General features: G+C 58.2%; 49 protein-coding genes and 1 tRNA gene. 17 read left to right on the top strand and 33 right to left on the bottom strand.

Going from position 1 to position 47,761, the window contains the following annotated elements; translation table 11 throughout:
- Positions 1-173: 173 nt before the first annotated feature.
- From B3Y70_RS01060 to B3Y70_RS01040, 5 genes are all read right to left on the bottom strand, one after another.
- The gene (locus tag B3Y70_RS01060; RefSeq protein ID WP_153741720.1) at positions 174-1,397 is read right to left on the bottom strand and encodes a tyrosine-type recombinase/integrase; all 1,224 of its coding nucleotides are present in this window, start codon (positions 1,395-1,397) and stop codon (positions 174-176) included.
- 165 nt (positions 1,398-1,562) lie between these two features.
- Positions 1,563-1,638, bottom strand: a tRNA-Phe gene (locus tag B3Y70_RS01055).
- 119 nt (positions 1,639-1,757) lie between these two features.
- Complete coding sequence (locus B3Y70_RS01050) at positions 1,758-2,030, bottom strand: oxidative damage protection protein (protein WP_153741719.1); 273 nt, start codon at positions 2,028-2,030, stop codon at positions 1,758-1,760.
- Positions 2,031-2,094: 64 nt separating this feature from the next.
- Entirely contained in the window at positions 2,095-3,159 is a 1,065-nt protein-coding gene (gene mutY / locus B3Y70_RS01045) for an A/G-specific adenine glycosylase (RefSeq protein WP_199452504.1), read from the bottom strand.
- Entirely contained in the window at positions 3,159-5,384 is a 2,226-nt protein-coding gene (locus B3Y70_RS01040) for an AsmA family protein (protein ID WP_153741717.1), read from the bottom strand. The genes mutY and B3Y70_RS01040 overlap by 1 nt, the downstream gene beginning before the upstream one ends.
- A 196-nt stretch (positions 5,385-5,580) precedes the next feature.
- On the opposite strand from B3Y70_RS01040, the gene B3Y70_RS01035 reads away from it, so the two are divergent.
- The 5 genes from B3Y70_RS01035 (at position 5,581) to hisF (ending at position 8,921) form a co-directional block, all read left to right on the top strand.
- Positions 5,581-6,042 carry an SRPBCC family protein gene (locus B3Y70_RS01035; RefSeq protein WP_153741716.1) on the top strand — a complete coding sequence of 154 codons (462 nt, stop codon included), beginning with the start codon at positions 5,581-5,583 and terminating at the stop codon, positions 6,040-6,042.
- Positions 6,043-6,144: 102 nt separating this feature from the next.
- The gene (hisB, locus tag B3Y70_RS01030) at positions 6,145-6,738 is read left to right on the top strand and encodes an imidazoleglycerol-phosphate dehydratase HisB (RefSeq protein ID WP_011786615.1); all 594 of its coding nucleotides are present in this window, start codon (positions 6,145-6,147) and stop codon (positions 6,736-6,738) included.
- A gap of 27 nt (positions 6,739-6,765) precedes the next feature.
- Positions 6,766-7,407, top strand: coding sequence for an imidazole glycerol phosphate synthase subunit HisH (hisH, locus tag B3Y70_RS01025; RefSeq protein WP_153741715.1), 642 nt, complete (start codon positions 6,766-6,768; stop codon positions 7,405-7,407).
- Positions 7,401-8,138, top strand: a complete 738-nt coding sequence (gene hisA, locus B3Y70_RS01020) for a 1-(5-phosphoribosyl)-5-[(5-phosphoribosylamino)methylideneamino]imidazole-4-carboxamide isomerase (RefSeq protein ID WP_153741714.1) — start codon at positions 7,401-7,403, stop codon at positions 8,136-8,138. The genes hisH and hisA overlap by 7 nt, the downstream gene beginning before the upstream one ends.
- A gap of 9 nt (positions 8,139-8,147) precedes the next feature.
- Positions 8,148-8,921 carry an imidazole glycerol phosphate synthase subunit HisF gene (hisF, locus tag B3Y70_RS01015; RefSeq protein ID WP_153741713.1) on the top strand — a complete coding sequence of 258 codons (774 nt, stop codon included), beginning with the start codon at positions 8,148-8,150 and terminating at the stop codon, positions 8,919-8,921.
- Here hisF and B3Y70_RS01010 read toward each other — a convergent pair.
- From B3Y70_RS01010 to gpmM, 4 genes are all read right to left on the bottom strand, one after another.
- On the bottom strand, positions 8,918-9,736 hold the full coding sequence (locus B3Y70_RS01010) for a divergent polysaccharide deacetylase family protein (RefSeq protein ID WP_153741712.1): 819 nt from the start codon (positions 9,734-9,736) through the stop codon (positions 8,918-8,920). The two genes, hisF and B3Y70_RS01010, sit on opposite strands and share 4 nt — an antisense overlap.
- Positions 9,733-11,139, bottom strand: a complete 1,407-nt coding sequence (locus B3Y70_RS01005) for a S41 family peptidase (protein WP_153741711.1) — start codon at positions 11,137-11,139, stop codon at positions 9,733-9,735. Before B3Y70_RS01005 ends, B3Y70_RS01010 begins: the two co-directional genes overlap by 4 nt.
- Before the next feature lie 84 nt (positions 11,140-11,223).
- Positions 11,224-12,324, bottom strand: a complete 1,101-nt coding sequence (locus B3Y70_RS01000; protein WP_153741722.1) for a murein hydrolase activator EnvC family protein — start codon at positions 12,322-12,324, stop codon at positions 11,224-11,226.
- A gap of 56 nt (positions 12,325-12,380) precedes the next feature.
- A complete protein-coding gene (gene gpmM, locus B3Y70_RS00995; protein ID WP_022990801.1) occupies positions 12,381-13,928 on the bottom strand; it encodes a 2,3-bisphosphoglycerate-independent phosphoglycerate mutase in 1,548 nt (515 codons plus the stop codon).
- A gap of 200 nt (positions 13,929-14,128) precedes the next feature.
- Between gpmM and B3Y70_RS00990 the strand changes: the two genes are divergently transcribed.
- Positions 14,129-14,545, top strand: a complete 417-nt coding sequence (locus tag B3Y70_RS00990) for a rhodanese-like domain-containing protein (RefSeq protein ID WP_014422524.1) — start codon at positions 14,129-14,131, stop codon at positions 14,543-14,545.
- A 132-nt stretch (positions 14,546-14,677) separates the two neighbouring features.
- A complete protein-coding gene (gene secB, locus B3Y70_RS00985; protein ID WP_011786606.1) occupies positions 14,678-15,175 on the top strand; it encodes a protein-export chaperone SecB in 498 nt (165 codons plus the stop codon).
- A gap of 68 nt (positions 15,176-15,243) precedes the next feature.
- On the opposite strand, the gene trmL is transcribed toward secB, so the two are convergent.
- The 5 genes from trmL to traF form a co-directional block, all read right to left on the bottom strand.
- On the bottom strand, positions 15,244-15,708 hold the full coding sequence (gene trmL / locus B3Y70_RS00980) for a tRNA (uridine(34)/cytosine(34)/5-carboxymethylaminomethyluridine(34)-2'-O)-methyltransferase TrmL (protein ID WP_228223676.1): 465 nt from the start codon (positions 15,706-15,708) through the stop codon (positions 15,244-15,246).
- Positions 15,708-16,886 carry an acetyl-CoA C-acetyltransferase gene (locus tag B3Y70_RS00975; protein ID WP_014422522.1) on the bottom strand — a complete coding sequence of 393 codons (1,179 nt, stop codon included), beginning with the start codon at positions 16,884-16,886 and terminating at the stop codon, positions 15,708-15,710. The genes trmL and B3Y70_RS00975 overlap by 1 nt, the downstream gene beginning before the upstream one ends.
- 125 nt (positions 16,887-17,011) lie before the next feature.
- Positions 17,012-17,752 (bottom strand): pteridine reductase, encoded by a 741-nt coding sequence (locus tag B3Y70_RS00970; RefSeq protein WP_272999166.1) that lies wholly within the window; start codon positions 17,750-17,752, stop codon positions 17,012-17,014.
- A gap of 13 nt (positions 17,753-17,765) precedes the next feature.
- A complete protein-coding gene (locus tag B3Y70_RS00965) occupies positions 17,766-18,887 on the bottom strand; it encodes a multifunctional CCA tRNA nucleotidyl transferase/2'3'-cyclic phosphodiesterase/2'nucleotidase/phosphatase (protein WP_153741708.1) in 1,122 nt (373 codons plus the stop codon).
- 140 nt (positions 18,888-19,027) lie between these two features.
- Positions 19,028-20,281, bottom strand: a complete 1,254-nt coding sequence (traF, locus tag B3Y70_RS00960) for a conjugal transfer protein TraF (RefSeq protein ID WP_236040816.1) — start codon at positions 20,279-20,281, stop codon at positions 19,028-19,030.
- Positions 20,282-20,532: 251 nt separating this feature from the next.
- Between traF and B3Y70_RS00955 the strand changes: the two genes are divergently transcribed.
- Both B3Y70_RS00955 and B3Y70_RS00950 read left to right on the top strand, forming a co-directional pair.
- On the top strand, positions 20,533-21,069 hold the full coding sequence (locus tag B3Y70_RS00955) for an LPP20 family lipoprotein (RefSeq protein WP_222533923.1): 537 nt from the start codon (positions 20,533-20,535) through the stop codon (positions 21,067-21,069).
- 55 nt (positions 21,070-21,124) lie between these two features.
- On the top strand, positions 21,125-22,336 hold the full coding sequence (locus tag B3Y70_RS00950; RefSeq protein ID WP_272999169.1) for a flagellar assembly protein T N-terminal domain-containing protein: 1,212 nt from the start codon (positions 21,125-21,127) through the stop codon (positions 22,334-22,336).
- Between the two features lie 3 nt (positions 22,337-22,339).
- On the opposite strand, the gene B3Y70_RS00945 is transcribed toward B3Y70_RS00950, so the two are convergent.
- The 8 genes from B3Y70_RS00945 to yegQ form a co-directional block, all read right to left on the bottom strand.
- Positions 22,340-22,798, bottom strand: a complete 459-nt coding sequence (locus B3Y70_RS00945) for a SufE family protein (RefSeq protein ID WP_023008624.1) — start codon at positions 22,796-22,798, stop codon at positions 22,340-22,342.
- Positions 22,795-23,337, bottom strand: a complete 543-nt coding sequence (gene sufT / locus B3Y70_RS00940) for a putative Fe-S cluster assembly protein SufT (RefSeq protein WP_022990808.1) — start codon at positions 23,335-23,337, stop codon at positions 22,795-22,797. Before sufT ends, B3Y70_RS00945 begins: the two co-directional genes overlap by 4 nt.
- A gap of 25 nt (positions 23,338-23,362) precedes the next feature.
- Positions 23,363-23,719 carry a HesB/IscA family protein gene (locus tag B3Y70_RS00935; protein ID WP_011786597.1) on the bottom strand — a complete coding sequence of 119 codons (357 nt, stop codon included), beginning with the start codon at positions 23,717-23,719 and terminating at the stop codon, positions 23,363-23,365.
- Between the two features lie 12 nt (positions 23,720-23,731).
- On the bottom strand, positions 23,732-24,985 hold the full coding sequence (locus B3Y70_RS00930; protein ID WP_183576978.1) for an aminotransferase class V-fold PLP-dependent enzyme: 1,254 nt from the start codon (positions 24,983-24,985) through the stop codon (positions 23,732-23,734).
- Positions 24,986-24,990: 5 nt separating this feature from the next.
- A complete protein-coding gene (gene sufD / locus B3Y70_RS00925) occupies positions 24,991-26,277 on the bottom strand; it encodes a Fe-S cluster assembly protein SufD (protein ID WP_272999172.1) in 1,287 nt (428 codons plus the stop codon).
- A 15-nt stretch (positions 26,278-26,292) separates the two neighbouring features.
- On the bottom strand, positions 26,293-27,054 hold the full coding sequence (sufC, locus tag B3Y70_RS00920; RefSeq protein WP_153741703.1) for a Fe-S cluster assembly ATPase SufC: 762 nt from the start codon (positions 27,052-27,054) through the stop codon (positions 26,293-26,295).
- A 208-nt stretch (positions 27,055-27,262) separates the two neighbouring features.
- Entirely contained in the window at positions 27,263-28,711 is a 1,449-nt protein-coding gene (gene sufB / locus B3Y70_RS00915) for a Fe-S cluster assembly protein SufB (RefSeq protein ID WP_011786593.1), read from the bottom strand.
- Positions 28,712-29,014: 303 nt separating this feature from the next.
- A complete protein-coding gene (gene yegQ / locus B3Y70_RS00910; protein WP_199452503.1) occupies positions 29,015-30,337 on the bottom strand; it encodes a tRNA 5-hydroxyuridine modification protein YegQ in 1,323 nt (440 codons plus the stop codon).
- 188 nt (positions 30,338-30,525) lie between these two features.
- On the opposite strand from yegQ, the gene B3Y70_RS00905 reads away from it, so the two are divergent.
- Complete coding sequence (locus B3Y70_RS00905) at positions 30,526-30,882, top strand: helix-turn-helix domain-containing protein (protein WP_023008621.1); 357 nt, start codon at positions 30,526-30,528, stop codon at positions 30,880-30,882.
- Here B3Y70_RS00905 and fabB read toward each other — a convergent pair whose 3' ends face one another.
- Together fabB and fabA are read right to left on the bottom strand one after the other, a co-directional pair.
- Positions 30,883-32,094 (bottom strand): beta-ketoacyl-ACP synthase I, encoded by a 1,212-nt coding sequence (fabB, locus tag B3Y70_RS00900; protein ID WP_272999078.1) that lies wholly within the window; start codon positions 32,092-32,094, stop codon positions 30,883-30,885. It abuts the gene before it with no gap.
- A gap of 11 nt (positions 32,095-32,105) precedes the next feature.
- Positions 32,106-32,615: a bifunctional 3-hydroxydecanoyl-ACP dehydratase/trans-2-decenoyl-ACP isomerase gene (gene fabA, locus B3Y70_RS00895; RefSeq protein ID WP_011786589.1), complete on the bottom strand. Its 510-nt coding sequence runs from the start codon at positions 32,613-32,615 to the stop codon at positions 32,106-32,108.
- Positions 32,616-32,816: 201 nt separating this feature from the next.
- Here fabA and B3Y70_RS00890 point away from each other — a divergent pair, with 201 nt between their 5' ends.
- The gene (locus tag B3Y70_RS00890) at positions 32,817-33,332 is read left to right on the top strand and encodes an SRPBCC family protein (RefSeq protein WP_199452502.1); all 516 of its coding nucleotides are present in this window, start codon (positions 32,817-32,819) and stop codon (positions 33,330-33,332) included.
- 72 nt (positions 33,333-33,404) lie between these two features.
- On the opposite strand, the gene B3Y70_RS00885 is transcribed toward B3Y70_RS00890, so the two are convergent.
- On the bottom strand, positions 33,405-34,589 hold the full coding sequence (locus B3Y70_RS00885; protein WP_011786587.1) for an NnrS family protein: 1,185 nt from the start codon (positions 34,587-34,589) through the stop codon (positions 33,405-33,407).
- Positions 34,590-34,712: 123 nt separating this feature from the next.
- Here B3Y70_RS00885 and B3Y70_RS00880 point away from each other — a divergent pair, with 123 nt between their 5' ends.
- Positions 34,713-35,084 (top strand): SirB2 family protein, encoded by a 372-nt coding sequence (locus tag B3Y70_RS00880; RefSeq protein WP_199452501.1) that lies wholly within the window; start codon positions 34,713-34,715, stop codon positions 35,082-35,084.
- A 1-nt stretch (position 35,085) separates the two neighbouring features.
- Here B3Y70_RS00880 and B3Y70_RS00875 read toward each other — a convergent pair whose 3' ends face one another.
- The 3 genes from B3Y70_RS00875 to B3Y70_RS00865 all read right to left on the bottom strand — a co-directional run bounded on the left by B3Y70_RS00875 (position 35,086) and on the right by B3Y70_RS00865 (position 37,890).
- The gene (locus B3Y70_RS00875) at positions 35,086-35,907 is read right to left on the bottom strand and encodes an ion transporter (protein WP_014422504.1); all 822 of its coding nucleotides are present in this window, start codon (positions 35,905-35,907) and stop codon (positions 35,086-35,088) included.
- A gap of 77 nt (positions 35,908-35,984) precedes the next feature.
- Positions 35,985-36,443: an EVE domain-containing protein gene (locus B3Y70_RS00870; protein WP_011786584.1), complete on the bottom strand. Its 459-nt coding sequence runs from the start codon at positions 36,441-36,443 to the stop codon at positions 35,985-35,987.
- Positions 36,444-36,531: 88 nt separating this feature from the next.
- On the bottom strand, positions 36,532-37,890 hold the full coding sequence (locus B3Y70_RS00865) for an MFS transporter (protein ID WP_199452500.1): 1,359 nt from the start codon (positions 37,888-37,890) through the stop codon (positions 36,532-36,534).
- Positions 37,891-38,161: 271 nt separating this feature from the next.
- Here B3Y70_RS00865 and B3Y70_RS00860 point away from each other — a divergent pair, with 271 nt between their 5' ends.
- The 3 genes from B3Y70_RS00860 to B3Y70_RS00850 all read left to right on the top strand — a co-directional run bounded on the left by B3Y70_RS00860 (position 38,162) and on the right by B3Y70_RS00850 (position 40,904).
- Entirely contained in the window at positions 38,162-38,623 is a 462-nt protein-coding gene (locus B3Y70_RS00860; protein WP_199452499.1) for a universal stress protein, read from the top strand.
- Between the two features lie 46 nt (positions 38,624-38,669).
- Complete coding sequence (locus B3Y70_RS00855; RefSeq protein WP_153741695.1) at positions 38,670-40,175, top strand: MFS transporter; 1,506 nt, start codon at positions 38,670-38,672, stop codon at positions 40,173-40,175.
- A 102-nt stretch (positions 40,176-40,277) separates the two neighbouring features.
- Positions 40,278-40,904 (top strand): ankyrin repeat domain-containing protein, encoded by a 627-nt coding sequence (locus B3Y70_RS00850; RefSeq protein ID WP_278350469.1) that lies wholly within the window; start codon positions 40,278-40,280, stop codon positions 40,902-40,904.
- Positions 40,905-40,986: 82 nt separating this feature from the next.
- Here the strand turns inward: B3Y70_RS00850 and B3Y70_RS00845 are convergent, their stop codons facing one another.
- Positions 40,987-42,579, bottom strand: coding sequence for an antiporter (locus tag B3Y70_RS00845; RefSeq protein ID WP_023008612.1), 1,593 nt, complete (start codon positions 42,577-42,579; stop codon positions 40,987-40,989).
- 256 nt (positions 42,580-42,835) lie between these two features.
- Entirely contained in the window at positions 42,836-43,987 is a 1,152-nt protein-coding gene (locus B3Y70_RS00840) for an NnrS family protein (protein ID WP_286714861.1), read from the bottom strand.
- Positions 43,988-44,101: 114 nt separating this feature from the next.
- On the opposite strand from B3Y70_RS00840, the gene B3Y70_RS00835 reads away from it, so the two are divergent.
- On the top strand, positions 44,102-44,665 hold the full coding sequence (locus B3Y70_RS00835) for a YIP1 family protein (protein WP_222179403.1): 564 nt from the start codon (positions 44,102-44,104) through the stop codon (positions 44,663-44,665).
- Here the strand turns inward: B3Y70_RS00835 and trhA are convergent.
- Positions 44,662-45,321 (bottom strand): PAQR family membrane homeostasis protein TrhA, encoded by a 660-nt coding sequence (gene trhA, locus B3Y70_RS00830; protein WP_286714860.1) that lies wholly within the window; start codon positions 45,319-45,321, stop codon positions 44,662-44,664. The genes B3Y70_RS00835 and trhA overlap by 4 nt on opposite strands.
- Positions 45,322-45,529: 208 nt before the next feature.
- Here trhA and wrbA point away from each other — a divergent pair, with 208 nt between their 5' ends.
- On the top strand, positions 45,530-46,129 hold the full coding sequence (gene wrbA, locus B3Y70_RS00825) for an NAD(P)H:quinone oxidoreductase (RefSeq protein WP_014422496.1): 600 nt from the start codon (positions 45,530-45,532) through the stop codon (positions 46,127-46,129).
- A gap of 54 nt (positions 46,130-46,183) precedes the next feature.
- Here the strand turns inward: wrbA and B3Y70_RS00820 are convergent, their stop codons facing one another.
- Together B3Y70_RS00820 and B3Y70_RS00815 are read right to left on the bottom strand one after the other, a co-directional pair.
- Positions 46,184-46,897, bottom strand: a complete 714-nt coding sequence (locus B3Y70_RS00820; protein ID WP_278350468.1) for a Crp/Fnr family transcriptional regulator — start codon at positions 46,895-46,897, stop codon at positions 46,184-46,186.
- Positions 46,898-46,999: 102 nt separating this feature from the next.
- Positions 47,000-47,761, bottom strand: a 762-nt coding sequence (locus B3Y70_RS00815; protein WP_288589073.1) for a cytochrome D1 domain-containing protein, incomplete at its 5' end; no start/stop codon positions are given.

Here is a 47,761-nt window from a genome sequence, read left to right as displayed (position 1 = left end):
GTCATTTTAATTGGCCATTAACAAACCTGATTTCCACTCCCGTCGGAGTGTTGTCGCCCCACACTTCTATGGGGGTCAGGAGAGCGTAGCATATAACCTCTGATCTTGGACACGATTCTGCCAAGCACCGAATGCACCCTAGCAATAACGTCTACAGTGTCCAGAATGGCTCATCAATCCAGAAGCTTTGCCGCTGACTCCAGATGCTCTTCTGTCGAATGCACGTAAATCATCGTTGTGGCGATGCTCGCGTGTCCTAACCATCGTTGAATCGTTTTGAGGTCGATATTTTTCTCTGAGGCTCGCGTTGCAAAGGTGTGTCGTAGTGCATGATGACCTTTTTCGGATGTGACGCCCGCTTGTTTTCTCACGCGACCAAACATCACTGGAATTTGGTTGTAGGGGTCAACTCCGTTTCTCGATAGCAGCAGTCCAGTCTCTCTTTGGGCTTGAATGTGGTGCTGTCTGAGGTCTTCAAGCAGTGGCTTCAATGAGCCTGTTATAGGCACCACGCGAGGCTTATAGGTTTTCGTGGAGTTCCGGATGGTGCCCTCCATCGCAACCTGATTTACTCGAATTAGCCCCCGTTCCAGATCGACGTTTTCCCACGTCAGTCCCAAGGCTTCTGACGCCCTGAGTCCGGCGAAGAGAGAAAGCCCAATCATTGCCCGGAACTCAGCCGTTTTGGCTTTGTTCTCAGTTTTCTTACCCTTGTTGGGACCACGCGTGACTGTGTTGTACTGAATTGCGCCAATATTGAGGAGGGCGTCTGTTTCTTCGCGTGTAAACGGTACAACCTCCTTTTTTTGATGCTTTACGCGGCTGAGTCGTGTCGTTGGGTTATCGAGATTCGGGTCTGACTTTTGTGCGAAATCGAACGTGCAGGAAAGCAAGCTTACAATTCGTTGGATTGTTTGGGCACTTACCTCGGCGCGTCGCAGCTCGGTACGCATGGTCTCGATCATCGCTGTGGTCATGTCACCCAGGCGGCGTTCGCCAAACCGGGGAAGCAGGTGGTTGTTCATCCGGCTGACGTTGTGCCTGTGGTCTTGGTGATGGGTTTCACTCCAATCCAGGTACTCTTTGGCGACCTCTCTAAATAGGCGGGTGGATTGTGTAGAGCGACCCGTGCGACCACTCATGCGCTCGGTGATTGCCTTGGCTCGAATTTCTGAGACGACATCCCGAGCCTGGCTAAGAGTCACGCCATCGCGGTCAGACCCAATAACGCCTTTATGTCTGATGCCGGATTGGGTGAAGTCGTAGCGCCAGGTGCCGCATCCATCCTTGCGCTTGCGATAAATAATACCGTTCTCGCTGATCTCCTGACCCGGAGCCAATTCTTTCTTCGCTTTCTCGCTGAATGTGCTTGTGCGTTTCTTGACTGCTGTAGTCACTGATACCTCCAATTGTTTGAAGGTATTTAGAAGGGGGAATGGAGGGGAAGGGCGCCAACGTAATCCAGCGTAAACCAACGTATCAGAGCGTATTGGCGTCGCCAGAAACTAAAAAGCCGAATCAACTCTTACTCATGGTAAGTTCTTGATTCGGCTTGATATTAGTGGTGCCCGGAGGCGGAATCGAACCACCGACACGGGGATTTTCAATCCCCTGCTCTACCAACTGAGCTATCCGGGCGTGTTGAGCTGTGTGCTGCAACGGGGCGCTATTAAACCGGTTTAGGGGTTGGGAGTCAAGGCCGGCCGGCAAAAATTTTCGGAAGTTTTTGCCGGTTGTTCAGGCCTTGATCAATCGTCCTATTTTTCAGGCGGTACATAGCCTTCGGCCTGGTCGAACGGCTCGTTGTTGAAGAACCGGTCCATCTGCGCCTGCAGGTATTTCCGGTTGTTCACGTCCATCAGGCTCAGGTGTTTTTCGTTGATCAGCATGGTCTGCTGATTCTGCCATTCTTCCCAGGCCAGTTTGGATACATTCTCGTAGATATCCTGGCCTTTGGGGCCGGGCATCGGGGGCATGGCCAAGCCTTCCAGTTCTTTCTGGTACTTGCGGCAGAATACAGTGCGGCTCATGTCGGCTCCTGTGCTGAGGTCAGTATGCCGGCATGATAACAGACCATCCGGCACCTTGGCTTGGTTACAGCAGGGTGGCTTGCTCGGGTTCCGTCAGCAGGGTTCGGATCGGGGCAGGCAGTCCCAGGCTGAGGGCTTCATCCCGGTGCAGCCAGCGCAAGCGGTCGGAATCGCGAACCTGGGTGTTGCCGGCCACGGGCAGGCGCACCGGTTGGATGTGCAGATGATAATGGCTGAAGGTGTGGCGAAAACCGCTGATGGGTTCCGGGTTGTGGCAGTTCAGCCCCAGCTCCCTGGCACAGGCGTCCTGCAGTTCATCTGCGCCATAGGCCGGGTCCAGTTCGGGCAGGCTCCACAGGCCGCCCCAGATGCCGCTGGGTGGCCTGCGTTCCAGCAGAATACGGCCTTCGGCATCCTCCAGGATCAGCATCCAGGTGGTTTTTTCCGGTTTTTCCTTCTTGGGCTTTGAGCCGGGGTACAGGCGGATCTCGTCACGGGCGTAGGCCAGGCAGCCATCCTTCACGGGGCAGGCCTCACATCCGGGCTTGCTGCGGGTACACACCATGGCGCCCAGGTCCATGATCGCCTGAGTGTAGTCTTTGATTCGGGCTTCTGGCGTGTGGCTCTCCGCGTGCACCCAGAGCTGGTTCAGCACGGCAGTCTGTCCCGGCCATCCGGGCACGGCGTGGTAGCGCGCCAGCACACGTTTCACGTTGCCATCTAGTATGGTTGCGCGTTTTTCAAAGGCCTGGGCGACAATGGCGGCGGCGGTAGAGCGGCCAATCCCTGTGAGGCTTTCGAGTTGTTGCTGGTCGGACGGGAATTCGCCGCCGAACTCATCCACTACCTGTTTTGCGGCCTTGTGCAGGTTGCGTGCCCGAGCGTAATAGCCCAGGCCGGACCAATGGCCGAGCACATCATCGACCGGCGCCGAGGCGAGGGCGTGGACATCGGGAAATCGGGCCATGAAGGCTTCAAAGTAGGGAATCACCGTGGTTACCTGGGTCTGTTGGAGCATGATCTCTGAAACCCACACCCGGTAAGCGTTGCGGTTGTGATGCCACGGCAGGTCGTGCCTGCCGTGTTGGTCGTACCAGCGAAGCAGTTTGTCGGCAAAACGGTCCGGCATCAGTTGAACAGTCCCTTCAGGGCGTCCTTCACCTTCTCGCCGGCATCCTCGCCCAGCTTTTCTTTCAGTTTTTCCTGCACCTTCTCTTCTGCTTTTTCTTTGGCGCGGTCCACTTCTTCGCGGGCTTTTGCCTTGGCAGCGTTGGCCGCAATGTCTTTCAGGGTGTCCCGGAAGCGGGAGCCATCAAATGAACACAAGCCGGCCGGGTCTTCGGCGAAGTTGCCCCGGCATTCCACGGGAATGACCACGTTTTCCACATACTCGGTCACGCGGCAGGCTTCGTCGCGGTGAATTTCACCAACAATGCGCAGGCTGAGTTCGTAGTCCAGGTCGGTTTGCTCAAGATCAACGGTGCCGTTGCCCTCCAGGCGCATGCCCGCAAGCGCCGCGACCAGGTCGGTGTTGTTCAGGGTGTTACCGTCGATTTTCAGTGTGCCCCGCATGTCATTGAACGGGGTAGTAGTGCCCCAGTCGGTGGTCGTCAGGGATTCCTGGTTGGCAAGGGCGATACCCTGGCAGGCCATACGGGTCAGGTTCATCTGGCGGAACTCGCCTTCGGCCAGGTTAAAGCTGATCTCGCCGTTGGCGTTTTCACGCAGGGCAGAAATCCGGTTGCCAGTGGTATCGACGGCCACTTTCAGATTGGCACCGCCGGAGAGCATGTCTACCTCGGCCAGATCGGTTAACAACGGTAGCGTCTGTACGTTGGTAACGTCCGAGCGGATGCGCCATTTCGGGTTGTCGGTACGGGCGTCGATGGTGGCGTTGGCGCCAAAGCTGCCGTAATAGAGCTTGCCGCTGAATTCGTCCACTTGCAGCAGTCCATCTTTGGCGGTAGTGCTGGCGGCGATGTCGTTGATGGTGAGGTTGCTGACAATCAGCTCGCCCAGGCCGAAATCAATGTCCAGCAGCAGGGTGCGCAGGGTCTCCAGTGGCAGCAGGTCGGTTTCAGGCTGTGATGCCCCAGCTGTTTGAGTGTTGCTGTCGGTCTGTGTGTCCCCGTTGCCTACTCCTTGCGAATCGCCTTCGGCCGAGGGCGGCAGGTAACGATCAGCATTCAGCTTGTCACCCTCTAGGTCGAACACCAGCCCACCTGTGGCGAGGTTATAGCTGCCGCCACCGTTGAAGCGGGTATCATCCAGGGTAATGACAAGGTCAGACAGCGCGACAACGCCGGGCTCGCCACCGAGATTGGTCGATAGCGCGATCGCTTTCAGTACTTCAGGATCCGTGGTTTCAATGGCGGGTTGTCCCAGATTGTTGAGAAGCTCCTTCAGGGAAAACTCGGAAATCTCAATGCGACCTTCCAGAGCCGGTTTGTCGCCAAAGCCTTTTACATTCAGATTGGTGTTGAGGCTAAGATTGGCCAGGCTGGCGGAGAAGTCGCTCAGGGAAGCGGTTTCGTTTTCCAGATTGGCGGCCAGGGAACCGGCCAGCTCTGCGGTCACCGATTCGCCACCAAACGGCTCGCCCGACATATCAAATACCGCGTTTAGGCCAGATACCGCAAATTCGTTGAGCTCTTGGTTTGCCTGGATGCGGGCCTTGATGCTGCCGTCTACCGCAAACTGTGGCTGGCTGGTTTCAACGCGGAAGCGGATATCCAGCGGGAATTCGGAACCGAGGGTGATATCACTGGCGGTTACCGTGAAGTCTTCCAGCGTAACGGACTGGCCGGTGCTCAGATCGTTGTAGTGAACGCTGGCGTTACTGATTTCAACGTTCTCGACATTAAAGTTGAGGGCTTCACCGCTGGTGGATTGTGGCTCAGGCTCGGCCGTTTCCTGGGCGGGTTGTTGTTCGGCAGCATCGGTGTCAGCCTCTGCGGTGGCGCTCTTCTCCCGCATTATCCGGGTCCAGTTGCCTTCGCCCTGTTCGTTAACTTCCAGGCGTGCATCCAGGCCATTCAGCAGAAAGGTGTTTACCTGCGGAGACATGGCAATCAGAGACCAGAAATCAATCTGGGCAATCAGTTGCTCCAGCGCGACAAACCGTTCGCCGTCCAGGTTGGCCTCAACCTGATTCAGCTCCAGGCCCAGGGGGATGAAAGACCAGCCAATGTCGCCCTCCAGCATCAGGTCCAGATTGGTCTGCTTCTCAACAGCCGCTTCAATCTGGGGTTTGTAATCGTTGGGGTTGATCACCGCAACCGCAATGGCGACGGCGGCCACTGCCAGTAACAGCAGCGCAATAACGGCGTAGATCGCATAGCGGATAACTTTCATGGCTGGGTTCCTTTTCCTGTCGGCAGGCTGGTGGCCGGCGTTTTATTGCGTGAATAAAGCAAAGGATAACGCAGGGTTAGCAAATTAACAGTGCAGGAATATGACAATGCGGTAGTCTTGGTTCAAAATACACCCCCAATTTATCCGCCGGGGCAGCCAGCCCCGAGGCACAAATAAACATAAGAAGGAGTCGGCTGTGGCCATTACCGTATCGATTGAGCTGAACCGGGATCTGGAAATTCCGGCAAGCTATGATGAAGTCTTCGATCTGTTGGCAGACGTTCCCAAATCTGCCAGCCACTTTCCGAAAGTCGATAAACTGGTGGACCTGGGCGATAACGCCTACCGCTGGGAAATGGAAAAAGTAGGCGTCGACAAACACGCTATCCAGTCGGTTTACGCCTGCACCTACCACGCCGACAAAGACGCCGGCAAAATCACCTGGTCTCCCATCAAGGGCGAGGGCAACGGGGTTGTCAGCGGTTCCTGGACCCTGACTGCCAAAGGCGACAACGCCACCGCAGTGAAATTCCAGACCAGCGCAGAGCTGACCGTTCCCCTGCCGAGCCTGCTCAAGCTGGCCATCAGCCCGGTGATCAAACACGAGTTCAACAGCCTTGTGGACACCTACATGGCCAACCTGAAAAAAGCGTTCTGAGCTATCAGGGTCATTGATCCGGTTGCGGGACTCCGGTTGAGTTAACAGGTATAATCCGCAAACAAAGTTTACGGTAACAAGCCAGTTTTCAACGGAGTCTCCATGGCCGAACGCAAGGCTCGGGTAGAACGCAATACCCTCGAAACCCAGATTACCGTCGAGATCAACCTCGACGGCACCGGCAAAGCCAATTTCGACACCGGTGTGCCGTTCCTTGAACACATGATGGACCAGATTGCCCGCCACGGCCTGGTGGATCTGGACATTACCTGCAAGGGTGACCTGCACATCGACGATCACCACACCGTGGAAGACATCGGCATCACTTTGGGCCAGGCCTTCAAACAGGCCGTGGGCGACAAAAAAGGCATTCGCCGCTATGGCCACGCCTATGTGCCCCTGGATGAAGCCCTGTCACGCGTGGTCATCGACCTGTCCGGCCGCCCCGGTTTGCTCATGGACGTACCCTACACCCGCGCCAGCGTGGGCGGGTTTGACGTCGACCTGTTCGCAGAGTTCTTCCAGGGCTTTGTGAATCACTCCATGGTGACCCTGCACATCGACAACCTGAAGGGCAAGAACACCCATCACCAGATCGAAACCGTGTTCAAAGCCTTCGGCCGCGCACTGCGCATGGCGATTGAAATGGACGAGCGCATGGCGGGTATCACCCCGTCCACCAAAGGCGCCCTGTAACCGGTCACCGAAAGGAACAGACACACCATGAAGACCGTCGCCATCATCGACTACGGCATGGGCAACCTGCATTCCGCCCGCAAAGCCGTAGAGCACGTGGCCCCGGACTGCACCGTACTGGTTACAGACGATGCCGCCAAAATCCGTGAAGCTGACCGGGTGATTCTGCCCGGTGTAGGCGCCATCCGCGACTGCATGGCCGAAATGCACCGTTTGGGCGTGGTTGAGCTCGTTAAAGACGTCTCCCAGGACCGGCCGTTCCTCGGCATCTGCGTTGGCATGCAGGCTCTGATGGCCCGCAGCGAAGAAAACGGCGGTGTGGAAGGTATTGGCCTGTTCCCGTCCGAAGTCCGCTACTTCGGTGACAACCTCACCGAAAACGGCGAACGCCTGAAAGTGCCCCACATGGGCTGGAACCAGGTGTACCAAACCCAGGACCACCCGCTCTGGCACAACATCCCGGACGGCGACCGCTTCTACTTTGTACACAGCTACTACGCCGAAGCCGAAGGCAACGTCGACATGGCCGGCCGCACTCATTATGGTGTCGACCTGGCGGCAGCGGTAGCGAGAGACAACATCTTTGCAGTGCAGTTCCACCCGGAGAAAAGTGCCCGGGCGGGGCTGCAGTTGCTGGAAAACTTTACGAACTGGACCGGAAAATGCTGATTATCCCCGCTATCGATCTGAAAGACGGCAAATGCGTAAGACTGCGTCAGGGCCGCATGGAAGACTCTACCGTATTCGGTGACGACCCCGTCGACATGGCCACCAAGTGGGTCGACGCCGGCGCCCGCCGCCTGCACCTGGTTGACCTTAATGGCGCCTTCGCCGGCGAACCGGTAAACGGTGAAATCGTAAAGGCGATGGCAGTGAAATACCCGAATCTGCCCATACAGATCGGCGGCGGCATCCGCTCGGCGGAAACTATTGAAGCCTATCTGAAGGCCGGTGTGCAGTGGGTCATCATCGGCACCAAGGCGGTTAAAGAGCCTGAATTCGTCACCGAAATGTGCAAGGAATTCCCCGGCCACATCATCGTCGGCCTGGACGCCAAAGACGGCCGCGTCGCCACCGACGGCTGGGCCGAAGTCTCCGAAGTCATGGCAGTAGACCTTGCCAAGCGCTTCGCCAACGACGGCGTGTCCTCCATTGTGTACACCGACATCGCCCGTGACGGCATGATGCAGGGCGTGAACGTCGAAGCCACCGCCAAGCTGGCAGAGGAAGGTGGCATCCCGGTGATTGCGTCTGGCGGCGTTACCAACATGGACGACCTCAAGCGCCTGGCCACCGTTGCCGACACAGGTGTCATCGGTGCTATCACCGGCCGCGCCATCTACGAAGGCACTCTGGATGTGGCGGAAGCGCAAGCCTATTGCGACAGCCTGAAAAACTGAGGACTGACAATGGCATTGGCAAAACGCATCATCCCCTGTCTGGACGTCGACAAAGGCCGTGTGGTTAAAGGCGTGAATTTTGTCGATATCCGCGACGCCGGCGACCCGGTGGAAGTGGCCCGTCGCTACAATGAGCAGGGCGCGGACGAGATCACTTTCCTGGACATCACGGCCAGCAGCGAAAGCCGCGACACCACCTACGAAACGGTAGAGCGCATGGCGGCGGAAGTGTTCATCCCGCTGACCGTGGGCGGTGGCGTGCGCACCGTCGATGATATCCGCAAACTGCTCAATGCCGGAGCCGACAAGGTCTCCATCAATACGGCCGCAGTCTTTAATCCCGAGTTTGTGCGGGAGGCAGCGGAGCGTTTTGGCCGGCAATGCATTGTCGTCGCCATTGATGCCAAGCGCGTGAGCGCAGAGGGCGAGGAGCCGCGCTGGGAGATTTTTACCCACGGTGGTCGCAAGCCAACCGGGCTGGATGCCGTAGAGTGGGCGAAGAAAATGGTTGAGCTGGGGGCAGGGGAGTTGCTGCTGACCAGTATGGATCGTGATGGCACCAAGATCGGCTTTGATCTGGGCCTGACCCGTGCCATCAGCGATGCGGTGGCCGTGCCGGTGATTGCCTCAGGTGGCGTAGGTGAGCTTCAGCATCTGGCCGATGGCGTTACCCAGGGTGGCGCAGACGCGGTTCTGGCGGCATCCATCTTCCACTTCGGTCAGCACACCATTCCTGAAGCCAAAGCCTTTATGAAGGCTCAGGGCATCGAAGTCCGCGATTAATTGCTGCGTGCATAGGCAGGCCGGATGGCCTGCTTTTCCCCTTCCGCAAACATCTCCCGATTACCGTTGCGCATGGCCCAGATGCCACTGACCGTGGCGATGGCAATGCCCTGTTCATCCAGCATCGGCAGGTGCTTCTCCAGATAATCCACGGTGACCTTGTGCGGGTGTCCGATACCGATTGCCGTGCCTTTCTCCCTGGCGGTCTGAATCAGCAGTTTGAACTGTTTGTCGACAAACTCTTCCGTCTGTTCGTGATCGAGAAACACATCGCGCGTCAGGCTCGGGATGTTGTAGGCATCGGCCACACTGCCGGCGATGGAATTGGCAATGGTGCGGCTGTCGACGAAATACACCGGGTAGCGGTCCAGCTCTTTCATTACCCAATCCATCGGTTCCAGTTGCTGAGTAAGCAGGCTGCCCATGTGATTGTTCACACCGCTGACAAAGGGAATGGACTGCAGTGCCCGGCGCAGGGTGGTGGTGATGGTCGGCTCGTCCATATCCGGTGTCAGTCCGCCCGGGCCGAGACCGAAGTTGCGGGTGTTGGCCATCGGGGCGTGCAACATGATTTCCTTGGATTGGGCGTGGGCCAGCTTCGCCAAGGGAACTGTGTGGCGCCGGTAAGGCAGGAAGGCCAGTGTCAGGGGCTGGTCAAGCTTTGCCAGTCGCTCGCCCTCGTACCGATTGTGGCCCATGTCATCAATAATGATGGCAATGGTGGGCTGCTGGGGTTCACCCGGCCCTGACGCAAACGCAGCGACAGGGCTGATGGCCAGAAGCGCCAGCAGCGCGAGGGTAGAACGTAAAGTCACTGGGCGTTTTCCTGCGGCTTGCTGTTGTTCTTCCGGTTAAGGATGTGCAAGCCTTTCAGCAGGTTCAGGGCCGACCGCAGCTGATAGTCCCGGTCGGCCGCAGAAGCCTGTGCTTCCGCAGCCTGTTCTCTGGCCTTGCGGGCCTCCTCCTCATTCTCCCCTTCAAGATGACCGCTCAGGTCGGCTTCGGTGAAGAATGGTCTGCTGTCGAGTTCTTTCAATTCCGCCGGGCGCACCTCGATGTCCGGCTTGATGCCGGTAGCCTGGATGGAGCGACCATCCGGCGTGAAATAACGGGCTGTGGTCATTTTGATGGCGTGGGTCTCGTCCAGCGGTATGACCGTCTGGACACTGCCCTTGCCGAAGGACTGGGTGCCCATCACCACGGCACGTTCATGGTCCTGGAGCGCGCCGGCAAGGATTTCCGACGCGGAAGCAGAGCCACCGTTGATTAGCACGACAATAGGTGTGCCAGCCATGACGTCGCCGGGCTTGGCACTGAAGCGCAGGCGTGAACTCTGGATACGGCCTTCGGTGTAAACAATCAGGCCTTCGTCCAACAGGGCATCCGCGGTCTCTACGGCAGCTTGCAACACACCGCCGGGGTTGTTGCGAAGGTCAATGATCAGGCCGTCCAGATCGTTGCCGTGTTCGTCTTCCAGATCGCTGAGGGCTTTCAGGAACTGCCGGCCAGTCTCGGCCTGGAATTGCGTGACACGGACATAGCCGTAGCCGTTATCGATCATCCGGGATTTAACGCTGGTGACTTTGATCACATCCCGGGTGACATCAATCTCGATAGGCGCACTTTCGCCCTCGCGCATGATGGTCAGAGTAAGCACCGTGCCGGGCTTGCCGCGCATCAGGTTAACGGCTTCTTCCAGCGACATTCCCTTCACCGGCTTTTCGTCCAGCTTGATGATCAGGTCGCCAGCTTGAACGCCCGCTTTCTGGGCCGGGGTGTCGTCGATGGGGGAGATGACTTTGACAAAGCCGTTCTCCATCCCGACTTCAATGCCAAGACCACCGAATTCTCCGGAGGTGCTTTCCTCCAGTTCCTCGTAATCCTTGGGGGCCAGGTAGGTAGAGTGTGGGTCCAGGTCGGACAACATGCCTTTGATGGCGCTCTCGAGCAGTTGAGTGTCGGAGACATCTTCCACGTAGGCGTCTTTGATGCGGCTGAACACTTCGGTGAACTTGCGCAGGTCTTCCAGCGGCAGTTGTTCTTCCGGGTCTGGCAGTTTCAGTTCAACCCGCTCGCCGCTCTGAATGGAATCCAGAATCTGCTGGGTCTGAGCGTCCTGATCCTGTGCCAGGGCCAGTCCGGGGGCTGTGAAACAACAGGTGGCAAGAATCATGGTGCGCAATGGCGAGGTCTTGAGTGTACTTCTGGCCCGTTTCATTCACATATCCTGTTTTGTTTCCAATAGTTGGACTGGTTCCTGACCCGGACAGTATGGCGCCCGCAACGCCGTTTGTCAGCCCTGTTATGGCTTGCCCAGCCAGCTCCTTGGGTTCACGGGTTTGCCGTTGCTACGTACCTCGAAATACACGGCCGGGTCTTCGGTGCCGCCGGTGCGTCCGGCCAGGGCAATGGTCTCGCCCGGGCGCACCCAGTCACCGGGGGTTGTGAACAAGCTGCTGCTGTGGCCGTAGAGGGTCATGTAGCCATCGCCGTGATCAATGATGGTGATCAGCCCGAATCCACGCAGCCAGTTGGCAAATACCACCCGGCCATAGTGCACGGCCTTGATCTCTGCCTCTTCGGCGGTATTCATCAGAATGCCGTTACGGCGCAGTTTGCCATCTGCGTACATGGCGCCGTAATTGCTGACTACCCGCCCTTTTGCGGGCCAGGGCAGCTTGTCGCGGCGGGATTTGAACGGACTGGATTCGTTCGGGGCCGGAATGCTGGCAATGGCCTGCTGCACCTCTTTCAGCAATTGCTCCAGGCGCTGGCGATCGGCTTCCAGGGATTGGCGCTCGCTACGGCGGTTCTGGATGTCGTCATTCAGGGCGGCCAGTGTTCTGGCCCGATCCTGCCGGCTCTGGGTCAGTTGCTGCTGGCGCTGTTCCAGATCGGCTTCGGTCTTGGCCAGTTCGGTGCGGGTGGCCTGAACGGCGGCGCGGGCGGCTTTCAGTTCCTGAAGGCTGCGCTGGAACGCTTCCAGGCGGGAGACGGTATTCTTGCTCAGGTATTCGTAGTAGGTGAGGGTGCGGGCAACTTCGCCGGGCTCAATCTCGTTCAACAATACTTTCAGAGCCGGCGCGTCGCCTTCCATCCAGGCTGCCCGGATCTGTAGTTTCAGGTTTTCCCGTTGCTGTTCGAGGGTATTGGCCAGCTCGCTTTCCTGGGCGCGAAGCTCGGCAAGGCGCTCCTGCTGTTCCCGGGCCTGCTGCCGAAGGGTACGGCGTTCCCGGGTCAGGGTGCTGATTTTGCGCTCGGTGGCCGCCAGTTGCTGTTCAAGGGTTGACCGGTCTTCTTCGGCATCGGCCAGCCAGCGGTCGATGTCAGCGATACGCTCCTTCAGCGCCTCGACCTGTTCGGGGGTCACATCCTGCTGGGCGCCCAAAGGTGCAGCCCCCAATGTGAGGGCCAGCACCAGGACGGTCAGTTTACGCAACACCTTTACCGGCGGAGCGATCAGTCGAACTCGACCAGGCTGTGCCCGGTCATTTCCGCAGGCTTTTCGGTATCCATCAGGGCCAGCAGCGTCGGTGCGATATCGCACAGGCTGCCGTCGTCCCGGAGGTTCACCTTGCGGTGGCCGGTGTAAACCAGAGGCACAGGGCCAATGGTGTGGGAGGTGTGTACCTGGCCGGAGTTGGGGTCGGTCATCTGCTCACAGTTGCCGTGGTCGGCGGTAATCAAGGCTTCGCCACCCACTTCATCCAGGGCCTCCACCACACGCTGCACACACTGGTCCAGGCACTCGGCGGCCTTGATGGCGGCGTCCAGCTTGCCGGTGTGGCCAACCATATCGCCGTTGGCGTAGTTGCAGACGATCAGGTCGTACTTGCCGCTCTTGATGGCTTCAACCAGTTTGTCGGTAACCTCAGGTGCGCTCATTTCCGGCTGCAGGTCGTAGGTGGCCACCTTGGGAGACGGCACCAGAATGCGATCTTCACCTTCAAAGGGAGTTTCCAGGCCGCCATTGAAGAAGAAGGTCACGTGGGCGTATTTCTCGGTCTCTGCAATGCGCAGCTGGGTTTTACCTTGCTTCGCCATGTACTCGCCCAGGCCGTTGGCCAGTTGCTCGGGCGGGTAGGCGCAGGAGGTTTTGATGTCAGCGGCATATTCGGTGAGCATCACGAAATCTGCCAGTTCCGGGTGCTTGCGTCGGTCGAAACCGTCGAAGTCTTGCTCTACGAAGGTGCGGGTCATTTCCCGGGCGCGGTCGGCACGGAAGTTCATGAACAGCACGGCGTCGCCGTCATTGATGATGCCCTCGGGCTCGCCATCGGCCCGGATGTGGGTCGGCTTCACGAATTCGTCGTTCTCGCCACGCTCATAGGCCTGTTCCAGTGCCGCCACCGGGTCGTCGCTGATGAACTCGGCTTCGCCCAGGGTCATGGCGTTATAGGCCGCTTCCACGCGATCCCAGCGGTTGTCCCGGTCCATGGCAAAATACCGGCCAACGATGGTGGCTACCCGGCCAACGCCCAGGCTTTTCATTTTCGCGGCGGCTTTTTCCAGAGAAGGGCGGGCACTGCGTGGTGGCATGTCACGGCCATCCAGGAAGGCATGGATGTAAACTTCTTTGGCGCCACGGGCTGCAGCCAGCTCAGCGGCCGCCAGAATATGATCTTCATGGCTGTGGACGCCGCCCGGAGACAGCAGGCCCATCAGGTGTACGGCCTTGTCATTGGCAACAGCCTTGTCGATGGCGTTGCAAAGGGCCTCATTCTTCTGGAAATCGCCATCTTCGAGATCTTTGTCGATGCGCGTCAGGCTCTGATACACCACGCGGCCGGCGCCGAGATTCATATGGCCCACTTCGGAGTTACCCATCTGGCCCTGGGGCAGGCCAACAAACATCCCTGAGGTGTTGATCAGGGTTTTCGGCTGGTTATGCCAGATCCTGTCCCAGAACGGGGTGTTGGCGTTGGAAATGGCATTGTCTTCCGCCGGGTCACGGTGGCCCCAGCCGTCGAGAATTATCAGTGCAGTGGGCTTGCGCGTCTCGGTCATCGTGTCGTCCGCTTGGTTGCAAAAAGAACAGAATTTGAGTGGGGCAGATTGTAACCGTTTTCATTTACTCAGACCACGCGCGTTCGCTGAAGCATTGCTCATGATCACGATGTGCTGGCGCTATCATGGCGGGGCGACTGCCTTCTGTGAGCCGGTGTGGGTGTGTATAATCCGGCCAAACCAATTGTCAGGGTAGTTTCATGGACCGCTTGTTTGAATTTGTTGTTAATCACTACATTCTGGTGTCGCTGTTTGTGGCGTTCCTGCTGGCCATCATCGTGCTGGAATCGCGCCGGGGTGGTGCCAAGATCTCGGCCCAGGGCGCGGTTACGCTGATCAACAAGGATGAAGCGGTGGTGTTGGACATCCGCGATCGCAAAGACTTCAACGAAGGCCGCATTACCGGCTCGGTGAATATTCCGCTTAATAGTCTCAAAAGCCGCGTTAATGAGCTGAGCAAGCACAAAGACAAGCAGATTATCGTTGTTGACAAGATGGGGCAGCATGCCGCCATGGCGGTCAAGCAGCTCAATGCCGAGGGGTTCAGCAATGTGGTGCGTCTGAATGGTGGCATTACCGACTGGAAGGCCAGCAACCTGCCACTTGTGAAAAAGTAACAGGGCTTGATCTGAGTGGCGATCTGACGCACTGTTTCACATTACCATTCGGAACCTCGCAGTAGACTGTTCCGGCAGACGACGACATAACAACGGGCCTGGCCCCATAATACGGAAACGAAAGGACTGATCATGGCTGAGAATCAGCAAGCCGCAGGCAACGAAAACCAGAACCAACCACAGTTTGCCCTTCAGCGCATCTATGTGAAGGACCTGTCTTTTGAATCCCCCAACTCTCCGCTGGTTTTCCAGGAACAGTGGAAGCCTCAGGTGAACCTGGATCTGAACACCTCTCACAACAAGATCAGCGACAACCAGTACGAAGTGGTTCTGTCCCTGACCGTAACGGCCAAGGTTGGTGAGAAGGTGGCGTACATCGTCGAAATCCAGCAGGGCGGCGTATTCATGATCTCCGGCATTGAAGGCCCGCAGCTTGGCCAGATGCTTGGCGCCTACTGCCCGACGATTCTGTTCCCCTATGCCCGCGAAGCGATTGACGGCATTGTGAACAAGGGCAGCTTCCCCGCCCTGATGCTGGCTCCGGTTAACTTCGACGCGATCTATGCCCAGGCGCTCAAGCGCAAGCAGGAAGAAGCGGCGGGTGAAGCCAAGGAAGAGCAGACTCACTAAGCGCTGCTGCTCAACGAAAAAAAAACCGGCTTCGGCCGGTTTTTTTGTGGGTGATTACCTGGGGTTGGTCAGATCGAGCCCTCAAACCCAAGTTGCCGCCAGGCCTCATAAACCACCAGGGCGGCGGTATTGGAAAGGTTGAGGCTGCGACTTTCCGGACGCATGGGTACCCGAAGACGGTGTTCGGCGGGTAGCCCGTTGCGCACGTCTTCCGGCAGGCCCCGGGTCTCCGGCCCGAACATCAGGTAGTCACCGTCCCGGAACGCCACCTCGTGGTAATGGCGACTTCCCTTGGTGGTGAGACCGAACAGCCGCGAAGGCTGCTCGGTGGCCAGAAAGCTGGCGTAATCCGCATGGATCTTTACCGTAGCGTATTCGCTGTAATCCAGACCGGCCCGTCGCATCTGCTTGTCTTCCAGAGAGAATCCCAGGGGTTCAATCAGGTGCAGCTGACAGCCGGTGTTGGCGCAGAGCCGGATGATATTGCCGGTGTTTGGCGGTATCTCCGGCTCATACAGAACCACGTGCAGCATCAGCGCTCAACGGCCAGGGCCACACCCATGCCACCGCCAATACACAGCGTGGCCAGACCTTTCTTGGCATCGCGGCGGGTCATTTCGTGCAGCAGGCTGACCAGAATGCGGCAACCGGAAGCGCCAATCGGGTGGCCCAGGGCAATGGCGCCGCCGTTCACGTTTACCTTGGCGGTGTCCCAGCCCAGGTCCCGGTTGACGGAAATCGCCTGGGCGGCGAAGGCCTCGTTGGCTTCGATCAGGTCCAGGTCGTCAACAGTCCAGCCCGCCCGCTCCAGGCAGCGTTGGCTGGCCGGAATTGGGCCGGTACCCATGATGGTGGGATCCACGCCGGCATTGGCGTGGGCTTTGATGGTTGCCAGCGGGGTCAGGCCCAGCTCTTTCGCCTTGTCTGCGCTGCACACCATCACCACAGCAGCGCCATCGTTCAGGGAAGAGGCGTTGCCGGCGGTTACGGAGCCGTCTTTCTTGAAGGCCGGACGCAGTTTTCCGAGGCTGTCGCCGGTGACACCGTCGCGGGGGCACTCATCCTTATCCACCACCAGAGGGTCGCCTTTGCGCTGGGGAATGGTGACAGGGACAATCTGGCCGTCAAAGTAGCCGGCTTTTTGCGCAGCGACGGCTTTTTGCTGGGATGCGGCGGCAAAGGCATCCTGCTCGTCCCGGGTGATGCCGTATTTCTCAACGATGTTTTCAGCCGTGATACCCATGTGGTAATCGTTGAAGGCATCCCACAGGCCGTCGGTGATCATGGTGTCGATCATGCTCCAGTTGCCCATCCGCTGACCGTTACGGCTGTTGGGCAGTACGTGGGGCGCCTGGCTCATGCTTTCCTGGCCACCGGCCAGAATCATCTCGGCATCGCCGCACTGGATGGCCTGGACCGCCATGTGCACGGCTTTCAGGCCGGAGCCACAGACCTTGTTGATGGTGATGGCGGGCACTGAAGCCGGCAGGCCGGCATTGATGGCAGACTGACGGGCCGGGTTCTGGCCGCAGCCGGCGGTAAGCACCTGGCCGAGGATAACTTCATTGATCTGGTCGCCGGCGACGCCGGTTTCTTCCATCACAGCCTTGATCACGGCCGTACCCAGCTGGTCTGCACGCAGGCTGGACAGGCCACCACCGAAGCTGCCGATAGCGGTACGTTTGGCGGCAACAATAACAACATCACGCATGAGAACTCTCCGTTAGCCTGGGCGCCTGGTTGGGTGGCGCCCGTTTATAAGAATGGCAGGCATTGTAGCGGCAAAGCGCTTGCCGGCCAAAACAACGAAGGTCGGGGTTGTTCTGGTGCCGGTGATCACATATTCAGGCTGCGGCCGCCATCCACCGACAGTATCTGGCCGGTGACAAAGGGCGCATCGCATACCAGGTAGGCAATGGCACCGGCAATGTCGGCCGGATTACCGGTACGGGCCAGGGGCGTTTTATCGAGAATGGCCTTCTGGTGGGCTTCGTCCACGGCCGAATCGCCTTCCGGCCAGAGGATGGCGCCCGGCGACACGCCGTTCACCCGAACATCCGGCGCCAGATCTCTGGCCCAGGAGCGGGTCAGTGCCGCCAGCCCCGCCTTGCTGGCGCAGTATAGTGGGTGGTCCTTCAGTGGCTTCTCGCTGTAGATGTCGATCATGTTGATCACACTGCCCGATGCGGCTTTTAGCGCAGGCAGACACTGCTGGAGCAGGAAGAAGGGGGCTTTCAGGTTGGCGCCCAGTATCGTGTCCCAGTCCTGTTCGGAGGCGTCTTCGGTGGGGTTGGGGTAAAACACCGAAGCGTTGTTGACCAGCGCATCCAACTGCCCCCAGTGTGCACAGGCCTGTTCCGCCAGTTGCCGGAGCTGGTTCATGTCGGCGAGATCCGCGTGGTAACACACGGCGGATGCCGGGCGCTGCTGGTTCAGCTTGTCGGCCAGTGCCCGGGCCTGCTGTTCCCGGCCTCGGTAATGGATCACAACATTCCAGCCGCGAGCGTGCAGGGTTTCTGCTGTGTGGGCACCCAGGCGGTGGGCTGCGCCAGTGATCAGGGCGACGGGATAGGGCATGGGGTGTCTTTCCTTATTCGTGTGAGTTCAGTGCCTCAGTAATACGGGCCAGCCGCTCGTTCTGGATTGCCTCGCCCAGGGCTTTGCCGTGAATGCCTCTTTGCAGGAACGGGTGAGGGGTTACGCTCTGGGCCCTGCGTGCGGCCAGTTCCAGTTGCTGAACCACGTGGGCGCGTTCGTCCTGGAGGGTGCAGGCGAGGGTGCCCAGCAAAACGCCGAAACGATCGGGCCTTCGCCAGAAATCGGCTTTGTCCAGAAGTTCCATTGCCCGTTCCGGTGTTAGCCGGGCTTCAGGCGAGGCGTCGTTCAACCGAGCCATGAACAGACAGACCAGGTGGGTCAGATCCCGGCAGTCGTTGGGGCTTTTCATGGCTTTAGCCCTGGCAATGGCGTCTGGCTCGGGCACACCACTGAGCAAGGCGGCGTAATGCTGGGCGGTGGAACCCTGTTTGCGGTGGATGCACTGCAGGGCGCTGAGACCCTGGCGGAAACCCAGCTCATCGACCAATTCCGGGATCAGCACCTTCAGGGCGTCAAGCTCCCGAAGCACATCGAAGAACACGCCGGGAGCCTGTTCATGCAATGCCCTTTGGATTTCCTGCCATACCCGCTCTGGCACCAGATCCCCGAGTTCGCCGCTGGCGACCATCTCCCGCATCAGCGCCATGGTCTCCCGGCAGATGCTGAACCCGAGTGGCTGCAGGCGCGCGGCGAAGCGGGCGGTGCGAAGGATGCGCAGGGGATCTTCGGCGAAGGCTTCAGACACATGCCGAAGCTTTTTCTGTTCCAGGTCGGCATGGCCGTTGAACGGGTCCACCAGGTCGCCGTTCTCGGTTTCTGCCATGGCGTTGATGGTCAGGTCACGGCGGCGAAGATCGTCTTCCAGGGAGACATCCGGTGCACTGTAAACGCTGAACCCGTGGTACCCGCGCCCCTGCTTGCGCTCGGTCCGGGCCAGGGCGTATTCCTCGCCGGTGTCCGGATGCAGGAAAACCGGAAAATCCGCCCCTACCTGTTTGAAGCCTCGCTGGAGCATGTCTTCCGGGGTGGCACCAACCACTACCCAGTCCCGGTCTTTAACGCCCAGGCCGAGCAGCTTGTCGCGGACAGCGCCGCCCACCAGATAGGTTTGCATAATGCGGTTTGTTCCTGATTGCCATGAATGGGTAACGGGGATTATCCGGCCACGACCGGCCAGAGGCAAACAGGCAGCGTGAAATAAGAAAGCCCGGGCTGCGCAGGGCAGACCGGGCTTTTGCGGCCGGGGGCGTCGGCTTAGAAGGAGGTGCCGAGTTCCAGGGCTGCGCCGACATCGGCGCTGCTGTACAGGGCGCCGATATCCACGCGAACACCAATGATGTTCAGGCCGAGACCTGCGGTGAACTGAGTGTCTTCCTCGATGCCGTCGTTGTCGTCGTTACTGGCCAGGTTGTGGCGAACACCTGCGCGCAGCTGGGCGTAACGCCAGGCGTCGAATTCCGCGCCCAGGGCCAGCCACTGGGTATCGTCTTCATACCCGAAGGCTTCTTTCTTGGTCAGGTCCACTTCTGCCGTGATTACGTGGTAGTCGCTCTTGTGGGCGATACCTGCGGTGACCATCGGGTTGAGTTCGAGGGTGTATTTTTCTTCGCTCGGATGATTCTGGGCCGAATCCAGTTCCATCGGGATCAGGTTTTTGACGACGACGCCGGCGTTCCACTGGTTTTCAGCACCGAAGGCATAAGCAGCACCGATGTCCAGGTTGAAGCCGCTTTTGTCAGTTTCGTATTCGTCACTGTCGAAATCATCATCCTCGAAGTCTGAGATTTCTTCGGTGTACTGGAAGGTTTGTAGTTGCACGTATTTGGGGGAGACACCAAGCTGCAATGCGTTGCCATTAGAAAGCATAAACGAGTGAGCGATGCTGATGCCGGCTTCTGCTACTGCAGAGGCCAGGATTCTGCCGCGTGAGTTCAGCTCTGTATCAAGATCTGTAGTGGCGGGCGGGCGAACGCCATTAGCGATGTCATTTAGAAGGTCAAGGTCGTTTTCGTCCAGTTCACCGCGCACAGTCGCTGTCAGATTGGCGTTGGCGAAGAAGCCAAAGGACAAGGAGTTTGAGGGGATAGCAAGGCCAAGTCCCAAGCCTGCATTGGCACGCATGGTGTCGCGGTCAAAGGCTTCCAGGTTGTCTACGAGTTGCCGTGCTTTGGCCTGGGCATCGGCTTGATTGGAAAACTTCAGGTCCTCAAACTGCTCGATTTGGTCCTGGATATCATCAACCTGATCAATCACCTCTTCCTCATCGGCCGCACGCGCATTCACAGACGGCAGCATCAGGCCGAAATCGTCTGCCCAGCCGTGCTGTTCAGCAGCCATCATGGCCGGGTTGGCACTCGGTGCAGCAGAGGGATGGGCAACGGCGACGCCGGTTCCGCCCATGGCGAAGGAGCGGGCAGACATAAAGGCTTGCGGGCTTGCCAGTGCAGACGTGGTGGCAACAGACAGGCCGATGGCCAGGGACAGTTTGCTGAGGCGGTTTGCTTTCATGGGCGGTCCTGAGTTGGTTTTATTGCATGAACAAATCATTAAGTGTTTGAAAGGTTAGACCAGTTTATTTCGTGACACAGCGCACAACCGGTAACGGTTTGTTCTGTATGTGTAAATAAAGGCAGCTTTTTGCCGCTGGCATGGGCATGGAGTTGCGATGAACAATCGAAACCTTCGAAAGATCATTTGGTTGTGGAATCTGGCGTGATTCTTTCATGGTTCTGGTGAAAGTGTTTTCCGGAGACAAGATAATGACGTTGCGCTGGATCCTTGTTCCTGTTCTGGCTTTTGCCGTGGCCGCCTGCGCGCCGGTGGGCAGTTACCGGAGCGATCAGGCCAGGACTGAAACCTTTGAGCCCATTACGGTCCGGGTCAGTGGTTTTGGTACCTATGAGAATGTTCAGGCCGACCGGGTAAATACCCGTAAGCGCTTACTGGCTCGACGGGCTTCACAGCTGGACGCCTACCGGAACCTGGCCGAGCGGGTCTACGGTACCGTGATCTACGGCAGTTCCACGGTGAATGACTTCGTGTTGCAGAACGACAGTTTCCGCACCTATGTGGACAGCTACATTCGCGGCGCCCGGATGGTGGCGGTGAATGAGCATAGCGATGGCGTGGTGGAAACCGTGATGGAGCTGCGCCTGGAGCCGAGGTTCCGGGAGTGTGTGGCGAAGGTGGCGGACGATCAGGTGCAGGATGTCTGTGCCATTCCCATGCCCAGGCGGAATGATCGTGTAGGGGATGTTGAGGCCCGTCGCACAGATTCACTGTACTACCTGGATTAGGTCTGTTGATGAACGCCGTGATTGAACCGGTATCGATCCGGTGGGTTAGATTGCCATGATGAGATCAATGCTTTTGTTCTGGATGCTGAGTCTGTTCGCCGGGTTTGCCCATGGCGCGGTCCTTGAAGGCGTGGGGCATGCCAATATCCGGGAGAATAATCTGGATCAGGCCCGCACTGAGGCGCGTCAGGCCGCGATGCGCGACCTTGCGCTGCAATATCAGGCCAGGGTCAGTACCCGGGACACCATGGAGAACGGTCAGCTTGTGGGTTCTCATACCGAGCTGTCGGCCATGGCCCAGGTTCGGAATGCCACGATCGTGGATGAGTACCGAAGTGGCAATCTGCTGAGGGTGATTGTCCGGGCAGAGCTGTCGGATGCCGAAGGTAGCGCTGGCAGCTGCAAGGCCGGGCAGGCTTCCGGTTTGCGTAAACGGGTGGCGGTAACCGCGTTCCCGATCACCCGTCCGGAGCAGGGTGGCGGTGCGGCCCTGGATGACGCCGGCGAACAATTGCCGCGGGAGCTGGTGGCTCGCTTGCAACAACAGGGGCAATTGCAGGTGCTGGGGGCGACATCGTTACAGCTGTTCAGCAACCTGCCGGATGCGCCCACGTCTCAGAAAAACCCGGCCAGCAATCAGCTGACGAATGTGGTTCAGCTGGCCCGGGAACTGGGGGCGCAGTTTGTGGTGGCAGGTGTGATTCGGGATATTGGCCTGGCCGACCCCGGCGCCTGGGGCAGCTCAATTCTGGATCGCATGCAGCGAGGTATCGGGATGGCCGACACTTCGCGCCGGTTTGAGGCCGAAGTGATGGTGTTTGATGGCTTCAGCGGTTCCCCGGTCTTCCGGCAGCGGTTTGAAACCTCGGCACGGTGGCAGCCGGATGGCAGTGGTACCGGAGGTTTTGCCTCGGCGGGCTTTGAAGGTTCCGAGTGGGGGCAGGCGGTTGAAGGTGTCATTGCCGAGATGACCGCCGCCGTCAACAATGCTCTGGCCTGTCAGCCATTCATGGCCCGGATAACCCGTGTGGATGGCAACCGGGTGACCCTCGCCTCCGGCGCAACGGCGGGGCTGCGACCGGGGGATGAACTCGATCTGTACCGCAGCCAGCGATACTTTGATTCACTGGATGGTACGCCTGAGCTGTCCGATACCGGGGTGACGCTGACACTGGACAACGTGCATCCGGATTTCAGTAACGGGCGAATCCCCACGGAAGGTGGCCTGATCAACGTTCAGCGCGATGACCTGGCCATTATCTGGTAAGTCTCAGGCGGCCTCGGCCGCCGCAATATCCCGGATCTTGCCGACCATGGCTCGCAGGCCGTTGCCCCGGGTGGGGGAAATATGGCGGAACAGATCCAGCTGCTCGAACAGCTCGTCGATATCGGTGGCCAGCAGTTCTCGAGGCGTCTTGCCGTTCAGGGCCACCAGAATGATGGCGGCCAGGCCGCGCACAATCATGGCATCGGAATCGATCAGCAGGAACAGTTTGCCGCTGTCCTCATCGTAACGATGAATCAGCCATACCTGGCTCTGACAGCCGTGGACGTAGTTTTCTTCAACTCGCTCATCATCGGGAAAACCTGGCAGTTGCTTGCCCAGGTCGATGATGTAGGCGTAGCGTTCTTCCCAGTCGTCCAGAAACTCAAACGCATCCAGAACGTCTTCAAGGGTGGTGTCTTTGCCCAGGGGATTGTTCAGAAATTGTTCCTTGCTGGCGGTCATAGCATTCCCAGTTCAAGTTTGGCTTCGTCGGTGAGCATATCGTTGTTCCAGGGCGGATCAAAGGTCAGCTCAACGGTAACCTTGTCCACATTGGGTACATGCTCCACCTTGCGCTTCACATCGTCGGTGATTACCGGCCCCATGCCGCAGCCAGCCGCGGTCAGGGTCATTTTGATGTAAACGTGATTGCCGTCTTCTGTGCCGTTCTCAATCCGGCATTCGTAAATCAGGCCCAGGTTGACTACGTCCACCGGGATTTCCGGGTCGTAGCAGTTACGCAGCGCTTCCCATACCTGGTTTTCGTTGATGGTGCCGTCTTCCGGGGTCTCGAAGCTGCTTTCCAGCGGCTGCTTGCCCAGGGCATCGGCGTCGTGGCCTTCAATGCGGGCAAGATTGCCGTTGACCGCCACGGTGAAGCTGCCGCCGAGGGACTGGGTAATGGTCACAAAGGTGTCTGACGGAATCATGATTTCCGTTCCGGCAGGTACCAGGCGGGCTTCCACTTCGCGTTTGGTCAGGACGACTTCGCGTTCTTGCATGTTTGATCAGTCCTATCTTTGTGCTTTACGCCACCGTGAAGCTTTCACCACAGCCGCACTCAGCGGTGGCGTTGGGGTTGCGGAAGCGGAACAGGGAGTTCACACCCTCGGTGACAAAGTCGATTTCGATGCCGTTCACCAGTGGCAGGTGTTCCTGCTTTACGAACACATCCACGCCGTCGATGGTAAAAATACGGTCATCGGATTCCGGTGTTTCTACCCACTGGGTTTCGTACTTGAAACCGGAACAGCCACTTTTTTTGATGGCCAGGCGAATGCCTTTGGCTTCCGGTTTCTTGTCCAGTTGTTTGCGAACGTGTTTGACCGCCGTCGGGGTCATGGTCACGTTCACATCGCTTGGGGTGAAGACTTCGGCTGTCATGTTTCCACCTCCTCAGGCAAACAGGCGCTGGATCTTTTGCAGGCCGGTAAACAGTTTCTCGACCTCTTCCAGCGTATTGTAGAACGCAAACGAAGCCCGGGCTGTACCGGGTACTCCGTAGAAATCCATCAATGGCATGGCGCAATGGTGGCCGGTGCGGATGGCGATGCCTTGCTGGTCCAGCAGGGTGCCGATGTCGCTGGGGTGCAGGCCGGCAATCTTGAACGACATCACCGGTACCTTATTGGCGGCGGTACCGATGATCTCCATGCCTGGCACGGTTTCGACCAGTTCATTGGCCCGGCGTAGCAAGGCATCCTCTGCTGCTTCCATGGCCTTTCGGTTCAGCGAGTTCAGATAGTCGATGGCGGCGCCCAGGCCCACTGCTTCGGCAATAGCCGGGGTTCCGGCCTCGAATTTGTAGGGCAACACATTCCAGGTGGTTCGCTCGAACGATACCCGCTCAATCATTTCGCCACCGCCCTGATAAGGCGGCATTTCTTCCAGCAGTTCGGCGCGGCCATAAAGCACGCCAATGCCCGTGGGCCCGAACAGCTTGTGGGAAGAGAATGCATAGAAGTCACAGCCCAGGGACTGAACGTCCGGCTGGAAGTGGGGCACCGCCTGGGCGCCATCCACCAGGGTCAGTACCCCCTGTTTTTTCGCCTGTTCAATCAGGGGCGCAATTGGGTTGACGGTGCCCAGCGCGTTGGACACGTGGGTGATCGCCAGCACCCGGGTGCGCTCGTTCAGCAGGCTGTTGAACGAATCCAGATCCAGCTCGCCTTGCGGTGTCACCTGGATGGGCACAACCCTGGCACCGGTGCGCTCGGCCACCATCTGCCAGGGCACAATGTTGGCGTGGTGTTCCATGTGGCTGACCAGAATCTCATCGCCGGCTTTCAGGCGCGGGGCCAGGCCATTGGCCACCAGGTTGATGGCTTCGGTGGTGCCTCGGGTCCAGATGATTTCTCGGGTGCTGGACGCGTTCAGAAACTGGCGCACGGTTTCCCGGGCACCTTCAAACGCAGCCGTCGCACGATCACCCAGGGTATGGGCGCCACGGTGCACATTGGAGTGCATCTCGCGGTAATAGCGATCCATGGCATCCAGCACGGACTGTGGCTTTTGCGCCGACGCGCCGTTGTCCAGATACACCAGCGGCTTCCCGTTGATCTCCTGATTGAGAATCGGGAAGTCACGGCGAATGGCTTGCACATCAAACACCATTGACTGGGTGTTGTTTGCCATGGACAGATCAGTCATGCCCCTCAGGCCTCCTGAAAGGTTTGCTCAAAGAAATCACTTAACCGCGCCTGGGCGGTTTCACGCACGGCTTCCACCGGAATCTGTTGCACCAGTTCGTTAATGAACGCCATGGTGAGCAGAACATTGGCCTGCCGGCGGCCGATCCCGCGCGATACCAGGTAGAACACGGAGGTCTCGTCCAGCTGACCGATGGTGGCGCCGTGCGCACACTTCACATCGTCGGCGTAGATTTCCAGTTCCGGTTTGGTGTCAATCTCTGCCCCGTTGGACAGCAGCAGGTTCTTGTTGTTCATATCCGCATTGGACTTCTGGGCGTCCTGGTGGATATGAATCCGGCCGTTGAACACGGCATGGGACTGGTCGGCTGCAATATTGCGATAGGTCTCTTCGCTGTTGCAGTGGGCCGCGACATGGTCAATAGACGTGTGGTTGTCGTAGTGCTGTTTGCCCTGGGTAACCACCACGCCATTGAGCTTGGTTTCCGCGCCTTCGCCTTCAAGCCGCACCTGCAGATCGTGCCGGCGCAGGGGGCCGCCAAAACCAACGCAATGGCTCTCGAAGCGCGAGCTGCGTTGTTGCAGTACCCCGGTAGCGCCAATGTGCTGAACATTCTCGCCTTCCATGTTCAGGCGGATGCTGGTGACGTTGGCGCCATCGGCCAGACTGAATTCGGTTACTGTGCTGACCAAGGCGGATGCTTCACCACTGGAGGTGTATTCCTCTACCAGAGTCAGCTGGCTGTTGGCGCCGGCTTCCACGTAGATACGTGGATAGGCGGAGCCGCTGGCGTCAGCGCTGGTTTCATGGATGATGAACAACGGCTGATCCAGCACCGCGCCGGGTTTCAGGCGAATGAACAGGCCATCTTCGAAGCGCGCCCCGTTCAGGCGGGCGAATTGAACCTGGTCGTGATTCAGGGTGCTGCCCAGTTTTGCAGACAGGGCTTCAGCTTCGTCGTTAGCCAGATCGTTGAAGCTCAGGATCTCGATACCGTCGAGATCCGGATACTCGCTGGCTTCAGGAATCATCACGCCGTTGATGAAAACCACTTTGTAGCCGGGCACAGCGAGACTGTTGCCGGTCTTGCCTTCGGCCGGCAGGGAAATGGCCATATCGTCGGCCAGCTTCAGGTACTTGCTGGAGTACTTCCAGTTCTCGGTCTTGCGAGTAGGCAGCGGCATATCCACCAGCGCGCTGGCCCGCTCCTTGCGCAGCGCCAGCAACGGCTCCGGCAGGGATTCCCCGGCCGGGTGCAGGAAGGCACTGGAAAGCATGGGTACAGATTTCATTCCACGGCCTCCTGATCAGTTGCTGGTGTCGTCGTCTTTAATGCCCAGCCAGCCGTAACCTTTTTCTTCCAGTTCCAGGGCCAGTTCACGACCGCCCGACTTGATGATCTTGCCACCAGCCAGTACGTGCACATAATCCGGAACAATGTGGTTCAGCAGGCGCTGGTAGTGAGTGACCATCAGAATGGCGCGGTCTTCCGAGCGCAGGGCATTCACGCCATCGGAAACCACTTTCAGGGCGTCGATGTCCAGGCCGGAATCGGTTTCGTCCAGAATCGCCAGTTTGGGCTGCAGCAGCAGGGCCTGCATGATCTCGTTACGTTTCTTCTCGCCACCGGAGAAGCCTTCGTTCACGCCGCGTTTCAGGAAGGCGGGGTCCAGATCTACCTGTTTGGAAACTTCCTTGGCCAGTTTCATAAACTCGGCCGCGTTCATCTCGTCCTGGCCCTTGTGCTTGCGCATGGCGTTCACGGCGGTGCGCAGGAACTGCAGGTTGCTCACGCCCGGGATTTCAACCGGGTACTGGAAGGCCAGAAAGATGCCTTCGCGGGCGCGTTCTTCGGTTTCCAGATCCAGGAGGTTGTCTCCGTTCAGGGTGACTTCGCCCTTGGTGACTTCAAATGCGTCGTTGCCTGCCAGAACCTGTGACAGGGTACTCTTACCGGAACCGTTCGGGCCCATGATGGCGTGAACTTCCCCGGCCTTGATCTCCAGGTTAATGCCCTTGAGGATTTCTTTGCCCTCAACGGAGGCGTGCAGGTTTTTGATACTCAGCATTTGTAGATGTCTCTCTATATCCTGAATTTCGATCTATAAATTCGTACCCTTCGATGCCCCAATAACGTTCGGGACAGCGAGCGGGGGAGCTTTCCGGGATCGTCAAAATCAGGGATGATTTTGTCGAGCGTACAGGGATGTATTTACAGCGTATCCCGGAAAGCTCCCCCGCTCGCTGGCCTCCTCCGAGGCCAGCGGGGCATAGCGTTTAACCAACGGACCCTTCAAGGCTCACTTCCAGTAGCTTGCCAGCCTCAACCGCAAACTCCATCGGCAGCTCCTTGAACACCTCTTTACAGAAGCCGTTGACAATCATGGACACCGCCTGCTCAGGGTCGATGCCGCGTTGACGGCACAGGAACATCTGCTCGTCGCTGACCTTGGAAGTGGTCGCCTCGTGTTCCACGATGGCCGACTTGTTCTTGCTCTCGATGTACGGGAAAGTGTGCGCGCCGCAGCGGTCGCCGATCAGCAGCGAATCACACTGGGTAAAGTTACGCGCGCCCTCTGCGCCCGGGCCGAATTTCACCAGGCCGCGGTAGGCGTTGGAGCTCTTGCCGGCGGAAATACCCTTGGAGATGATGGTGCTGCGGGTATTCTTGCCCAGGTGGATCATCTTGGTGCCGGTATCGGCCTGCTGGTAATTATGCGTCAGCGCGACAGAGTAGAACTCGCCAACGCTGTTCTCACCGCGCAGTACACAGCTCGGGTACTTCCAGGTGACGGCGGAGCCGGTTTCCACCTGGGTCCAGGAAATCTTGGAGTTCTTGCCGATACAGGCGCCGCGCTTGGTCACGAAGTTATAGATACCACCCTTGCCGTTTTCATCACCCGGGTACCAGTTCTGTACGGTGGAGTATTTGATCTGGGCGTCGTCCAGAGCCACGAGTTCAACCACGGCCGCGTGCAGCTGGTTCTCGTCGCGCATGGGTGCGGTACAGCCTTCCAGGTAGCTTACGTAGCTGCCTTCGTCGGCGATAATCAGGGTGCGTTCGAACTGGCCGGTGTTGGCGGCGTTGATGCGGAAGTAGGTAGACAGCTCCATGGGACAACGCACGCCCTTGGGTACGTACACGAAGGTGCCGTCAGAAAAGACCGCCGAGTTCAGGCCTGCAAAGAAGTTGTCGCCGTGGGGTACCACGGTGCCCAGGTATTTCTGGACCAGTTCCGGATAGTCGCGGACGGCTTCGGAAATAGAGCAGAAGATCACGCCGGCCTTGGCCAGCGGCTCTTTGAAGGTGGTGGCTACGGAAACCGAGTCAAATACTGCGTCCACGGCAACGCCGGCCAGTTTTTCGCGCTCGTGCAGGGGAATGCCCAGCTTTTCGTAGGTTTTCAGCAGCTCCGGATCCACTTCATCCAGGCTTTGTGGCATATCCTCTTTGCGCTTGGGCGCGGAATAATAGGAAATCGAGTTGTAGTCGACTTTCGGGTAGCCGACATGAGCCCAGTTCGGCTCTTCCATTTCCAGCCAGCGACGATAGGCTTTGAGGCGCCATTCCAGCATCCATTCCGGCTCTTTCTTTATGGCGGAAAGGCGGGCAATGACGTCTTCGTTCAGGCCGGGTTCGAACGTGTCGGCTTCGATTTCAGTCACGAAACCGTGTTCGTATTCCCGTTTGATCAGCTCTTTCACCTCGTTGTCGGTGGTCGCCATGATCGTCGCTCCGTAATTCTCTCATCCAGGGCTTGCGCCCTTTGTGTCATCGGCAGCCCCTATTGGGCTGGCGGATGGGTGTATTCGATTTGCTGTTGTCGCAGTGGTCGCTCTCTCCGTGAGTACGCCCTGCAATCGGTTTTTGGATGACGGGAGGGGCTGCTGGCCGGTTTCCCGTTGCTTCTGGCGAGCGATTATACAATACCAGAGTAAAATAGTCAGGTATTAAATCGGTTGTGTAGGGATTATACCTTAATCGGCCTTTGGGGCACTAAGGGGGGCGTACAGATCGCCCACTCGAGTTTAACGGCCGGCGTTTTCGGGAAAAATCTTGGTCAGATAGGTGAAGTCCAGTTTTTCCGGCACGTTCGCGGGTTTAGGAATTTTGACGATGTGGCCGCTGCCTGGTGCGCACTCCATGGCCTCGCCGTGGCGGTTTTCCATCGTGTTGGCAGAGAATCGCAGGTTGCCGGCCGGGGTGATGAGCTCCAGCTGGTCGCCGGGGGCAAATTTATTTTTTACGTCGATGGTGAGCCACCGGTCATCCGCGTCGGCAATGGTGCCTACCACCTGCTGGGTGCCGAGATACGAGGAGCCCTGTTCGTAGGTCTGGTATTCCTGGGGCACGTGCCGGCGCAGGAAGCCTTCGGTGTAGCCGCGGTTCGAGAGGGCTTCGAGTTCGTCCATCATGTGCATGTCGAAGGGTTTGCCGGCGAGAGCGTCGTCGATGGCTTTCCGGTATACCTGGGTGGTGCGGGCTACATAGTAGGTGCTTTTGGTGCGACCTTCGATTTTCAGAGAGTGAACGCCCATCTTGACCAGTTCCGCTACGTGCTGGACGGCGCGCAGGTCTTTGGAGTTCATGATGTAGGTGCCGTGTTCGTCTTCGTAGGCCGGGATGAAGCCGCCGGGGCGATTGGGTTCTTCCAGCAGGATTTCTTTGGGCTCGCAGGTTTCCACCGCATCTGCAGAGGTGGCGATCAGATCGCCGGTCTGGTCATGGCTGTGCTGGACTTCTTTATAGTTCCAGCGGCAGGCGTTGGTGCAGGCGCCCTGGTTGGCGTCTCGATGGTTCATGTAGCCAGACAGCAAGCAGCGGCCGGAGTAGGCCATGCACAGGGCGCCGTGTACAAACACTTCCAGTTCCATCGCGGGGACTTTTTCGCGGATTTCGCGGATTTCCTCCAGGCCCAGTTCCCGGGACAGGATCACTCGGCTGATGCCCTGGCGGCGCCAGAATTCCACGGTGGCCCAGTTGACCGCGTTGGCCTGAACCGACAGGTGGATGGGCTGATCCGGCCATTTCTCCCTTACCAGCATGATGAGGCCGGGGTCAGACATGATCAGGGCGTCGGGTTTCTGTTCAATGACCGGCTCCAGGTCTCTCAGGTAGCTGCGCACTTTATTGTTATGGGGTGCAATGTTGGAGACCAGATAGAACTGTTTTCCCAGTTCGTGTGCTCGTTCAATGCCGGCGCCCAGGGCTGCAACGTCTTTGAAACTGTTGTTCCTTACTCTCAGCGAATATCTCGGCTGGCCGGCATAGACGGCATCTGCGCCATAGGCGAAGGCGGTTTCTAGATGTTCGGGGGTGCCGGCGGGAGCAAGCAGTTCCGGGGTGGTCATGGTGTCTCCGGGTATCAACTGAAAAGCGGATGGATGCAGGTAGGGCATTCTGAAAGCGGGCATTGTGCCGCAAATAATCCGGTGCGCCATTGATCTTGCTCAAAGGTCGTATTGATTGATTTCGGCTAACATGTGTACGCTGATGGAGTTGGCAGTTTGGGCCAGGACGATAGGCAGGAGGAACCAGCATGGCATCAGAGCCATTAAGGCCTGAAAATTCAAAGCGTTCGCTGAGTATGAGGGTCAGCAAGCTGATCCGGATTCAGTTGGAGCGAGGGAAAGTAGGTGTCGAGACGGTGGCCGGGCAGTTGAATATGAGCCGGTATACGTTGCACAAGAAGTTGCGCCAGGAGGGGCTGACGTTTGCGGCTCTGCTGGAGCAGGTTCGTCGGGAGCAGGCGATCACCTATATGAAAGATAAATCCAAGCCGCTGGTGGAAATTGCCGAGCAGCTCGGATTTTCGGAATTGAGCGCCTTCAGCCGGGCGTTCAAGCGCTGGATGGGAACGCCGCCGGCTGAATACCGCTCGCTTCGCTTGTCCTGATCAGACTTTCTTGAAGATCAGGGTGGCGTTGGTGCCGCCAAAGCCGAAGCTGTTGCTCATTACCAGGTTCAGATTCTGGTTGTCCATGCGTTCACGCACGATCGGGTAGCCTTCGGCGCCTTCGTCCAGGGTCTGGATGTTGGCGGACGGGGCAATAAAGCTCTCCCGCTGCATGATCAGGCTGTAAATGGCCTCATGTACGCCCGCGGCACCCAGTGCGTGGCCACACAGGGGTTTGGTGGAGCTCAGTGGCGGGATCTTGTCGCCAAAGGTTTCCTTGAGCGCTTTCAGTTCGGTTACATCACCGGCCGGCGTGCTGGTGCCGTGGGTGTTGATGTAATTGATCTCGCCGTCGATGTTGGCCATAGCCTGCTTCATGCATCGAATGGCGCCTTCACCGCTGGGTGCAACCATGTCAGCGCCGTCGGAGGTGGCGCCAAATCCGACCAGTTCCGCCAGGATGGTGGCACCGCGGGCTTCCGCGTGTTCCAGGGATTCCAGTATCAGCGTACCGCCGCCACCGGAAATCACGAAACCGTCACGGTCGGCGTCATAGGTGCGCGAGGCCTGTTCCGGCGTGTCGTTGTACTTGGTTGACAATGCGCCCATGGCGTCGAACATCAGGCTCAGGGTCCAGTGGATGTCTTCCCCGCCGCCGGCCAGCATGACGTCCTGGCGGCCGAGGGCGATCTGATCGGCAGCGTGGCCGATGCAGTGGGCGCTGGTGGCGCAGGCAGAAGTGATGCCGTAGTTGATGCCGGTAATGCCAAAGGCGGTGGTGATGGATGCGTTGATGGCGCTACCCATGGTGCGGGGTACCCGGTACGGGCCCACCCGGCGAAGGCCTTTGTCGCGGTGAGTGTCGATGGCGTCCAGCAGTTCGACGGTGGATGCGCCACCTGTACCAAATACGGCGCCGGTGGTATTTGCACGCAGCTGCTCGTCGGTCAGGCCGGCCTGCTCAATGGCCTCTTTGGCGGCCAGGTAGCAATAGCCGGCGGCAGGGCTCATAAAGCGCCAGATCTTGCGGTCGATCAGTTCTGACAGGTTCAGGTCGATCTTGCCGGCGACGTGGCTGCGCAGGCCTTTGTCCCGGGCTTCTTCGCTGAAAGCAATGCCAGAGCGGGATTCGCGAAGTGACTGGGCCACTTCTTTCTGGTTGGTTCCAAGGCTGGAGACGATCCCCATGCCGGTAACTACAACGCGACGCATTGTGCTAACTCCTAAAAGTCATCAGTCGATGTGAACAGGCCGACCCGAAGGTCTTTGGCGGTGTAGATTTCCCGCCCGTCCACTTCCATACGGGCATCCGCGATGGCCATGGTCAGTTTGCGGCGAATCAACCGCTTGATATCCAGATAGTAGGTGACCTTTTTGTTCTCCGGCAAAACCTGTCCGAAAAACTTCACCTCTCCGGCCCCCAGAGCACGCCCCTTGCCTTCACCGCCACTCCAGGCCAGGAAGAAGCCGACCAGCTGCCACATGGCATCCAGGCCGAGGCAGCCGGGCATTACCGGGTCGCCCTCAAAATGCACTTTGAAAAACCAGAGATCCGGGTTGATATCCAGTTCGGCCACCAGGCTGCCTTTGCCATATTCGCCGTCATCGGCTCCGATGTGGGTAATACGGTCGACCATCAGCATTTCGTCGATGGGCAGGCGCATGGCGCCCGGGAACAGCTGGCCGTGGCCGCAGCGGATCAGGTCTTCTTTGTCAAAGTGATCAGGATACATGTTGCCTGTGTCTCTGTTGCAAAATGATTTCTTCTACTTTAGCGCCTGTTCTGGGAACGGCTATTGACCTTTAGTGGATGATTGCCGCCCAGAAGTTCCCCGGACCCGCAGCCAGAGCCGGTTGATGGTCATCAAGGCCAAGTTTTGTCCGGTTTGATACTTTCGTCGAATCTGTGAAGTTCGCCATATTTGGGAGGGCCTATGTCTGCAGATGAGGAATTCATCGATGGACAAATCCGGTTCGAGGCGGGCCGGGTATTGGTACACCTGGAACGGTTGCTGGAACATCCTCCGGAGGCTGTCTGGAATATGCTGACCGATTCGGTGCATTTGGCCAACTGGTTGGCTGCCGGGTCTCTGGAGGCTCGTGAAGGTGGCCGGGTTCAGCTGGATTTTGGCAACAGTGGCATGCCCATCGACTGTACCATTACCGCCTGCCGGCCTCACCGGCTGTTGTCCTACTCCTGGAGTTCCGGAGATGCCCCTGAGCGGCCGCTGACCTGGGAATTACTGCGGGAAGGAGTCTGTACCCGGCTTTGCCTGACGCTGTCGTTGCCGGACGATGAGGTGGTGCCTATTGCCTGCGCCGGTTGGGATGCCCATCTGGAAATGCTGATGGCAGCACTGGAGGGCATCAGCATTCACTTTCCGGCAGCCCGGTTCCGTGCGGCCCGATCCCATTTTGAAAAGCTGCTGAAAGAGAAAATGGCGGCCTGAAGTCCTGCCGCCGAAAACAGAAAGGCCGGCTCGGTTACGCCCCGAGCCGGCCTTTTCGTATCTGGCACTGGATCAGCCTTCGCGCCCGTCTGGCCGGGGGCTGGCCAGAATGCCGGTGTAACGCACCAGGAACAGGCCATAGGCCAGCATCCACAGCAGGGTGCTGGTGCCAATGCCGGGGTGCCAGGGAATCAGGTTGAAGGCGGTCAATACCCGAATAACCGCAGCGAGCTGGATGGCCACGAACGCCAGGACCATGCCCTTTGGCAGCACCAGCGGGCGGCCGGTGTGGCCCAGTGACACGCGAGCAATCACGCCCAGAATCAGGCAGGCGATGGCGCCGGTACCGGCGGCATGGCTCCAGGCATTGGTTGGCCATCCGGCCACCAAAGAGCCTGCCAGCAGAATCAGTGCAACCGGCACCCAGAGAATGGACAGGTGCAGAATCCAGAGCAAGGGATCTTTGCGCACCAGCCAGCCTTTCCAGTTATACAGGCGCACCAGCATCAACGATGCAGCAACCACCGCAATGACGGCGGTGACGGTTTGCCAGCCCGTCACCAGGGATGCCATCAGCAGGATCATGGAGAACAGTGCCGCCATATCCAGTGCCGGAATCATCCTGACTGCCTCGGCATTGCCGCCACGCTGGCGAAGCCATCCGGCTGAGAACGCAGGGGTAATCCGGCCTCCGATGATGCTGATCAGCGCCATGGCCATGATCAGTGCTCCGTAGCTGAACGCCATATTCAGGCGGGTAACAAAGCCGATCTGCATCAGCCAGAGCAGCCCGAGGACAAGCAGAATCATCAGCTGCCGCTTCTGGCGGGCTTTCCACACTCGCCAGCCGGCATCGATCATCACCAGGGGCAGGAACGCCAGATTTACGCCCTGTACCAGCCAGTCCGGCAGGTTGCCACCAAAGGCCAGCAACAGGCGACCGGCCAGCCAAACGCTCCAGAGACCTGCAAGCAGTGCACCGTGGGTTCGGTTGGTCTGGGTCCAGACGCACACGGCGGTGAGCAGAAAGCCTGCGATGGCGGCAGACAAAAATCCGAACAGCATTTCATGCTGGTGCCAGAACAGGGCGGGCAGGGCCAGTGGCAGTTGAACCACGCCGGTGACTTCCAGGACCCATACCGGGATGGCAACAATGGCCAGTACCGTCATGGAAAGGAAAAAAATCCGGAAAGGATAGGAAAAGAGTTGGCTGAGGCTGGCAGACGCCCGTTCAGGGGAAGTCGGTATGGCCTGCATAGATGTCTCCCATATACATGTATTCTGGGTATATGTTAAACCTTCGCGCCTGTATTAACCATACCTGCTTGGGGGTAGTTTGCGTACAATGGCCGCAACCCGTTTGTTAACAAAGGAACTTCCATGACGTCGTACATTATCCTGAAGCACCTGCACATGACCACCGCCTACCTAACCATCACGCTGTTTGCCCTGCGGCTACTGCTTGATGCGGTCGGGCGACCAGGCTGGCGCCAGACGCCGCTACGGTTCATTCCCCACATCAATGACACCATCCTTCTGGTCGCGGCCATTGCGCTGGTGTTTGTGGCCGGTTATGCCTCTGCCATGCCCGGTTGGCTGATCACCAAGATCGTGTTGTTGTTCGGTTACATCATTGCCGGGGTGTTTGCGCTGAAAACCACTGTGGGCAAGCCCGCACGCATTGTGGCGGCGGTACTTGCCCTGGTGCAGGTGACGGCTATTTTCCATCTGGCCATGGCCAAGCCATTCTGAATCAGCGTTTCTCGCTGACCTGCTTCGTCAGTTCCTGCAGCTGTTCCTGTACAGCCCGGAGCTGACGGGCAATCTCATCCCGCTCATCGTGGGCCTTCTGGGCCTGTTTGGCGTTCTGCTCCTCGCTCATTACCTCCAGTATCGCCCCGATCATCATGTTCAGGAACACAAAGGCCGTCAGGAAGATAAAGGTCAGGTAGTACAACCAGCTCATGGGATAGTCTTCCATGGTGGCATACATCACGTCGGTCCAGTCCTCAAAGGTGGCAACCCGGAACAGTGTGAGCATGGCGATGGCGACATCGCCCCAGAGTGTTTCGTCAACGCTGGCGAAGAACATGGAGCCCATGGCAGCGTAGATGTAGAAGATGATGAACATCAGCAGGGCAATGTAGCCCATGCGCGGAATAGCTTTCAGTAACGAGTTGATCAGAAAGCGCAGCTCGGGCACCACTGATACCAGTCGAAGCACCCGGAATACGCGCAGTAACCGGCCCAGCAATACCGCCTCGGAATTGTCCAGAGGGATCAGGCTGCCGATCACCACGATGGTGTCGAACAGGTTCCAGCCATCCATGAGAAAGCGGCGTTTGAGTGGGCAGGCGGCGAACCGGAACAGGATTTCCACCAGAAAGAACAGGGTGATGGCGTTGTCCATCACCGACAGGCTCTGTTCCACCAATGGTGGCAGATCATAGGTTTTGGCGCCGATGGTCAGGGCAGACAGAATGATGATGGCGATAACAACAGTCTGGAACACCTTGCTCGATTCAATGCGCTTGAGCTGGGCAAAGCTGCTGGCGGGATTCATGTCCATGGACATCTCGACGGCTCCGGGAGAATTGAAACGCGGCAATTCTAAAGCTACGGAGCCGGTGGTGGTAGGCCTGTGATCTGAGTTTAATCGACCAGGTGGAGGATTTGCTGCCACTCGGCATCGCTGACCGGCATGACCGAGAGTCGGCTGCCTCTGCGTACCAGAGCCAGTTCACTGAGCTCTGGCATGGCTTTGAGTGAGTCCAGGGGGATCAACGCCGGCAATTTCCGTTCAAACTGCAGGTCGACCGCTTGCCAGCGAGGTTTTTCTGCGGTGCTTTTCGGGTCGTAGTAGGGAGACTCCGGGTTGAACTGGCTTGGGTCCGGGTAGGCGGATTTCACTACGCGAACAATACCGGCAATGCCTATGCGCTTGCAGCTGGAGTGATAGATAAAGACGAGATCTCCCTCCTGCATCTGCGCCAGGAAGTTGCGGGCCTGGTAATTGCGCACACCATCCCAGGGAATAACACCCTCAGGCTGACGGGCAAAATCATCAATGCCGCATTCAGAGGGTTCGGTTTTAACCAGCCATTTTGCCACCAGCGGGACTCCACTCGATCATTGTCGGGCCAGTATACAAAAAAGCCCCGCAGGCGGGGCATAAAGCACGAAACGGTGGCCGGGGCATTTACCCGTGTTGGTCGGAGTTCCGCATGGCGGCATCTGCTACCGGATGACGGTTCATGGGATAGAACAGCTGCGGGGAGGCCAGTTCCGGCAGATCGGTCTGCTCGGTCTGGGCCGCCCATTCCACCCGTTCCGCTTTGCGGATGGCGTAGTGCATCCAGGCCAGGGCTGCTGCCACAATGGCGAACATCAGCATGAAGCAGCTTTGCCAGATGCCGGTTATGTCGTTCAGCACACCAAAGGTGAGTGGCAGGATGAAACCACCGATGCCCCCGATCATTCCTACCACGCCGCCGACGGCCCCCACATGCATCGGGTAGTACACCGGAATGTGTTTGTAGACGGCCGCCTTACCGAGCGACATGAAAAAACCGAGGATAAAGGTGAGCACCACGAACATGGGCAGGCTCATGGCCAGCGTGAAATTGATATCTCCCTCGATGCCATGCACCACATAGCGGGTGGGCGGATAACTGAGTAGGAAGGTACAGACTACCGAGGCAATGAATGTCCAGTACATCACTCGTCGGGCGCCGAAGCGGTCCGACAGCCAGCCCCCGAGGACGCGGAACAGGGATGCCGGGATGGTATAGAGCGCGGCGATCATGCCGGCGGTTTTGATGTCCAGGCCATAAACGCCGATCAGGTAATGGGGAAGCCAGAGCGCCAGGGCAACAAAGGCGCCGAACACAAAAAAATAGTACAGGGCAAAGCGCCACACCCGAAGTTCCCGGAGCGGTGCCATCTGTTCGGCAAACGATTTCTGTTCGGCGCTGCGGCGTTGTTCGGCCAGCGGGTCGGTTTTTGCCAGTAACAGGAAGGCAATGCCCATGATGGCCAGCACCGTGGCGTATATCTGCGCGGTTTTCTCCCAGCCGAAGGCCACCAACAGAAACGGGGCGCCGAAGTTGGTCACGGCAGAACCGACGTTGCCGGCGCCGAAAATCCCCAGTGCGGTGCCCTGTTTAGCCGGTTCAAACCAGGCTGCGGTATAGGCCACCCCGACTATGAAAGCGCCGCCCGCCAGGCCCACTCCGAGGGCCCCGACCAGCATCATGGCGTAGGTCGTAGCAAAGGTCAGCAGGTAAACACAGGCCGCGGTGGTCAGCATCAGGATGCCGAACACCCAGCGCCCGCCATAACGGTCGGTCCAGATGCCCAGGAATAAACGGCTGATGGAGCCGGTAAGAATCGGCGTGGCCATCAGCAATCCCAGCTGGGTGTCGGACAGCGCCAGCTCTTCACTGATGCGAATGCCGATGATGGAAAAGATGGTCCAGACGGCAAAACACAGGGTGAAGGCGAAGGTCGAAAGGCCCAGCGCCCGATATTGCTGAGCTTTGGCGGGCATGCTCGTCATGGTCTCTCCTGGCCGGAAAATACTCCTCTGAAACCATACCAAAAAGCCGAATTTTCGGGCCGGCGCATTGGAGGTACCTCCTGCTGGGTGCAAAGGGGGTAGGTCAATGGTCACTATCCCGGGAAAGGTGATATTCCGGGGCTTTCTCTGGTGGGGTACGTGGGTTCAGGCTTGATCAAGATCAATTATGGCGGCTGGGTGCTATGGGGTAATGCTGACCGATATCAACTCGAATGCCTCCGTCTTGGGGGTGTGATACCGGGAGAGCCACATGAACATCATGATTGCCTACGACGGTTCCCGAAACGCGAAACTGGCGCTGGCCCAGACCATCACCATGTTTCGGCGGCTGGAGCCAAAAATCACGCTGGTTGCGGTGGCAGAAAACCCACGCGACATCACCTCCGGCAATGAAGACCTGTTTCAGGAAGAAGTTGGCGAGCTGAAACAGCATCTGAAAGAAGCTCTGGAACTGTGCGAAAGCGAGCAGGTGAGTGCCGAGAGCCTGATGCTGGAAGGCGACGCCCGCAAGAGCCTGCTGTTCGCCGCCGAGAAAAAGGTACGGCCAGACATGCTGGTCATCGCCCGCCACAGTCATGAGCCTGACGGCGGCTTCATTGCCCGATCATTGACCTATTTCGTGGACGAACTGGATTACATGACGTTTGGCAGCGTCAGCTCCTTCCTGGCTCGCCGGATCCAGTGCCCACTTCTGATTCTGCCCAGCCTTTGATGGCCGGGATTACCTGTTTCCATTGTCTTAGCCCCGGGAGGCTGAAATGAAAGTCGCTGACGTATTCCGCGTCCGCAATCCTGAAATCAGGGCACTACACCTGACCTGGATTGCCTTCTTTATTACATTCTATGTCTGGTTCAACATGGCGCCACTGGCGTCCAGCATGCTCAAAAGCGTGGACTGGCTGACCAAGGACGACCTGCGCCTGTTTGCCATCTGTAACGTGGCGCTGACGATTCCCGCCCGCATTATCGTGGGTATGGCGCTGGACCGCTTCGGTCCACGTAGGGTGTTTTCGGTGTTGATGGTGGTGATGGCCATACCGGCGCTGGTGTTTGCTTTTGGTAACACCATGGCTCAGTTGCTGGTCAGCCGCCTGGTACTGAGCTCCATTGGTGCCAGCTTTGTGGTTGGTATTCATATGACGGCCATGTGGTTCAAACCCAAGGACATTGGCTTTGCAGAAGGCTTTTATGCGGGCTGGGGCAACTTTGGTTCTGCGGCGGCTGCCATGTCACTGCCGACCATTGCCATTACCATGTACGGCGGTGAAGACGGCTGGCGCTGGGCCATCGCCCAGAGTGCCATCGTGATGGCGGCCTACGGCGTCTACTACTGGTTCGCGATTACCGACGGCCCTGCTGGTACCGTGCATCGTAAACCCCGTAAGGCCGTGGCACTGGAAGTCAGCACCTGGGGTGATATGGTCAAGCTGATCCTGTGGACCATTCCTTTGGTCGGGGTATTGGCTATTCTGGTGTGGCGTATCCAGAACATGGGGTACCTGTCTGCCACCGGGGCTGCTATCTGTTACGCGGTGATCTTCGCCATTGTCTGCTATCAGATTGTTCAGATACTGCGGGTAAACGTCCCCATCCTGAAGAAAGGCGTGCCTGAGGACGACAAATACCCGTTCAACAGTGTGGCTGCCCTGAACAGCACCTACTTCGCTAACTTTGGCGCGGAACTCGCTGTGGTCTCCATGCTGCCAATGTTCTTCGAAGAGACCTGGAGTCTGAGCGCAACGGCAGCCGGGCTGATTGCGGCATCTTTCGCCTTCGTGAACCTGATGGCCCGTCCGATGGGCGGCCTGGTATCTGACCGCATGGGGAACCGCCGTTTCGTGATGCTCAGCTACATGTTCGGTATTGCGGTAGGATTCGGTCTTATGGGGCTACTGAATTCCAACTGGCCGTTGATTGTGGCAGTGGCGATCACTGTGTTCACGTCCTTCTTCGTACAGGGTGCAGAAGGCGCCACCTTTGGCATCATCCCCTCTATCAAGCGTCGCCTGACCGGCCAGATATCTGGTATGGCTGGTGCCTATGGCAACGTCGGTGCGGTGGTCTACCTGACCATCTTCACTTTTGTCACCCCGACCCAGTTCTTCTTCATCATCGCCGCTGGAGCCTTTGTTAGCTGGATACTGTGCATTATGTGGCTGAAGGAACCCGAGAGCGGCTTCTCTGAGGAATACCACGTGTCTTCTGTCGATCTGCAGATCGAAGAAGAGGAGCGCCACCGGTTGGCGGGCCAGACAGCACGGTAAAAACGTTCCCTTTACAACGGGAGCTGTGACAACCCGCCGCGGAGCAATCCCGGCGGGTTTTTTGTATGCTCGGAGGAAAGTGGTCGCAACAGGAGAGAGGTCATGGGGTTCTGGGAACGCTGGTCCGGGCTGATGGGGGCGATGTTGGCGCTGGCCCTGTTACTCGGATTCTGGCAGCTCCTGGGCGAAGGCGAGGATCTGGAAGCCCGTGATAGCAGGGGTAGAACTCCCCTGATTGTGGCGGCGGAAGAGGGCGAGACTGACCGGGTTGCCGAGCTGGTCGAGCGTGGGGCCCGGGTTGACGCAGGGGACGACTGCAAGTGGACGGCCATGATGAGGGCTGCCTCCCGTGGTCATACGGATATTCTTGCCTTCTTGCTGGATCATGGCGCGGATATAAACCATACGGAAAAAACCGGCTATACGGCTCTGATGGGGGCGGTGATTGCCAGCCGTCCGGAGGCTGTACGCCTGCTACTGACCAGAGGTGCCGATCCTGACATCCGGGAATACGAAAACGGGCAGACTGCGCTGATGATGGCTGTGCGCAACCGCAATCCGGAACTGGTTCGGTTGCTGCTCTCTGCCGGGGCAGATCCGGAGCTGGTTAATAAATCGGGCAAGAGCGCCAGGGATCTGGCGCTGGAGGCAAGTGCCGGGGAGGGGGAGCCCATGCAGCAGGTGCTCACTGCTCTGGGTTGTGAGCCCGAAGCCGCGGAGAAACGCTGATCATTGGTCGTTCCCTGCCGCCATAAAAAAGCCGGCCCTTGTGGGGCCGGCGAGCAGAGGTCTAACGCTTGGATTCTTGCTGTTACGGATTCTTGATGTAGGCGTTCTTGCGCAGGTAGAACCACCAGTTAACCACCAGACACACCGCATAGAACACTGCGAACCCGTACATGGCCACTTCTGGCGTGCCGGCCTGGATCTCCTGGCCCATCACGCGAGGGGCGATGAAGGCGCCGTAAGCGGCGATTGCTGAGGTCCAGCCCAGTACCGGGCCCTTCTGCTGCTGGTTGAAGATAAAACCAATGCTGCGGAAGGTGGAGCCATTGCCAATACCGCTGGCGGCGAACATCACAATGAACAGGATCAGGAACAGGGCAAAATAGCTGTTCGGATCAGTTGAGTTGTAGGCCAGCATCATCACGTAGCCGGTGGCGACCGAAGCGACAACCATCACCACCGAGATGATCTGGGTAACGATGGAACCGCCCATCTTGTCGGAAATCCAGCCGCCGACCGGACGAATCAGGGCGCCAACGAACGGCCCCATCCAGGCCCAGGTCAGAGCGCTGGGCGCCTCCGGATTGACTACACGAGTCATGGTACCGTCGGCGCCTACTTCCATCATGTTGCCGAAGATGACGCTGATGGACAGCGGCAGGGCGGCAGAAAAGCCGATGAAAGAACCGAAAGTCAGAATGTAAAGCACGGTCATGGACCAGGTGTGCTTGTTGCTGAAAATGGCAAACTGGTTCTTGATGTTGGGCTTGATGTCACCGGGGATCAGTCTGAGCAGCACCACGGTCAGCACAATGGTGATGGGCAGGGCCAGCCACATATTCATGACTGACAGGGCCCAGACGCCGGCAATAGAGGTCAGCAGGCCAACGCCATAGAGACCAAGAATCTTACCGAAGGCAGATATCGGGCTGCCGGGATTTGGAGTCACCACCTTGAGGTTGTTCATGCCGAACCAGCCCGCGAAGGCCAGCGGAATCAGAAAGACCAGCCAGATGAAGCCGGCGTTCTGGATCCAGGTGTCGGTGCCGGCCTCAATACGGCCGATCAGGGTGCCGCTGGGGCTTTGCAGTTGCATGGGGTCACCGGCAAGAGCGCCGAACACGCCGACGGTCATTACCAGTGGAATCAGAATTTGCATGGTGGTCACGCCGAAGTTACCCAGGCCGGCGTTCATGCCCAGACCGTAACCCTGTTTGCTCTTCGGATAGAATGCACTGATGTTGCTCATGGAGCAGGCAAAGTTACCGCCGCCAATACCGGACAGCAGTGCCAGCGCCTGGAACACGATGAACGGTGTATCCGGGTTCATCAGGGCGACACCGGTGCCTAAGGCCGGGATCATCAGCAAGGCCGTGGTCAGAAAAACGGTGTTGCGACCGCCGGCAATCTTGATCATGAACGAGGCCGGAATTCGCAGGGTGGCGCCAGACAAACCGGCAATGGCAGTCAGCGTGAACAGCTGTTCAACGGTGAAAGAAAAACCCAGGTTTTTCATCTGGGTGGTGATCATTCCCCACATCAGCCAGATGGCGAATCCCATCAGCAGGCTGGGGATGGAAATCCACAGGTTGCGGGAGGCGACTTTCTTGCCCTCCCGCTCCCAGAACTCCTCACTTTCGACATCCCAGTGTTCAATGTCAGCGTTGGTTTTTGCCATGGTTAAGCTCCTCGTTTCTTTGACCCGGAGCCACCGGAATCAGTGGCTGTCACGGCGTTGGAGTCATTTTGCAAACGAGGTGGGTATTTCATTCCTGATAAATATCAAGGAAGGTTGTCAGCAAGGTGATCTCGCAATCCGGCTTTCTTTTCGAAAGGCGCGGCCTGCTTTAAAGTCCTTTTAAAACATAAGTTTATGTTGGTGGTATGCCGTAGGTAGTAGTTGCTTTTCGAGTTGGCGCAGTAGAGGTAGCCAATCATTTCCGGTGGCTATGGCGGGCCGTGCCGGGTTTTTGCGCAAGCGGATATAGGGCCATGACCTGACCGGCGACGCCTGCAAAGGTCAGAGCCCAGCAGCCGGAAGAGAACCATAGAAGTTCAGGTTGGGAGTAGGGCGTGGCCCCCGCCAGGTAGCGGCTTATGGTGGCGGCTGCCACCAGTATCGCGATGGCGGTAACCTGCCATGCTGGCGGAAATGTCCGGCGTGCCCGCTGCCAGGCCAGTCGAAGCATCACGCTCCCCGAGAGTGTCCCCAGCGCTCCGACAACAATCAGGTGCAGCGCGGGAAGAACCGGCCGTTCGGTCAGCAGGTGAGTGCCTGCGAACGCCGAGCCGATGGCCAGCCACAGATAGCCAAGGGCCAGCACCAGCAGGTCGGGCCGGTTACTGCAGTGCCAGAGCTTCCAGCGGACAATCCGGGTAACGACAAGTGCGCTGGCGGCGAGAAGAAGAGCGCCGGCCAGTTGTTCGGTGGCACTGAACAGCATCAATGCCATGGCGATCGGCAGGACGACCAGCAGCGCTCCTTCTATGTGGGGTTGTACCCGAGCTTCCAGGGGGACGCCCCGTTTCTCCAGAGACCCGGCCACGGCCGGTACAATAATCCTTCCGCCCATAAACGTCATCAGTAGTAGCAGGCCCAGGATGGTGGTTTGTAGCAGTCGGCGGGTGTCCGGCAACGGCAGGCCGGTTTCTGTCAGAAAGTAGATCAAAGCCATCAGGCATAGTACGAGAATCAGCGGGCCGGCAATTTTGTTGCGCCATTTCTTGGCCGCCTGAAACCGCGGCACTACGTGCCATGCCAGCAGCAATGCAAAAGCCGGGCTGAGTAACTGTGCGAAGAGCGTTTCGGGTGCCAGCAGCCAGGCAAGCCGGGCCGCTAACCAGAGCCCAAAGAGCAGAACGAGGGCGCGTCGGGGTTGCGGCCCCAGTGTGTAACCGGCGATCAATGCCAGTGCGAAACCAAAAATCAGCTCATGGCCATGGCCGGCGCCAATCAGCCCGGGTGGCCAGCCGGAGCCGGATAGCACCGCATATATCGACAGCGGAACCACCGCGGCGGCCCAGAGCGATGCCGCCGGAAAGAACAACCAGAACGTATGGATGGGCTTCAGGGGCCTGGTGGTCATCGTCCGCTCTCCGGCAGGTGGGGGGAGACTTGCTCAAGGTCATCTGGCGACCTTGAAGCCGTTGTGGTGCTCCACTAAAAGTGAGATTAAGAAAGCATGATACAGGTGGATACCATGACAATGACACAACTCCTGAGCCTGCCGTTCTCCGCGAATGGTGTCTGGCGCGAACTCAAGGGAATGAACCTCTCCATCCCGTTTCTGGCCTGGGTGATTGTGGTGCCCATGTCGTTTCTGCCACCGGTGTTGTTGTATTACGCCGGAACTCACTACGGTGACAGTTTCATTAACGGGTTTGCGGATAAGGAATGGCGTTTTATAACCACCATTCTGTTTCTGGCAGAGCTGTTGACCTTCTTCGTAATGGGGTGGCTGATCAAGGCGGTACTTGATGGTCATCAGCTACAGATTGAGTACCCGGATGCTTACCTGCTGGCAGCCATTGCACCACTGCCGCTGTGGCTGTCGTCCCTGGCGCTGCTGGTTCCGGTGCTGGCGGTGAGCGTCATCGCTGTGTTTGCAGGTATGTTTCTGTCCTGTGCGCTTATCTACCAGGGGGTTCGTTCCTTGTGCCAGCGCACAGATAACGATGTGGTGGCCATGTCCGCCACCTACACAGTGATGGCAGCCTCGCTGACGGCCTGGGGTGTCCTGATGGCGATGGTCTGGGCGTTCTAGACGCTGTGCGGCAATACGCCAAAATAAATGGCGCTGAAGTGACAGGCGCTGCCGCCAATGACGAACAGGTGCCAGACCGCGTGCATATAAGGGATGCGGTCGGCCAGGTAAAAGGCAACGCCGGCGGTGTAGACAATGCCGCCAGCGATGGTCAGTTGCAGAGCCGTCTCACTGAGGTTGGCCACCAGGTCGGATGACGCGAAGGTGATCAGCCAGCCCATGGCAATGTAGATACCTACCCGTGCCAGCTTGAAACGGTTTTTGAAGATCACCTTCAGTACCACGCCGGTCAGCGCCAGGGACCAGATGACGGCAAACAGGGTCCAGCCGGTGGTGCCACGCATGTTGATCAGCAGAAAGGGTGTGTAGGTACCGGCAATCAGCAGGAAAATGGCGCAGTGATCCAGGGTCTTGAAGGCCGTTTTCAGGCGCGGATGGCGGGCGCCGTGGTAGAGCGCGGACGCCATGTACAACAGAATCAGTGAGGCACCGAATACGCTGAAACTGACAATCTTCCAGACATCCCCCAGTTGGCTGGCGCCTGCGATCAGGGCGACCGTCCCTACCACACTCAGCAGGGCTCCAATACCGTGGGTGGCGCTGTTAATCCACTCTTCTATCCTGTGATGAACGGAATCTGGCTGGCTGTGCGTCATGGTTTGGATAATTGCCTTATGGGGAAATTGCGATTCAACGAAAGTATAGGGTATTTCAGCGTACAAGTGTACGCAAATCGTGGCCCATGAACATTCTGTGACTTCGTTCAGAAAAACTGAAAGACCTGCCGGAAAACTTCCGTTTTTGTCTTGCCGACAGAGCAGTTAGGCTTTGAATCATTGAACGCACACACAGGAGATTGTTGCGATGGCGAAAATTCTTGTTCTTTATTACTCCATGTACGGTCACATCGAGACCATGGCCAATACCGTGGCCGAAGGCGCTCGCGGTGTGAATGGGGCCGATGTTGTTGTCAAGCGTGTTCCGGAGACCATGGCCGATGAAGCCTTTTTGAATGCCGGTGGCAAGGCCGATCAGGGTGCCCCGGTGGCGGACCCGAAAGAACTGGCAGACTACGACGCCATTATCTTCGGTACCCCGACACGCTTCGGCAACATGGCCGGCCAGATGCGTACGTTCCTGGACCAGACCGGTGGCCTCTGGGCTGAGGGCAAGCTCCATGGCAAGGTCGGCAGCGTCTTCACCTCCACCGGCACCGGCGGTGGTCAGGAACAGACTATTACCTCCTTCTGGACCACTCTTGCTCATCACGGCATGGTGCTGGTGCCGCTGGGTTACGGCATACCGGAATTCTTCGATATTTCAGAAGTGAACGGCGGCACGCCCTATGGCGCCTCGACCATTGCCGGCGGTGATGGCAGTCGGCAGCCCAGTGAGAAAGAACTGGCCATTGCCCGTTTCCAGGGCAAGCACGTGGCGGAACTGGCGATCAAGCTGCACGGTTAATCGAAGCAGGACCTTAACTCAGGTATTGGCGGCGGACGAAGTTCCGCCGCTTTTTTATGGGTTCTTGCTCTGGTTGGCAAAGGCGGTCTTGAGGCGGGAGAAGGTGGCGGGCACCACACCCAGCCAGGAAGCGAGCTGGTTGTCCGGCACCCGCTTGACCAACTCCGGATATTCCTCCAGCAGCAGCTGGTAGCGTTCCCGGGCCGACATGGTGTGTTTTCGGTATTCCCGCATGCTGGTCAGTTCTGCGATTTCCTCTGTCAGTACCAGGGCAAACTTGTGCCATTGGCCATCGCCGTAGCTTTGAATGGCCGAACGGAACGCCGCAAAATCAGCTACCCACAGGGTGGCAGGCAGAACACTGGTCAGGCATAAGGTATTGCGAACCGTGCGGCTGCGACCAAAGACCGGCCAGATCAGGTCACCCTCTGAAAAGAAATGATGGACGGCGACCTTGCCGGCCGGGGATTCCCGGAACAATCGGAGGATGCCGTACTGAACCAGATAGACATTGCCCCAGGGACGGTCGTGTTTTTCCAGCGGGGTTTCCGGATCAACCCGTTGTTGCTGAAACAGGCTGGCGAGATGACTGAGAAACCGGGCCTCCGGATTGTCCTGGTTTTCGTTCAGGCAGATTCCGAAGGCGTGGCTCAGGCCATTCAGGAGTGCCACTTCGGCGGGTGCGACACTGTAGTGCATCAGATCATCACTGTCGCTACCCAGCAGGCATGGTGCGGAGGCCACGGGCGGCCTGAAACTGCTGTTCATATCTTGACCCCGGCTGCATTAGCTTAGGTCAATTATCCTACCATGAAAGCTACATTCGAAATGACTTAAACCATTAAGCCTATGTTACTCAGTCGATAAGGGTCAGTGGCTGGTGCCTTCCTCGTAGTTGATCTTGTTCCAGACGTTGTACTTGCCGGACGGCTTGTTCATCGGAATGCGTTTTTCCTCTTCCAGGGTGTCTGCGTCATAGACAATGATGGCGCCATCATCATCCCAGATGCTCAGCAGCAGCTTCTCGCCATGGCGGTCGAATTCCACGTGCGCGGCCACTTTTCCCGGCTCCGGCTGAAGCGTTTTGACGATCTCCAGGGTCTGCTTGTCGATAATGTGCACCTTGTCAGCGTTGGGGCCGAAGAACACATCTGCCCAGGCGTAACGGGAATTTTCGTGACTGCGCATGAAAAAACCGGGACCTTCGGTTTTCAGAGTCTTGATCACTTCCCAGGTGTCCATGTCGATAATGGAGATGGCGCCGGCCCGGAAGTGGGGAGTGGCCATGACCCGGCGGCCCTCATACTCCCAGGTAATGCCGGATCCGAGGTGAGGCATGCCAGGCAGCGGTAGTTCGGCGGTGGTTTTACCGGTATCCAGGTCGATTACCACGCCGTGCGTGCCGTCGCGGGCGGCGCCGATCAGGTGCTGGTAGCCCGGGTCGAAGAAGAAGTCGTCCAGCAGGGTGTCGGTGGCCATTCGGCGCACCTTTGCCTCGCGGTTTTCGACGGTGATTTCCCAGGCTTCGGGAATGTCTTTCAGGGCAGCAATAAAGCTGCTTCTGGGTGGTGCGGCGTAGACGGCGCTTACCCGGGAGCTCTCTCCGGTATCGTTTTCAACGGGGATAAAATT

Origin of the sequence: Marinobacter sp. UBA5687 (assembly GCF_002420325.1) — a bacterium.
Lineage (GTDB): Bacteria > Pseudomonadota > Gammaproteobacteria > Pseudomonadales > Oleiphilaceae > Marinobacter > Marinobacter nauticus.
The sequence above is the reverse complement of the archived record's forward strand: the minus strand, read 5'-3'. Positions and strand labels throughout refer to the sequence as shown.

Excerpts from the sequence above, each read along its gene's own strand:
- B3Y70_RS01050 (WP_153741719.1), bottom strand. The coding sequence starts at position 2,030 with ATGAGCCGCACTGTATTCTGCCGCAAGTACCAGAAAGAACTGGAAGGC.
- mutY (WP_199452504.1), bottom strand. The coding sequence starts at position 3,159 with ATGCCGGACCGTTTTGCCGACAAACTGCTTCGCTGGTACGACCAACAC.
- B3Y70_RS01040 (WP_153741717.1), bottom strand. The coding sequence starts at position 5,384 with ATGAAAGTTATCCGCTATGCGATCTACGCCGTTATTGCGCTGCTGTTA.
- hisB (WP_011786615.1), top strand. The coding sequence starts at position 6,145 with ATGGCCGAACGCAAGGCTCGGGTAGAACGCAATACCCTCGAAACCCAG.
- hisH (WP_153741715.1), top strand. The coding sequence starts at position 6,766 with ATGAAGACCGTCGCCATCATCGACTACGGCATGGGCAACCTGCATTCC.
- hisA (WP_153741714.1), top strand. The coding sequence starts at position 7,401 with ATGCTGATTATCCCCGCTATCGATCTGAAAGACGGCAAATGCGTAAGA.
- hisF (WP_153741713.1), top strand. The coding sequence starts at position 8,148 with ATGGCATTGGCAAAACGCATCATCCCCTGTCTGGACGTCGACAAAGGC.
- B3Y70_RS01005 (WP_153741711.1), bottom strand. The coding sequence starts at position 11,139 with ATGAAACGGGCCAGAAGTACACTCAAGACCTCGCCATTGCGCACCATG.
- gpmM (WP_022990801.1), bottom strand. The coding sequence starts at position 13,928 with ATGACCGAGACGCGCAAGCCCACTGCACTGATAATTCTCGACGGCTGG.
- B3Y70_RS00990 (WP_014422524.1), top strand. The coding sequence starts at position 14,129 with ATGGACCGCTTGTTTGAATTTGTTGTTAATCACTACATTCTGGTGTCG.
- secB (WP_011786606.1), top strand. The coding sequence starts at position 14,678 with ATGGCTGAGAATCAGCAAGCCGCAGGCAACGAAAACCAGAACCAACCA.
- trmL (WP_228223676.1), bottom strand. The coding sequence starts at position 15,708 with ATGCTGCACGTGGTTCTGTATGAGCCGGAGATACCGCCAAACACCGGC.
- B3Y70_RS00975 (WP_014422522.1), bottom strand. The coding sequence starts at position 16,886 with ATGCGTGATGTTGTTATTGTTGCCGCCAAACGTACCGCTATCGGCAGC.
- B3Y70_RS00970 (WP_272999166.1), bottom strand. The coding sequence starts at position 17,752 with ATGCCCTATCCCGTCGCCCTGATCACTGGCGCAGCCCACCGCCTGGGT.
- B3Y70_RS00965 (WP_153741708.1), bottom strand. The coding sequence starts at position 18,887 with ATGCAAACCTATCTGGTGGGCGGCGCTGTCCGCGACAAGCTGCTCGGC.
- traF (WP_236040816.1), bottom strand. The coding sequence starts at position 20,281 with ATGAAAGCAAACCGCCTCAGCAAACTGTCCCTGGCCATCGGCCTGTCT.
- B3Y70_RS00955 (WP_222533923.1), top strand. The coding sequence starts at position 20,533 with ATGACGTTGCGCTGGATCCTTGTTCCTGTTCTGGCTTTTGCCGTGGCC.
- B3Y70_RS00950 (WP_272999169.1), top strand. The coding sequence starts at position 21,125 with ATGATGAGATCAATGCTTTTGTTCTGGATGCTGAGTCTGTTCGCCGGG.
- B3Y70_RS00945 (WP_023008624.1), bottom strand. The coding sequence starts at position 22,798 with ATGACCGCCAGCAAGGAACAATTTCTGAACAATCCCCTGGGCAAAGAC.
- sufT (WP_022990808.1), bottom strand. The coding sequence starts at position 23,337 with ATGCAAGAACGCGAAGTCGTCCTGACCAAACGCGAAGTGGAAGCCCGC.
- B3Y70_RS00935 (WP_011786597.1), bottom strand. The coding sequence starts at position 23,719 with ATGACAGCCGAAGTCTTCACCCCAAGCGATGTGAACGTGACCATGACC.
- B3Y70_RS00930 (WP_183576978.1), bottom strand. The coding sequence starts at position 24,985 with ATGACTGATCTGTCCATGGCAAACAACACCCAGTCAATGGTGTTTGAT.
- sufD (WP_272999172.1), bottom strand. The coding sequence starts at position 26,277 with ATGAAATCTGTACCCATGCTTTCCAGTGCCTTCCTGCACCCGGCCGGG.
- sufC (WP_153741703.1), bottom strand. The coding sequence starts at position 27,054 with ATGCTGAGTATCAAAAACCTGCACGCCTCCGTTGAGGGCAAAGAAATC.
- sufB (WP_011786593.1), bottom strand. The coding sequence starts at position 28,711 with ATGGCGACCACCGACAACGAGGTGAAAGAGCTGATCAAACGGGAATAC.
- yegQ (WP_199452503.1), bottom strand. The coding sequence starts at position 30,337 with ATGACCACCCCGGAACTGCTTGCTCCCGCCGGCACCCCCGAACATCTA.
- B3Y70_RS00905 (WP_023008621.1), top strand. The coding sequence starts at position 30,526 with ATGGCATCAGAGCCATTAAGGCCTGAAAATTCAAAGCGTTCGCTGAGT.
- fabB (WP_272999078.1), bottom strand. The coding sequence starts at position 32,094 with ATGCGTCGCGTTGTAGTTACCGGCATGGGGATCGTCTCCAGCCTTGGA.
- fabA (WP_011786589.1), bottom strand. The coding sequence starts at position 32,615 with ATGTATCCTGATCACTTTGACAAAGAAGACCTGATCCGCTGCGGCCAC.
- B3Y70_RS00890 (WP_199452502.1), top strand. The coding sequence starts at position 32,817 with ATGTCTGCAGATGAGGAATTCATCGATGGACAAATCCGGTTCGAGGCG.
- B3Y70_RS00885 (WP_011786587.1), bottom strand. The coding sequence starts at position 34,589 with ATGCAGGCCATACCGACTTCCCCTGAACGGGCGTCTGCCAGCCTCAGC.
- B3Y70_RS00880 (WP_199452501.1), top strand. The coding sequence starts at position 34,713 with ATGACGTCGTACATTATCCTGAAGCACCTGCACATGACCACCGCCTAC.
- B3Y70_RS00875 (WP_014422504.1), bottom strand. The coding sequence starts at position 35,907 with ATGTCCATGGACATGAATCCCGCCAGCAGCTTTGCCCAGCTCAAGCGC.
- B3Y70_RS00865 (WP_199452500.1), bottom strand. The coding sequence starts at position 37,890 with ATGACGAGCATGCCCGCCAAAGCTCAGCAATATCGGGCGCTGGGCCTT.
- B3Y70_RS00860 (WP_199452499.1), top strand. The coding sequence starts at position 38,162 with ATGAACATCATGATTGCCTACGACGGTTCCCGAAACGCGAAACTGGCG.
- B3Y70_RS00855 (WP_153741695.1), top strand. The coding sequence starts at position 38,670 with ATGAAAGTCGCTGACGTATTCCGCGTCCGCAATCCTGAAATCAGGGCA.
- B3Y70_RS00850 (WP_278350469.1), top strand. The coding sequence starts at position 40,278 with ATGGGGTTCTGGGAACGCTGGTCCGGGCTGATGGGGGCGATGTTGGCG.
- B3Y70_RS00845 (WP_023008612.1), bottom strand. The coding sequence starts at position 42,579 with ATGGCAAAAACCAACGCTGACATTGAACACTGGGATGTCGAAAGTGAG.
- B3Y70_RS00840 (WP_286714861.1), bottom strand. The coding sequence starts at position 43,987 with ATGACCACCAGGCCCCTGAAGCCCATCCATACGTTCTGGTTGTTCTTT.
- B3Y70_RS00835 (WP_222179403.1), top strand. The coding sequence starts at position 44,102 with ATGACAATGACACAACTCCTGAGCCTGCCGTTCTCCGCGAATGGTGTC.
- trhA (WP_286714860.1), bottom strand. The coding sequence starts at position 45,321 with ATGACGCACAGCCAGCCAGATTCCGTTCATCACAGGATAGAAGAGTGG.
- wrbA (WP_014422496.1), top strand. The coding sequence starts at position 45,530 with ATGGCGAAAATTCTTGTTCTTTATTACTCCATGTACGGTCACATCGAG.
- B3Y70_RS00820 (WP_278350468.1), bottom strand. The coding sequence starts at position 46,897 with ATGAACAGCAGTTTCAGGCCGCCCGTGGCCTCCGCACCATGCCTGCTG.